The following is a 56,711-nucleotide window of genomic DNA, read 5'->3' as shown; positions in this document are numbered from 1 at the left end:
GTTCGAGTTGGCAATCTTTCGCAAGAGCACGGCCGCTGGGTTGAAGCACGCCAAGCAAGTTGGCGCCGCTCGTGCTGCTGCGCCCCGTGTGGTCGCGGCCGAATACGATGAGGCCCGTGATCGGCTCGCTCTCGAATTCGATCAAGGCTTCGCAGTTGCGGTGTCGCTACGAGGATTTCCCGGCTTCCAGCACGCAACTGCCCTGGATCTGCGTGCGATTGAGATTTTGGGCTCTGGGGATGCTGTGTATTTCGGTCGCCTCGACCGATCGCTCGACGTCGCCAACCTGCTCGCGGAACTGACTGGGCTGCCCACGGCGTCAACCAGGCCGCGAACAGGAACCCGCTAACGGGCCGCCATCAGGGTGCAAGGCGGCTATTTAGGTGGGACAAACGGAGAGCCGCCACCTCCTCCGCCGAAGGGCGGCAGCAGCTTTCGGCCGCCGAAAACCTGATCCTACTCAAGCCCGATACGCTCAATGGCGTCCTGGGTGATGTGATCTGGCACAGCCAGCAGTCCCAACCGGCCGATCGGGCTGCTATGCCGAGCTCCGCCATGTGCGCCCGAATCGGGTTGGACAGCTCGATCCGATCGATCGCATCACTTCTCCGAACGTCTAAGATGAGCGCAATGCGGTAATCGCGACCAACGCCCGCCGCTCCGTGTGCCGAGCGGACCTCAGGAATGACTGCTAAGAGCCACCCCTCAGCGGACACGCCGGCCTGGACAAAATCTTCGGCGGCGCGAGGACAAAATCCTTGAACCCGCGGGACAGAATCTTATCGGCCTCGACACTTGCCGCGATCAGTCCGGGACAAAATCCCAACGCAGCCGGGGCGTCAATTTTGACCCGTTAGACCTGTGCCAGTTAGAAATGGCACCCTCCCTCGGATGCGCGGGAGGCCCTCAGGGTGGCGTTACATTTCATGAGCGACAAGGAGCTGACGAGGCTTGAGGTCCTGCGTGACCTGACGAGCGGTCGTCTAGGCGATGGTGGCTAGAGCGGGAGCGTTCGGGGGCTCCAGCACCGCTTGGCGGAACTCGTTTAGCCGTCGGTCAGTGACGCGCAACTCGCCGCGCCCGAGGCGGATGTTGAAGGCTTCGATCTGATCCGCAGGCCCGCGCTCCTTGGCGGGATTGAACTCGAACCCTGCCCCTTCGGCGCACTTGAATATGCGGTCAGCGCCCTACGACACCGCCTGAATCCGACCGAGCAGCAAAACCTGCTCAACCTGCGCGGACGCCTGCCGACCTGGCTGGCACAGGAAGTCTCGAGCCTCGCGCATGGCTGACCTCTTCCTCAGCCTGACGCTGGAGGAGCGCCGCGAAGTCCTTGAATCCGCCTTCGACCGCGGCCTGCCGGCAGCGTTAGCCTTAAGGCGTGGCGATCAAGGTTACGTTGAGCGCCTGCAGAGCGTCGACGAAGCCGGCCAATCGGGTGACCTCGATGACCGGTGATGCGGCCAGCCCGCCCAGCAGGGCGCGGTCATAGACGCAGATGCAGGTGTTGCCTGTCAGGCGCGAGGTGTAGATCAGGCCGTGCGCGTCGGTCTGGTTGTAGACCGCCTTGCTGAGTTTTCGCCCTTGCCCCTGCGCCTTGCCGCGAGCGGCTTCGGTTGAGACACCCAGGCGCATCAAGCCCGTGCTGCGCAGATCGATCAATGTCAGCGGCGCGCTAGCGCTGACTTCGGTCGCGCCCCAGGTCTCGGCCTCAACGTCGAGGAGCTTGCGAGTCGCCTTGCCCTGGAAGCGGTCACGAACCAGGGTTTCCGCCACGCTCGTGGTCAGGTCCTGGCCCAGGTAAATTACCTTGAAGGCGTTGCTTGGGCTGGCGAAGCGGGTCACCCCAAACCCCGCGCCCAGCGGAGTGGCCGCGTGCGCCATCGGCGTCACGCGCACGTAGGCTTTGGGCGTGATCTCGACGGCGAGGTCGGCCAGGATGTCGGGATCGAGCGTCACGCGCCGGTGAAGTTCGACCGGGCGACCTCAACCACCTTGTCGGTCGCCCCAGCCTTTAGGCGCGCCAACGGGGCGGCGCCGCCGAGCCCCGGATTGGGTTCACGCAGCCATAGCCAAGCCGTGCGTGGTTCGCCGATTGCCTCGACGACCGGGCCAAGGCCCGACACGGGCCGGCCGTCGACGAATTGCTCGATTGGAAAGGCGTGTTTGCGTACGCCAACGAGCAAGCCGATCACCGCGCCCTGCTTTTGCCAATTGTGCAGGGTGGAGCGGGCGAGGCCAAAGTCGCGCTGTAGTTCGGTCGGCCCCGCTAATGGGCCGGCCCAATCTTCGACCTTGGCGGGCGTGGTATAGTCGGCGATCCGGACCTTGCCCTCTTCCGCCGACAGAACTTGGCCCAGACCGGCGCCCTGGCTAACCTCGACAGCCGATTTCGCGAGCAGCTTGAGCGGCTGAGATGTTCCTTCGGTTTCGGCCGCGATCTCCGCGATGAACTTCTTGAATTGCGCCTTGCGGGCGATCAAGCGTTTGCGGGCGGCGGGCGATAGCCTCGCCGCCGTAGCGCTGAATTCCGCGACCAGTTTTCCCACCTCGGCAAGTTCGCCTCGGCTAGACGTTGGGTTACGCTGGACGAACATGCCGATCAGGTCCGCAGCGGCGGGGCTGGCCATCTTTGCAGCGCCCTGGGCGGTCGGGCGGCGAGCGTGTGCGACGGTCATAGGACGATCCTCTTCGATCATGATGCCATCAGATAAGCCAAAACGTCCCATTTGTCCAGTACGACCCATATGTGCACTGGAGGGATCATCGAGCCGACCGGGCCCAACTCTGAGGAGCAGCCCTGCTCGCCTAGACGCTGCTCAAAGCGCGACATGGCACGGGCCGACCGATCTGGGCGGCTAAGGGCGCACCCGGATCCAACGCATTCATGGGGGTACGCGTCGGTATCTCCCCCTCCGGCGTGAACCTAGATACTCTAGCAGTTTGACCTTCTGAAGAAGGCGGATGTCTCGGCGAGCTGTTTTCAGACTTACCTCCCAGTCCAGCACAATCTCCTTCGCTCCACAGCGGCCGCCTGCTTCAACTTGGGCCAGGAACCAACAGTGTCGTTCGTTGAGCTCGGAAATATCAGGGACATTTGTAGGGTCACGTTTAAGGTCACCCTCTGGGCCAATCGTTGCCGAACTTCTGACGACGGTCTCTCCGGTGACGTAGGCTTCCCTCGCCGCAGCCAGAGCGAAGCGATCCACCGTGTGTGTCAGCGAGTTAGCCGCGGGGCCTTCGATCAGACCGAGAACAAACGCCCTGATAACGGGCGATGAAACCACGAGACGAAGGAAATAGACTGTATCGGGGCCATGTTGCCCGGCGAGCCAATGCTTAACGCTCCTCTCGCTCGCGTCTGTCTGGCGCATGATCTGCCTGATCGCGCGATGGCTGGCCTGTTCGGTTGACCGCTCAGCGCTGGGCCGGCGTCCAGCCCTGGGCCTGGGCCTCGGCCGGGCTGCAGAACCAGCGCTCGCCGCGCGCTGCGTCGATGACGGTCGCGGAGTAGTCGCGCTGTCCGGGCTAGTGAAAGATGCGCCGCCCCTTGGCGTTGATATTGCCCTTGATCACGCAGCTGACACTCGGCGGAGACGTCGCCGCAGCTCTCACCTCGGCGCGCTCGTCGGCACGATAGGCCGACGGAGACTCGAACGTACCAGCCCACAGGCCGCGCCTTGCGGCCTTGGCCTGCGCCTCAACCGCCACATAGGCGCCATAGCTGAACGTCCGGTATTCGACGGCCCAACCCAACCTGACCATAGCCTCGCCAAGGTCGACGCCTCCGGCGCGGCATTGGGCGACAGAGCGACCATACTGGTCGCGGTCCCGCTGTCGGCAGTCCACGGGTTGGTCGCCGATCAGGGCCTTCAGCTGATCGCGCGCCATGTCGCCGCAGCGATAGGCCTGCCCTCGCCCATCTTGGCAGACCTGACGGCCCTCCGGGGCGTCAACGCCCCACAGCCGGATGCGGTCTACGCCCAGGATGAAGGTGTCGCCATCCACGACGCTCGGCCGCGCGGGAGCGGCGCCCATCAGGACGAGCGCGAGGGACGACAAGACACAGGCCAACTGACGGCGGCGGCGACGCATGGCGTGCCTTCTAAGCTGATCCGCGTGCAACGTGAGACCTGATGGCCGCCATTCGCCCCGATATCGTTGGTTCGGTTAGGATGGCCGATTAGGGCGAATCGGAAGCGCGTCTGGAACGCGACGAAGCGCGCAGCGACGATGTGGAGGCGATGTTCTCGCGGCGCAGGGTCGCCACGGGGGATCGGTGACCTGCGCCACGGGGGATTGATGACCTCGGCTTCGGGGGATCGATGACGAGGCTACGGGGTATCGGTGACCGGGGCGGTTAGCAAACGATGGCGCGGTAAGGCTTTGTGGTCCCTAGCCGGCCGCTTAAGCCTTCTAACCTGGTCCTTATCGAATTTAGTAACGGGCGCTGTGGAGAGGCTGGCTTGGGCGGTTCGCGAGCTAAGGGGCTCGCGCTCGCCCGCGCCGATCTTAAAGTGTCGTTTACCATTCGGAGGGACAACTTGGCAAAATCACGCTACCTCAGCCTGAATTTGCAAAGGAGGCTACCGCGTGTCGCCTGTCGCCGAATTGAAACCCGCCACCGAGCCCGTTCTCCTGGACGCCCTGAGCGCGCTGAACCAGCGCGCCGAGGACGTGATCGCCCGGCTGCGGGCCACGGTCTTCGCGCCGGGCTCGGAGAAGATCGTCGACCTGCGGTTCACGATCACCAAGGCCGCGGAGATGGTGGGGCGTAGCTCCGAGGCCATCCGGCAGGCCGAGGCCGAGGGCCGGCTGCCGCCGCCCCGGCTGGGGGCCAACGGCCGGCGGGAGGGGTACAGCCTTTCCGAGGTCAATCACATGCGCGACGTCTTCGGCACCCGGCCGTACAGGCGCGAAGGGGACCCGCCGATCATCCTGGCGGTCCAGAACTTCAAGGGCGGCGTCGGCAAGAGCACGCTGGCCTGCCACATCGCTCAATACCTGGCGTTGAAGGGCTACCGCGTCGCCATAGTCGATTGCGACAGCCAAGCCAGCTCGACGACCATGTTCGGCTTCAATCCCGACATTGACATCCAGGACGAAGACACCTTGCTGCCGTTCTTCCAACATGGCGGGGCGCCTGATCTGCAGTACGCCCTGCGGCCGACCGCCTGGCCAGGCATCGACATCATTCCGGCCAATCTTGGTCTCTACACCGCCGAGTACGAGGCCGCGGCGCGGATGCGCGGTAACCCGGACTCGCTCGACCGCCTGCGGCGCGGCATCGAAGGTATGGCCGACCAGTATGACGTGGTCATACTCGATCCGCCTCCGGCGCTGGGAATGATTTCCCTGGCCGTACTGCGCTCGGCCAACGCCCTGCTGATCCCGACGCCGCCCTCGACCGTGGACTTCGCCTCCACCGCCCATTTCCTGCGGATGATCGTCGATACGCTCGAGGTGCTCGCCGAGCACGGGTTGGGCAAGCGGGGCTATCACTTCCTTCGGGTCGTCGCGACGAAGGTGGACGAGGGCAAGAGCGCCCATCTGCAGATCCGCGAGATGATGCAGGCGGTGTTCGGCATGGACATGCTCAGCGCCTCGCTGCTCGACTCGGCGGAGATCGACAACGCCAACGTCCAGCTGCGCACGGTCTATGAGATCGCCGGCTCAGGCAGCCGGACCCACGAGCGTTGCCGCAACAACCTCGATCGGCTGAACGGCGAAATCGAAATGCTCATCCGGAAGGCATGGCCCAGCCACCGCGCCGATCTGCGCCGTCAAGGCGTGGCTTAAGGAAGCCCAGCATGTCCACCACAACAGGCAAGAACCGCTCGATCCTCGCCGGCCTGGTCGCGCCGGTCACCGATACCCCGAAGACGGGGGAGGCGGCGCCCCCGCCGGCGCGCGTCAGCGACCGCATGTCGGCTCTGGCGCGGGTGACTTCGGGCGATATCAAGGAGAAGACCCTTCGATTGGTCGATCCGGCGCGCTGCCGCATGTGGACCCGGCACAATCGCCGCTATGACCTGCTCACGGCGGAGTATTGCGCCGATCTGCTCGAAAGCCTGCGGGCCCAGAACTCTCAGGAGTTTCCGGCGGTCGTCCGTCGGATCGATGACGATCCGGCCTTCGACTACGAGGTGATCTGCGGGGCGCGCCGGCATTGGTCGGTCAGCTATCTTCGCTCGGTCGAGCATCGGGACATCAAGTTCCTGATTGAAGAGCGTGAGCTCACCGACGAGGCCGCCTTCCGGCTGGCCGACGTCGAGAATCGTTCGCGCCAGGACATCAGCGACTATGAGCGCGCCCTCGACTATCGCGAGGCCGTCGAAAGCTATTATGGCGGGGTGGCCCGGCGGATGGCCGAGCGCCTGGAGATCCGCGAGACCTGGCTGTCGCGGTTCCTGGACCTCGCCAAGCTCCCGCAGGACGTGGTCGAGGCCTTCGGCGACGTGCTGCAGCTGCGCGAGAACCATGCCCGCGAGCTCAAGCCGTATCTGGCCAGCGACCCGGGCCGCACGCGGGTCATGACGGCGGCCAGCAAGCTGGCGCCGCAACAGGCTCAGCGTCGCCTCGACGGACAACCGGTCCTGGAGCCGGCCAAGGTCCTGGCGATCCTCAAGGCGGCCGCGGCCGGGGAGGCGGCTGCTGTCGCCAAGCCCGCGGTGGCGACCAAGGTGGTCAAGAGCGACAAGGCGGTAAGGTTGTTCAGCCTCAAGCCCAAGGGCGCCAACCGGGTGGTCCTGGAGTTGGCGCTCGACGCGTCCGCGTCCAACGCCGATTTCATCGCCGCGTTCGAGCGCGAACTGGCCCGGCTGCGCCCGGCGACCTGAACTTGCCAATTGGCAAGTTTTCGAAAGTCCGGGGTATCGGTGACCAAACGGGCGGCCCGCCTGTCGGGGGATCGGTGACGCGCGCCCCGTAATTCTGCGGAATTGCCGCCCAAGGCGAGACGCGAAACGCTCGCCGCCCCATGGGCCATCATCTCCACCTGCTCGGCGCTTGCTGCCTCCCGGCCTGTTTAGGCCTGGCGAGCCTGGCGACGCCTCAGCCGCTGTTTCTCGTCAACACCTCGCCGAGCGAGCCGCTCGGCCTCTATGTACGCTCCACGCTTCCGCCAGCGGCGGGACGATTGGCGGCGTTTCATCCCCCGGCCCCGGGGCGCGCCTATGCGGCGGCCCATCTCCCGGAGATCGGTCGGGGCGGCATTCTGAAGAGGCTGGCGGCGGGTCCGGGATCGCGGGTCTGCGCCCAGGGCCGAGTGTTTCTTGTCAATGGTCGCCCGCTGGGGACCATCCAGCTTCACGATCACGCCGGGCGCGCGCTTCCCCGCTGGGAAGGCTGCGTGACCCTCGGGCCAGGCCAGTTCGTCGCCTATTCCGACCGGATCCCCAACAGTTTCGACAGCCGCTATTACGGGCCCGTCGGACCGGCCGAAATCATTGGGGCCTATGAGCCGCTCTGGGTGAGGCCGTGAAGCGTGCGGCTCGCGTGGCTGCGGTGCTCGCCCTGCTGGCCGCGCCGGCCAGCGGCGAACCGTCTCTGGCCGGCTTGCGTGGCCAGGTCGATGCTCCGACGGCGCGCGAAGCGATCGCGCGCGTGGCCTATGCCGAGGCGGCGGGGCAGGGGGACGCCGGCCTGGCCGGCGTGGTGTTCACCATCCTCAACCGGCTGGCGTCCGGAGGCTGGGGCGCCACCGTCGAGGCCGTGGTCAACGCCCGCGCTCAGTTCGAGCCGGTGATGCGTGCGGGCGGCGATTGGCGAGCGCTCCGACCGGTCTCGCCGGTCGAGCGCGCCCGTATCGACACCATTCTCAATCTCGCTCTGGAAGGGCGGTTGCCCGACCCGACGGGCGGGGCGCGCTACTTCCAAAACCCGGCCATCGTCGCCGCGCGGGCGCGCGCCGGAACCGTCCGGCCTGGTCTCGTCCATTTCGGCGGAGCGACGCCCAGCGCCACCATTGGCGACCACGCTTTCTATGTCTCGACGGGCGGTGTCGAGGCTCCTCGGCCCGATCGGTATCTCGCAGCCGGCGGCGAGATTTTCGCCACGCAAAGCGACGCGGCGAGGCGCGCCACGCCGGTCACGCCCAGCGTCGGTCAAGCCGCGAGCGGAGACCGCGGCCTGTTCGTGCTCGCAAGCGGTGAGATCGTCGAGGACCGGGCGGCCGGCCAAGCGCCCTAGGTTCGCCGGGCGTCCTGCTGGCGGCCCCCATGGCGGGGTGACGGGTTCATGGCCTCGCGCGCCATGGCGTCGAAGTCTGGCAGGGCAGGGGGCTCGCGGCCCGGTAGGGCGGCGAGCGGCAGGCCGAGAGTCTCGGCTAGGGCGTGGCGGTCCTTGGGGCGTTCGACACGGCGGTCGAGGATCTCGATCAGGCGCGCGAGCAGGGGGTCGTCCGGCGCCGCGCGGGCCTCGGCGAGCAGGGTCGAACCCAGCACGATCTTGGCCCGGGTTTCCCGTTTGCGCTGGGTTCGATCCAGCAAGGCTTCCAGCCGCTCGACCCTCGCACGCCAGACCTCCAGGCGCCGGGCCTCGTCCTCGATATCGGCGAGCGGCAGGACATGGCCGCGCCGCCGGGGACGGGCGCCGCTTGCGCCGGCCAGGGCGGCGGCGGCGCGATGCTCTCGGTCAGCCAGTTGCACGGCCAGGGCCTCAAGGCGGCGGGCGCGCTGCGCGTCGGTCTCGGCGCGGCGCCGGCGGATCTCGCTCATGGCTAGCTGGCTCCTCGGGTTGAGCCCCCCGGCTTGACCGGGGGCGGGGATGACGATAGCGCTAGGCGAGTCAGGGTGACAAGGGCGCAGTTATACGTTGTATCCAACGCCTGCGGCCGGGAGGGCCCGCCGAGACCCTCGGTGGGTCTCGGGCCAAGGGCCAAGGCCCTTAGCGATCCCGGCGCCTTCGCGCCGAATAGGACGCCGCCGCGGCGGCGAAGAAAGGCTCTGGTGGATGGCCCAGTATCGGCTGGAGGTTCAGGCGATCAGGCGTAGCGAGGGACGCTCGGCCGTGGCCGCGGCGGCCTATCGCTCAGCCTCGCGACTGCATGACCAGCGGCTGGAGATGGTCTTCGACTATGCCGCCAAGGGCGGAGTGGTGTTTGCCGGGATCATGGCGCCGGAAGCCGCGCCGGCCTGGCTCCTGGACCGGGAGGTGCTCTGGAACACCGCCGAGGCCGCCGACCGGCGGGTGGATTCGCGAACGGCCCGCGAAGTGCTCGTATCGCTTCCCCACGAACTTACCGACGACCAGAGGCTTGAGTTGCTGCGTGCGTTCATCGCCGAGGGGCTGGTGGCGAAGGGGATGATCGCCGACTACGCCATCCACCGACCGGACGCCCATGGAGATCCCGCAATCATCACGCCCACATCATGGTCACGACCCGGCTAGTGGGCGTCGAAGGCTTTGGCCTCAAGGGCAGGGCCTGGGACAATCCCGACGCGGTTCGCGAACTGCGTGGAATCTGGGCGGATATCCAGAACCGGCATCTGCGCGAACACCTCGGACCGGACGCGCCGCAGGTGACCCATCAGAGCTTGGCTGGCCAGGGCAGGGGACTTGAACCGACCGTGCATCTTGGTCCGGCGGCGTCCGGCATGGAACGTCGGGGGGAGCCCTCCGACCGTGGCGAGACCAATCGCAGGATCGCCGACCGGAACGCCGAACGCGCCGCCACGCCTGGCCGGATTAGGGAGCTCGAAGATCAGCTGTCCGCCAACCAGCCCCGCCAGGACTATCCGATCGAAACGGTGATCCGGGAGTTCGAGGCCATCCATCAGACCATGGTGCGCGAGCGTGACGGCTGGGCGCGCGATCTGCAGGCGGCGAGCGTCCCGGAGGTGTTGACCGGGCGGGAGATAACCCGAGCGGTCATCGGCGAGACGGCCCGAGCTCGGCAGGCGGCCGCCCACAGGCTGAGGCGCACCCAGTCGAGGGTCGAGCGCGGACGCGCGGTCCGCGCCGGGCTGGCGCGCTGGATCGCCAATCCGGCCCGGATGATCTGGGCCAAGCATGCAGAACTCAACCGGCTGGAGCGAGACCATCAGGCTTGGCGGCTAGCGGACGCGGCCTATCGGGTGAGACGCGACTGGCTGGCCTCGGAGGCGGGCCGCGCCTATGTGGCTGCGCAGCTCGCCCCTGGCCAGCAGGCGCGGGAGACCGCGGCGCGGGACGGGCGCACGCTCGAACGAAAGATCAAGCGGGCTGACCGCCGCATTGAGAACGTCGCGCGGACCCGAACCAAGCTTCTCGTGGCCCGCGAACTCGGCGAGCAGCGACTGACGGCGCCTTCGGAACTTCAGGCAGGCCTGGGGCAGGGATTGAGAGAGGTCGATCGGCGGGTGGTCGGGGTCTTGCAGGCCTATGCGCCGGAGACGCAGCGGTCGGCCCTGGGCAGGGTCATGGGACGCGGCGTCGGCCGCGAGCGCGGCATCGATCGATAGGTGAGCGAGCTTGCGACGTTCGGTCTACGCCTACGTCAGAGTTCGAAGCGTGGATCGCCTACTGGGCTGGATCTCGTTTGAACGTTGCTCCTATTTCGCCCGCATCTGGGCCGTCGGGGCCGGCGGCTCGCCGAGCCGCCTCGCCGGTCCGCTTGACGCCTTGCTCCGACACCAAGCCGGGGCGGTCGCCGGGCGGTTGGGCGGCGTTCTTCTGTCGTCCCTTGGCGTTCTGCTCTTTCGATTGTTCCATGCGAAACTCCTTTGCTGCCTACCAGGACGCGGCGGGGCGAGCGTCGGTTCCATTGAGATTGCGCGTGCAGGCAGGGAACGGGCGCGGGCGAACGGCCTTGGAAAGCTATGCGCCTTGTCGCCCGACAACGGACAATGACGGAACCTTGGCCCACCATGGCCGGGCCGATACTCCCACAATTGCGACGCTCGAGCGCGTAAGGCCAGCGGTCGGAAACTGATAATGGTCACCGACCGCGAGCTGTCGGACGTGCAACGCGCCTTAGACGGGTTGGACCTGGCAGTTACCTTCGCCCTGCGTCTACCCATTGATCGCCAGGTCGCTCCAGGTGACCTGGCTGTTGGGCTTGAAGTCTAGACCGGCAATGCATCGAGCAACTTGTCCAGGGTGATCGGATAGTCCCGCACCCGAACGCCCGTTGCGTCATGTACTGCGTTCGCCACCGCCGCGGCCACGCCGCAGATGCCCAGCTCGCCAACTCCCTTCGCCTTCATCGGCGAGGAGATCGGATCGGTCTCATCAAGGAAGATCACCTCCTGATGCGGGATGTCGGCGTGGACGGGCACCTCGTAGCCGGCCAGATCGTGATTCACGAAGAAGCCGCGACGCTTGTCGACTTCCAGCGCCTCCATCAGCGCCGCGCCGACCCCCATGGTCATCGCGCCGATCACTTGGCTGCGGGCCGACTTCGGATTGAGGATGCGCCCGGCTGCGCAGACCGCGAGCATGCGTCGCACGCGGATTTCACCTGTCGCGGCGTCGACCGCGACCTCGACGAAATGCGCGCCGAATGTCGACTGCTGGTAGCGCTTGTCGAGATCGCCATATTCGATGTGATCTTCCGCGACCAGACCCTGCTCGCCAGCCGCTTCGCTCAAGGGCACGCGACGGGCGCCGACGCTCACCTGGCCGTCCGCGAACACCGCGCGGGCCGGGTCGAGCTGGGCTTTCTGCGACACCGCCTCGCGTAGCTTCATGCAGGCGGCGAAGACGCCAGCCGTCGAGTTGTTGCCGCCCCATTGGCCGCCCGAACCGCACGAGACCGGGAAGTTTGAATCTCCCAGTCGCACGATGACCTTGTCCAGCGGCACGCCCAGCATCTCGGCGGCCGTTTGGGCGATGATCGTGTAGCTGCCGGTGCCGATATCGGTCATGTCCGTCTCGACCGTCACGACGCCGCGGTTGTCGAGCCGCACGCGGGCGGCCGACTTTGTGAGCAGGTTGTTTCGGAAGGCGGCGGCGACGCCGGTCCCGATAAGCCACCCGCCTTCTCGGACCTGCCCCGGCCGACGATCGCGGCCGCGCCACCCAAATCGATCGGCGCCCACCTCCAGACACTTCACGAGCTGGCGTTGCGAAAAGGGCCGGCCGGGCTTTTCGGGATCCTCCTGCGTGTCGTTGAGGATGCGGAAGGCGACGGGGTCCATCCCCAGCTTTTGAGCCATTTCATCGATGGCGATCTCGAGGGCCATCAATCCTGGCGCCTCCCCTGGCGCGCGCATGGCGTTGCCTTCCGGCAGGTCCAGCGTCGCCAGGCGCATCGCGGTCATCCGGTTAGCGCCGGCATAGAGAAGCCGTGTCTGGTTGACCGCGGTTTCCAGCCCGCCGCCCGGCAAATCGCCTGACCAACTCTCATGACCGATGGCGGTGATTTTCCCATCGCGCTGGCAGCCGATCCGGATGCGCTGGATGGTGGCGGGGCGGTGGGTGGTGTTGTTGGCTATTTGCGGCCGGGCCAGGGCCACCCGCACCGGTCGCCGGGTCGCTCGCGCGCCCAAGGCCGCGAGCAGCGCGTCCGAACGGACGAAGAGCTTGCCGCCAAAGCCGCCGCCGATGAACGGGGACACCAAGCGGACCTTTTCCTTCGGGACGCCCAGCGTCTTGGCCAGATCGCCAACTCCCCAGTCGATCATCTGGTTCGAGGTCCACACCGTAAGCTGGTCGCCGTCCCAGGACGCGATCGAGGCGTGCGGCTCCATCATCGCGTGCGATTGATCGGGCGTGGTGTAGGTGGCGTCGAGGGTCACCGGCGCCTTGGCGAACGCAGCAGCGAAGTCGCCGATCGCAGTGTCGGTCGGACTGCCTTGCCCGTCGTCTTCGGGCTTGATCGCCGAGGCTTGTGCAGCGGCGAGGTCGAACGAACCGCTCGCGGGCGTATAGTCGATCCGGACCAGACTCGCCGCGGCACGGGCCTGTTCGAAGGTGGCGGCCACCACGAGCGCGACCGCCTGATGGTAGTGCTGCACCTCTGGGCCAGCTAGGAGGTTGGCGGTGTTGCGGTCGCCCTTTCCGAGCTTGCCGGCGTTTTGGTGGGTCACGACGGCTAGGACCCCTGGAGCTGCGCGGGCGCGGCTGGCGTCGATCGCAGTGATCCGGCCCTTGGCGACGCCGGAGCAGACCGCGTAGCCGAACGCCTGGTTCGCAGCCACGTCATGGCGGTCGTTGGCGTATGGCGCTGTCCCTGTGGTCTTCAGGGGGCCATCGATGCGCTCGGTTGAGCGGCCGACGACCTTCAGCTGGTCGATGGGGTTCTCGGCGGCGGGGGTGTCAAATTTCACGGTTTAGCTCCTCGCCTCGGCAAGCACGCGGGCGAGCGCGCGTTCAGCCAGCGTCACCTTGAAGGCGTTGTCATGCGTAGGTTTTGCGTCCGCGAGCAGCCGCGCGGTCACCGGCTTGGCGCCGCGTGGCAACTCAGCCTCGGCGGCTTCGACCCGCCAGGGTTTGTGGGCGACGCCGCCCAGCGCGACTCGCCCCGAACCGTCTGGCTGAACGATTGCGGCCACCGACACCAATGCAAAGGCGTAAGAGGCCCGGTCACGCACCTTGCGATAGATGTGCTTGCCCCCGACAGGGTTAGGCAGCGTTACTGCGGTGATCAATTCGCCCGGCTTCAGAACCGTATCCACATGCGGGGCCTCGCCGGGAAGGCGATGGAAGTCGGCGATGGGGATGGCGCGAGCCGCGCCCTTGGCGTCAACCGTCTCCACCACGGCGTCGAGGACTCGCATCGCGACCGCCATGTCGCTGGGGTGGGTGGCGATGCAAGCCGAGCTTGCGCCCACCACGGCCAGCTGGCGGCTGACCCCGCCGATGGCTGAGCACCCACTGCCGGGCTTGCGTTTGTTGCAGGGCTGTTGAGTGTCGTAGAAGTACGGGCAACGGGTCCGTTGCAGCAGATTGCCGGCCGTGGTCGCCTTGTTGCGCAATTGTCCCGACGCACCCGCCAGTAGGGCGCGGCTTAGAAGCCCATAGTCTCGGCGGACGCGTTCGTCGGCCGCAAGGTCGGCGTTGCGAACCAAAGCCCCGATCCGGAGCCCTCCGTTGTTTGTCACCTCGATCTTGTCGACGCCCAGGCCGTTGACGTCGATAAGATGGGACGGCGTCTCGATCTCCAGCTTCATGAGATCAAGAAGGTTGGTGCCGCCGGCGATGAATTTCGCGCCGGGGGTGACGGCCGCTTTGGACGCGGCGTCAGCGGGCGAGGTAGCCCGCTCGTAGCTGAAGGCCTTCATGCGCGCACGCCGGCGAACTCGCCGATCGCCTCCTGAATGTTGGAATAGGCTCCGCAACGGCAGAGGTTGCCGCTCATCCGCTCGCGCAGTTCGGCGTCGGAGGCCTGCGGCCGTTCGGTCAGGCTCTCGCTCACATGGCTGGGCTGCCCGGCTTTCAGCTCATCGAGCATGGCGACGGCCGAGCAGATCTGTCCCGGCGTGCAATATCCGCACTGGTAACCGTCGTGCGCGATGAAGGCGGCCTGCAGAGGGTGCAGCCTGTTTGGTTGCCCAAGCCCCTCGATCGTCGTGATCTTCGCACCCTCGTGCATGACCGCCAGCGTTAGGCACGAATTGATCCGCCGGCCGTCGAGAATGACGGTGCAGGCGCCGCATTGGCCGTGGTCGCACCCCTTCTTCGTCCCGGTGAGGTGAAGGTGCTCTCTCAGCGCGTCCAGGACGGTCGTACGCGTATCCACCCTCAGGTCGCGCGGCAGGCCGTTGACTTCGAAGCGCACCGGCACGATCGAAGGCGCAGCGGGCTGAGCGCTCGCCGGCGCGGCGCTCGCTGCTGCGGCCCCAGCGCTCGCCAACAGTACGCCGCGCCGCGACACTTCCCAGTCCTCCGAGCTTTGCATTTCGTCGGTCCTTTCATCGGCGCGCTCGCCGCGCTGCGCTCCCATCTCCAACTCGCAGAGAAGCGGGGGGTTCATCGGCGCGCCGGGCCAACGTGCGTCGAGGCGCTATCGGCGTCCGTGGCGCGTCACCCTGATCATCGCGCCTTCGCCGGCGCCGTCTGAGCGGAGCGATCCCTAGGGCTCTGGCCTTGGCGCTTGCCTGCCCAAGGCGTGATCTCCCTCAGCCTATGGGTGCAACCATTTGCCCTAGCGACTCTTAGAATGAGGGTGAGAGAATGGACTTCTTTCCTTAAGTTATTGGGTTTCTTGGTTAACGAGTATGGGTCAGTACGACGGGGCTGCACATCCACAGGATGTCGACTACGCGACCTACGGTGAGCTCGCGACGCCTCGATCCGACCGGCGTACGCTTTGGGACGCGATCGAATCCGACGCGGTCAGATCGCTGCAGTGTCTGATCGACGCCCTTCCCGATCCCGTCGTGATCAAGGATAGCGGCCATCGTTGGGTCGCCGTCAACGCGGCGGTTTGCGCGCTTGCAAGCAGATCGCGCGAGGAGATTATCGGCCGCACGTCCTTCGACTTCTTCCCCGAAGAACAGGCCAGAGCGCAGTGGGCCGCCGACGACGAGGTGTTGGCGCGCGGGGGTGTGGTTGATTGGAGTGCAACCCTGCGGTCGCCGACCGGCCGCGAGCACCAGGTCAGGTCTCGCAATCGGAGGCTGACCTTGGGGACGCCGCCGAACGACGCCACCTTCGTGCTCTCCGTTGTGGAGGATGTGACTCAAGCGCTGGAAGCGGAGCTGAAGCTACGCGAGAGCGAAGAGAACTATCGCTATACGCTGGAGCTCAGCCCTCAAATCCCGTGGACGGCCGGTCCCGACGGCCAGATCCTTGAGATTGGGCCCCGGTGGGAAACGCAGGTCGGCACGAGCCTCCAGGAGGCGAGCGCGGGGGGGTGGCTCGACGCCCTGCATCCCGACGACCTGGGAGCCACGCTCGATCTCTGGGCCAAGGCTTTGGCGACAGGCGAGCCGTTTGACGCCGAGTATCGCCTGAGGACGACGCACGGGGATTATCGCTGGGTCCGGGCCTGGGCCGCGGCGCGATTCAATCCGCAAGGCCAGGTCCTGCGTTGGTACGGGACGCTGGAAGACATTCAGGATCGCAAACTGGCCGAGGCCGCTCTGGAGGTCAGCGTTCAGGAGTTCCGCGATCTCGCCGACTATTCCCCGGTCATGATCTGGGTGAGCGATGAGACCGGTTCGACCACTTTTCTCAACGAGCTCTGGTACCAAAAGACCGGGCAGCCCGTGGCCGACGCCCTCGGCGCCGGATGGCTCGAGGCGGTGCATCCCGATGATCGGGGCGGTGTCGCCGAAGCCTATGACCGGGCCGCCGCCGCCGCCCGGCCCTTCCGGTCCGAATACCGGCTTCGACATGTCTCAGGGAGCTGGCTTTGGGTGATTGATGCGGGTGAGCCGCGGTTTCGACCAGACGGCGCGTTCATCGGCTATGTCGGCACCGTGCTCGACATCACAGAGCGACGCTTGGCCGAGGCCGAGGCGCAAAGGGCCGCCGCTCGCCTCTCCACCGTGCTGGAGAGCACCACGGACTGCGTCATCGGCGTCGATCGCGTTGGTCACATCACCTATCTGAACCGCAATGCGGAAACCAAGCTTGAAGCTTTCGAGCCTCGACTGGGCAAGAAGCTTGGCGAGCTGTTTCCTGAAGAACGCGGCGGCGTTTTCAGCCAGCGCTTCGCCCAGGCTCTCGCCAGCCAGAGCACAGTGTCGTTTGAGTCCTATCTCCCAGCCTTGGACGAGTGGCTCGAGATCCACGCCTATCCGACCAGCGAAGGGCTATCGCTCTTCTTCCGGAATATCACCGAACGGCGGCAAGCCGATCAAGAACGGCTGATCGCCCAGGAGAAGATCGCCCATATGGCGCGCCACGACGCGCTGACGGGATTGCCCAACCGGCTGCTGTTCAATGAAGAATTGGGCAGGATACTTGCCGAAGGCCCGACGAAGATGGCCGCGGTTCTGTTTCTTGATCTCGATCGATTCAAGGAGGTGAACGATACGCTGGGCCACGCCGAGGGCGACGCGCTATTGCGACTGGTCGCGCGGCGCCTGAAGAGCAACATTCGCGGATCTGACACGATCGCGCGTTTCGGGGGCGATGAGTTCGCTATCGTCCAGGCCGATATCCGCCGTCCCGCTGACGCCGTCGATCTGGCCGAGCGTATCATCAAGGACCTCGCCGAGCCCTTCGACCTCGACGGCAACATGATCTTTATCGGGGTCAGCATCGGGATCGCCCTGGCGCCCGCGGATTCCGAGCTGCCCGAGCAACTCCTGCGCGCCGCCGATACCGCGCTTTATCGCGCCAAGGGCGAGGGCGGCGGGACCTATCGTCTGTTCGAACCGGAGATGCACGAGCGGTTGCAGGAGCGCCAGGCGATGAAGATCGCCATGCACGGGGCGCTGGGACGCGGCGAATTCGAGGTTCACTATCAGCCGCTGATCAACCTGCAGTCCGGTAAGATCAGTTGCTTCGAGGCGCTCGTCCGGTGGCGGCACCCGGAGCGAGGACTGATCGCCCCCGATCAGTTTATTCCGGTCGCCGAGGAAAACGACTTCATCACATCCATCGGCGCGTGGGTCCTCAACCAGGCATGCGAAGCCGCCGTTGACTGGCCAAGCGACATCGATGTCGCGGTGAACCTATCGCCCTTGCAGTTCCGGGGGCAGGGGCTGGTGGGGACGGTCACCGAAGCCTGCGCGAAGGCCGGCCTCGACCCCCGGCGGCTTCAGCTCGAGATCACCGAGTCGGTCATCCTGCATGACAGCAGCGCCAACCTGGCGATTCTGACCGAACTCCGTAGCCTCGGCGTCAGGATCGCCTTGGATGATTTCGGCACCGGCTATTCCTCGCTCAGCTATCTGCGACATTTTCCGGTCGACAAACTGAAGCTCGACCGTTCGTTCGTCGGCGACCTGCCGGCCGGGATGGGCGCGCGTGCGATCGTGCGCGCCGTCGCGGGCCTGGCGGCTGGGCTGGGCCTCACCATGACGGCGGAAGGCATCGAGACCGCCGACCAGGTCGAGGCGCTGCTGGAAGAAGGCTACACCGAAGGCCAGGGATACTACTTCAGCCTTCCCGTGCCGGCCGAAAACGTCCTGGAGGTCATAGCGGCGAACGCGGTCGCAGCGAACACGTCCAGCATCATCCACTAGCTCGCCGAGGCCGCGACGAGGCTCGCGCGCTGGCGGCCGCGGGAGCGAAAGCGCCTAGGGCGTTTGCTGAGCTGCGGGGGCCGGAGCGTCGAACTCCGCCGCGTCCGACGGTTGTCGGGCGTTGTCGGGCGCGGTGGACGCAAGATCATCGGCGCGCCAGCCCCAGGCGGCGAACAGGGCGATAATCGCCAGCAGCGTCGATATGACGAGGATCACGACGATGGGCCGGCCCATGCGTCCTTGTCTCGCGCGCGTCGCATTGATCGGGGTTTCGGATGCGTCGCGATTGATGGGCATGTTGAATCCTCTAGTGGCCGGGGCGCCCCCGCTTTGGAGGCGCCGGGCCGTTCGTCCCGACGTGAACGCCCGAGGGTCAGTGCGGTTCAAGACGGGGACGGCGGTGTCGACGCGCCGATCTCGATCATGCCGGAGAATGGAGGATGTTCGCCCCGTATAACTGCGGAATTGGCAGGGCGCGTCGAAGCTTGTGAGGTGGGCCGGTTCTCAGATGAAGGCGCTCCATGGCCCTGGCCGCCAAACTGCGATGGTTTGTCCCGGCGGCGATATGTTTGATCCTGCTCGCCCTGGCCGCAGCCACTCAACTGGCCGCCCACCAGCTCCGATATGCCGAGGCCCTGGGACCTGTCTGGGGTCAGATCGGATCGGCGCGGGTCTACGCCCCCTGGTCGATCCTGCCCTGGCTGGGTCCTTACGCAGCCGCCTATCCTGCAGTGTTCGATCAGGCCGCGGCGATCGGCATGGCGGTGTTTCTGGGACCGCTGATGTTCAGCCTGGCCCTGACACGCCGGTTCGTGGCCAGACCCAAAGTCTTCGGGGCCGAGGCCTGGGGCGGGCTGGCGGAGGCCCGCATGGCCAGGCTGCTGAACGGCGAAGCCGCCGCCGGGCGCGTGCTCGGGCGGCTCAAGGGCAGGCTGCTGAGCTTTACAGGCGCGGAGCACTGCATCGTGGTCGGGGCGTCGCGCTCAGGCAAGGGGGCGGGACATGTCGTGCCCACCCTGCTGGCGTGGGACCAAAGTCTCTTCGTCTATGATCGCAAGGGCGAGCTGTGGCACATCACGGCCGATCATCGCCACACCTTCTCCCATACCTTCTATTTTGCGCCGACAGATCCCAACACCGCCCGTTGGAACCCGCTGTTCGAGGTGCGCAAAGGTGAGCTGGAGGTCGCCGACATACAGAACATCGTCGGCATCCTGGTCGATCCCCTGGGCAGCCGGAACGGACATCTCGATTTCTTCGATCAGAGCGCCGCCAGCTTCTTCACGGGCGTGATCCTGCACGTGCTCTACACAGCCGCCAACGAGGACAAGAACCTCAGCTTTGTGCGGCGGTTGTTGATCGATATCGAGCCGACCCTGGACGCCATGCTGGGGACCTTGCACCGGCATCGTCCGGATCGCGACGCGCCGGACGGCCTGGCGCGCGACCAATTCGGCGAGCCCATCGCCGAGGTTCATCCGGAAGTCTGGCTCGGCGCGACCGCTTTTCGGGCGATGGAACACCGCGTGCGCTCGAGCGTGCTCGCCACCGCCCAACGATCGCTCGCCCTTTGGGCCGATCCCCTGGTCGCCGAAGCGACCAGCTGGTCGGACTTCTGCATGGGCGATCTGGCCTGCGCGGACGCGCCGGTCAGTTTCTACCTGATCACGCCTCAGGCTCACGCCGATCGCCTGGCCTTCCTGGCCCGGGTGATGTTGCGCCAGAGCCTGGCCAGCCTGATGGAGACCATTGACGCCGACGGCCGCGGGCGGCGTAAGCAACATCGCATCCTCATGATGCTTGATGAGTTCCCGAAACTCGGCAGCCTCCCGTTTCTCGAAAACGCCCTTGGCGAAATGGCCGGCTATGGTCTGTCGGCGCATCTGATCTGTCAGAGCTTCAACGACGTCGTCAGGCACTACGGCCCGCACACCTCGATCTTCGACAACTGTCATGTCACGGCGGCGTTCGCGAGCTCCGAGCCCGGCGGCATCGAACGCATTGTCAAGCGGGCGGGCAAGTCGCTGGAGATGCGGGAGAGCTTCAGCGATCCGCGCCTGGCGTTCGGGAAGGGGACGCGCAGTCGAACCCAGGCCGAGAGCGAGCGCTATGTCTTGGCCGAGCAGGACGTCCGCGGCCTGAACGCCGATCAGCAGTTCCTGTTCGTGAACAACGCCAAGCCGTTCCTTGCCGAGAAGGTTCGGTTCTACGAAGAGCCTGAGTTCGCGGCGCGCACGCGCGACTTCTTCGGCGGCGCCCGCGCAGTGCTCGCGCAATCTCGCGAGACGCTGGATACGCCAGGTCCGCCGCGGATCGACTGGCTCGGGGTGCGGGCGGCCCGGTCCTATGTACCGCCGCTTCGTCCGACCCAGGCCAAGACCGACCAGACGGCGCGGATGGACGTCGCCGACCTTGGCCATAACGACGAGGATGACGGCCTATGACTGGCCGGTCGCTTGAAGCGGCTGACCGAAGACTCCAGGCGCTTCGCCTGGCGATGGGGCCGGTTCTGCGCGCCGCTCTGGCCGATCCGAGAGTGGTCGAGGTGATGGTCAATCCCGATGGCGGCATCTGGATCGAGCGAGCCGGGGAGGGGCGGGGGTTCAGCGGCGAGCATATGGCGCCCGCGGACGCCGAGCGTATTATGAGATTGCTCGCCGACCATGTTGGCGAGGTCGTGAACCGCGACCATCCGCTGGTGAGCGCCACCCTGCCGGAGACCGGTGAGCGCTTTCAGGGCGTCTACATGCCTGTCGCCATGCGCCCGAGTTTTTCAATCCGGAAGCGGCCGGCCTCCGTCTTCACCCTCGCCGACTATGTTCGAGAAGGCGTCATGAGCGAACTCCAGGCCGATATCCTGGCGCGCGCGGCCGGCGAGCGGTGGAACATACTGATCGCCGGAGGCGCCGGCACCGGCAAGACCACCTTGGCGAACGCCATTCTCGCCTTGCCGGCCTATGTGCAGGATCGGGTCATCCTGATCGAAGACACCCCGGAGTTGTGTTGCTCGGCGCTCGATCAGCTTCCCCTGCTCACCAAGCGGTCCGACCCCCCGGTGGCCATGGCCGATCTGGTTCGGGCAAGCCTGCGCTTGCGGCCCGACCGGATCGTTATCGGAGAGGTTCGCGACGGCAGCGCCCTCGATATGCTGAAGGCCTGGAACACCGGCCACCCAGGCGGCCTGGCCACCCTGCACGCCAACAGCGCCCTGGAAGCCCTCTCGCGCCTCGAAGACCTGATCGGGGAGGTGATCGCTCAGATTCCGCGCCGCGCCATTGGCCAGGCGGTCGACCTGATCGCATTCCTGAAACGCACGCCTGGCGGGCGCGTCCTGGAGGCCTTGGTACGTGTCGAAGGTTGGTCAGAGGGCGCCTACCAAGTCCACGACGCGGATTAGGGCGCGGTATTTCTACGGAATTCCATTCGATCATCAGCGACTGTACGCTCACGCCTGGGTGGCGCCTCCGCCCCCGGATCGGCGGTCGAATGGATGCCTTTCCAGTCTCGAGCAACCTGCTCGGAAAATCAGCCTCGGCCTATGGCCATCTTCGACGCGCCATCGCGTTCGGCCAGTTGAGGCCCAGCCGGCGCCTGTCCGCCACGGGCCTGGCGGCGCACTACCGCATCAGCGAAACGCCGGTGCGCGAGGCCTTGGTTCGTCTTTCCGCCGAGGGGTTCCTCACCTGGGAAGCGAGCAAGGGCTACTTCACCAAACCGGTGACGTTGCACGAGCAGGACGATCTTCATGAGGTCATCGCCATCAGCCTCCAAGCCTGTCTGCGGAGCCTGGCGCGCTCGGCCCCCGATATTCTCGACGTCGTCGAACAGCGGGCCGCGCCGGCCTTGTTGGAACCGGCTGACTCGCCTGACATTTCGCGACAGCTGTCGGAATTGATCGCCGAGGTCGGCAGGGCGATCGTCAAGCGGAATGGCAACGCGGTCCTCGACGCGCTGATGTCGATCCTGATGGATCGGACGCAACTGGTCCGCCGCCTGGCCTTGGATACGCCCGAGCAAATCGAAACGGCGCGATTGCGCGTTTCGGGGCTCGCCTCGGCGGTCTTGGCCTTGGACGGGACCACGGCCGCGGCGATCGTGGGTCAGCATCTGGCCGAGCGCCGCCGCGGCTTGCCGGCGCTTATTGAGGCGGCCAGCGCCGTGACCGGCCAGGCGACCTATCCATGAGCCCAGGGCGCCGAGGCCGCTGCTCGGTGCTGTTCGTCCCAGAGCCGCGCGTACAGGCCCCCTGCCTCCAGAAGCGCCCGGTGGTCTCCGCGCTCGACGATCGCGCCCTGGTCGAGGACAAGGATTTCGTCGGCCTGGCGCGCCGCCGCTAGGCGGTGGGTGACGATCAATCTTGTCGCGCCTTCGCCGAGCGCTGCGAGATCTCGCCAGACCGCTTGCTCGGTTACTGGGTCCAGCGAAGCTGTCGCCTCGTCCAGGAGCAGCAAGCGGGCCCGCTTGAAGGCCGCGCGCGCGATCGCCACGCGCTGTCTTTCGCCGCCCGACAGTTTGAGGCCGCGGCTCCCGACGCGGGTCCGCAAGCCTTCGGGAAGCAGAGCCACGAGATCGGAGAGTTGTGCGGCCGCGGCGGCGCCGGCAATCTCCTGCGCTTCGGCGGCGGCCGAGCCCAGGGCGATATTGGCCGCGAGGCTATCGTCGAGCAAAATCGTGTCCTGGGCGACAACAGCGATCTGGTTTCGGAGGTCCTCCAGGGCGAGGGTCGAGATCGGCCGGCCATCGAGCCGGATGACGCCGCCGCTCGGCGTGTAAAGGCCGAGTATCAAGCGGACGAGGGAGGACTTGCCGGCTCCGGACGGGCCGACCACGGCGAGGGTCGCTCCGGCCGACGCACGGAAGCTGACCTCCCGCAGGGCGACCCGCTCGGCGTTGAAGCTGAAGCTGACATTGTCGAATTCCAGGTCGGCCGGCCCCTTCGAAGCCGTCCCAGCCTCGCGCGGTCGCTGCGCCTCGGTGGGTTGGGCCAAAAGATGCGAGAGGCTGGAGAGATAGGCCAGTCCCTGGCCGAGGTCCCTCGCCGCAAAGCCCAGCATTTCGAGAGGCCGCATGAGCTGCAGCAGATAGGCGTTAAGCATTACGACCGCGCCAAGCGAAACCCCGCCCTGAACGGCGTCCCGCGAGACTAGGGCCAGGCCGAGCGCGACGGTGGCCGAGAACACCAGGGCCACGGCCGCCCCATGCTCCAGCCGGCGACGGTGGAACACTCGCCATTGGCCCTCGGCGCGTCCCAGCGCCTCATCGTAGCGCTGGGCGTATGGACCCTAGGCGACGAAGCTCTTCAGGGCTTCGACGTTGATAAGACTGTCGCTGAGGGCCCCCGCCGCCGCGATACTGGCGGCCGAAACGCCCCGGGCCGGCTTGTCCAGCCGCCGGACCCCCACCGCGAACACACCGGTGTAGGCAATCAGAGCCGCGACCAGGATGAGGAGCGTATCCGCACCAAGCTCGGCGCTCACGACGAGACCGGCGACAGCCAGTTGCACGAGGACGGGAAGAAGCGTGACGACCAGATGGGTGAGGATGAGACGTAGACCCAGGACCCCCTCGGCCAGGGTCTGGGCTAGGGCGCCGGGCCTGGCGTCGAGGTGGACGATCAAGGGCAATCTCAGCAGGTGCTCGAAAGCGCTGACATTGAAACGGCGGATGAGCGCCAGCTCGCCGCGACCGTAGCAATAGGCCTGGAGCTGTTCTCCGAGCCGTTGAAGTAGGAGAGCAAGGCCATAGGCGGCCGGTGGCCAAACCATCGTCGCGGCCGGCGTGGAGCCGGAACTGATCGCGTCGACCAGCCGCTTCAGGGCCAAGGGAGCGAGGCCCGCGGCCACGCTCCCTATGCTCACCACGCAGATCGTCGCCGCAAACCAGAAGAGCACGCGGCGATTGCAGGCCCTGCTCACAGCCGCCCACATCGACGCGAACGCCGCGTGGGTCACAGCGCGGGCCAAAGCCGGGCGACGACCATGGCGGCGATCTCTTCGGCGCTGCAGCTCCCGTCGTCATCGATGACCACCTCTGGGGACTCCGGTTCCTCAATGGGCAGGTCGACGCCGGGCACGTTTCGAAGTCGGCCGGCGCGCGCGGCGGCGATCAGACCTTTGGGAAGCCGCCGCGCGAGGACGTCGGGCTCGGCGCGCAGATAGATCTCCCGATAGTCGCCGATGTGGCCGCGGGCCCAGCGCTGGGCTTCGTGAACCAGGGAGACAGTGGCGCAGACCACGTCGGGGCCCTGGCTCGAGAATTCATGGCAGAGCCTGGCGTAAGTCATCGCCATCGCCCGCCGATCGGCGAGGCCAAAGCTGTAGCGCGCGCCCAATATGGGCCGGAGCCGATCGCCGTCGAGGCGCACGACGGGCCTGGCGAGTCCGAGCCGGGCGCTGAGCGTGCGGGCCAGGGTGGATTTGCCGACGCCGGGCAGGCCGGTGATCCAATAGACGGCGCCGCTATGGACTTGTTCGGGCGAGGCGCGCGCCTCGACAAAGCGCCCCATGGGATCATCCTCGGTCGCGAAGCTATACGGAGGCCCAGCAGACCCCGGAGCCGCCCCGACGCGCGAGGTCTATATTCTATTGAGGATCGCCGGCCGCCTCGGCGTCTGGCCCGGTGATCGCGGTCTCGGTGTTGACCGCGGCGCGGGCCATGGCGACCAAAGGTCGCTGGAGGTGGGGCGGCAGGGCGATGAAGGCCGCCATGAGGTCAGGTCCTCCCGGGGCGGCCAGGAATTGCTCCACGCAGTCGCGCCGTCTTGGATCGAGGCGTGCGATGTCGCTGGGATGTGGCAGGCCCTCATAGAGATCGCTGACCCGCACGCGAAGCGCGCCGGCGATGTCGTAGAGCATTGGGACCGTGATCCGGCTGCCGCCAGTCTCGTACTTCTGGAGCTGTTGATGGCTTATGCCAAGGCCGGCGGCCAAGCCCTCCAGGCTTAGCCTCAGGCTTTTCCGGCGACTACGAATCCGCGCACCTACGTGGAGGTCCACGTAATGAGGGCCTTCGCCCCGGGGCCGTCTGGCCATCTGATGTGTTTCCCATGCATGGCCGCGCCCGCCGACGACGAAGCCGGGCGGTTCGATACGTGCGAAGCACCGGGGTGAGCACGCCCCACGTATTCCCGCTCCGAGGCGTGGGTTCGCTTCGGGGCCGGTCTTGTATTTCGCGGGCCGCCCGACAGGTCGGGGAAGAGTCCAGCGCTTCAAAACACGCATTTGCGCGGAAGGTCGACGGTATCGAGCCGCCGTCCTCGACCAAACTATGGCGCCAGGCCGAGGGCTTGTACAGGTGTAAGTGACCGGGGAATCAATCCTCGCTTCTTCAAGCGCCGAGAGATAAGCGAAAAATCCTCCATTAAGGAGAAAAGAGAGGTTGTGATAATCTCATGATCGGAGAAACTTGCCGGATGAGCCCCTTGATATAACTTCAATATTCAAGAGCATTGAACATATATACTAATAGAATGAGCAGAATTGTTGATTGCTCCGCATTGACTGTTCATCGACCCGAGCTGGACCCTGGCGGCTTCGTTTCCTCCGGGCTTCATCATGTCGGCGCTTCAACCCGTCGAGACGGCCGGACTGGTTCCAGCCGATCTCGATCTTCGCTTTCGGCGGCCCCTGATGGGGTACTTCCTCAATCGCGTCGGCGACCGGGCCGAAGCTGAGGATCTGACCCAGCAGACCTTCCTGCGATTACTGGGCGCGGACCGTTCGGACCTCGCCAATCCAGGAGCCTTTGTCTTTCGCGTGGCGGCGAACCTGCTGAAGGATCGTGCGCGTGGCCGGGCGCTGGGGGAGGACCGCCTCCTCAGCCTTGACGACGAGGCCGCGGCGCCCGCGGCGCCCGCCGATCATCTAACGCCTGAAAGAGTGCTTCTAGGCCGTGAGGATCTGGCCCTGGTCATCGAAGGGCTCGATGAGCTCGGCGGCGCGACGCGCGACGCGTTCGTACTCTTCCGCTTCGAGCGGCTCAGTCAAAGAGAGATCGGCGCTCGCATCGGTCTCAGCCAGGGCGCGGTGGAAAAGCGCCTGATGCGCGCGACCTTGCATTTGGCGCGAAAGCTGGGCGCGACCCGATGACCGACCCCGACGAACACGTTCCGCCGGCGGCTCTGGAGGCGGCGGCGGCCTGGCGCCTCGCCCTGACAGAGGCCGGGCTGGAGACTCGTCCCGACTTCGAGGCCTGGCTGAGCACCTCGACTGCGCACGGCGAGGCGTGGAGGCGGGTCCAGTCCGCCTGGGCGGTGATGGAGGGCGTAGCGACCGCCCCGGAACTGTCGGAGGCGCGTCGGCGCGCCCTCACGCGCCGGCCCAGGCGTCCAGCAGCCTCACATCTGCTCGCGGCTGCCGCGGTTCTGGCGCTTGCGGTGTCCGCGAGCTTCTCCGGGTCGGGCCTTGGGTGGCCAGGCGAAGTGGTTTCGACGTCTCGAAGCGAACGGCGGATTTCCCGGCTGGATGACGGCACCCGGGTCACGCTCGACGCCGGCACGGTGATCAGGGTGCGCCTGCACGCGAACCGACGAGATGTGGAGCTTGTCCGCGGACAAGCCCGATTTGACGTCGCCCCAGATCCCCAGCGACCCTTTCGCGTGCGCGCGGGCGACCAGACTGTAACGGCCCTCGGGACGATCTTCACCGTGGATCGTGGTTCTCACTCGGTGGAGGTGACGCTGCTGGAAGGCCGGGTGGCGGTGGCGAGGTCACGCCCTGACGTCGGCGGCGGGCAGGGGACCATGACCGTTCTCGCTCCCGGTCAGAGGCTTCAAGCCGCGCTTGACCGTCCTGCGGCGCCCTCTCGAGTGCGGCGCGTGACGCTGGCGCAGGCGACGGCCTGGGAGAACGGGCGGCTGGTCTTCGACAATGAACCGCTGGTCCATGTGGCCGAACGCGTTAGTCGCTATAGCCCCTATCAGATCGTGGCTCTCGATCCGGCCGTGGCCGGCCTGCGGGTGAGCGGCGTTTTCACGGCCGGCGACGCGGACACCTTCATCGAGGCGGTGAGCGCTTATTTCCCGGTCCAGGCCGACCGCGCGCTGGACGGTTCGGTCATCTTGAAGGGCGCCGAGGAGAAATCGCGCCCGCCTCGCGTCGGAAATCGCCAAGCCCATCGTCTTACCCCCTGACGGCCGGCTTCCGGCCTAGGGAAAAAGGGGGATTGCGATGGTTGGCTCTCGGCGGACGGCTTTCATTTGTACGACGGCTTTGATCGCGGTGGCCGCGGCCGGCTGGTCGGCGCCAGCCTGCGCCGAGGCGCAGACCTTCGCTTTTGACATTCCAGCCAAGCCTCTCTCACAGGCCTTGAACGACTTTGCACGAACGACGGGCGCGCAGTTGGTGTACGCCGATGACAAGGTCGCCGGCCGCACCGCCAATCCCGTCGTCGGGCGTGCTGAGCCGGATGCGGCGCTTGCGCAGCTTCTGCGGGGATCTGGCCTGACTTGGTTGGCGACGCCCAGCGGCGCGATCATGATCCTCTCGAAGGATGAACCGCGCCCCCAGTCGGACGCGGCCGTCGCCGCGGTCCAAGATGAGACCCTGGACGAGGTGGTGGTCACCGGGACGCGTATCGCCGGCGCAGGGCCGGTCGGGTCACAGGCGGTGGTTCTGGACCGCGCCGCGATCGACAGAGCGGGCCGATCGAGCGCCGCCGACCTGATCCAGACCTTGCCCCAGAACGTCTCCCTGGGAAAATCCCAGGAGACCCGTGGCTCGGTGCAGGCCTCGCCGGACAATCTCGGCTTCGCCACCGCTCCGAACCTCAGGGGCCTGGGCGTCGATGCGACCCTCTCCCTCGTCAATGGCCACCGCCTGGCGCAGGCCAACTACGGCGGATTTGTCGACATCTCGCAGATTCCCCTGCTCGCGATCGAGCGTGTGGAGGTCATTGTCGATGGAGCCTCGGCCATCTACGGCTCCGACGCGGTCGGCGGGGTTGTGAACTTCATCCTGCGACAGAATTTCGATGGGGTCGAAGCCAAGGCGCAAGCTGGATTTGGGGATGGCTTCGAGCGCTACAGCCTCAGCACCGCGGCCGGGGCGACCTGGGCGGGCGGCCATGGGTTCCTGGCTGTCGAGTACTTTGAACAAGCTCGCCTCTCGGCCGATGAGCGCAGCTACTACACCGCCGACCTGCGCCGTTTCGGCGGGCCAAATCTGCAAAACCCAAACGCCAGTCCGGGCAACATCTCTGCTGGCGGGGTCACCTACGCTATTCCGCAGGGTCAGAACGGGGTTGGTTTGGCGCCAGGGCGGCTCGTGGTCGGCGCGCCGAACGTCACCGAACGCTGGGCCGGCGCCGACATCTTGCCGCAGACCCGTAAGCTCAGCGCCGCCGGCCTAATATCCCAGGAGCTGACGCCCGGCCTGACCCTCACCCTCGACGGGCTTGCCACTCGGAGAAAATCGATCCGACGGGCCGAGGCGGCGGTGTCGACGCTCACTGTTCCCAGGATCAATCCGTTCTTCGTGAACCCGGATCCGGCGGCCCAAACGACCAGCGTGCTCTACAGTTTCCTGGGAGATTTTGGTCCCCAGGCGACTGGAGGGATGTCCGAAGACGTCACTCTGCACGGGGCCGTCGAGGTCAAACTCCCCGCCCGGTGGAGCGCCGAGCTGGACGGGTTGATCAGCCGCAACAGCGTCTCTTTTCGCAATGACGATCTTCCCAACGCCGCCTTGCTGAACCAGGCCTTGGCCGATCCCAACCCTTCTGCCGCCTTCAACCCGTTCGGCGATGCTGGATCAAATAGCGCCGGGGTCCTTAATCGCATTCGGGGCCGAAGCGATTTCTTCTCGCGCGGCAGCCTCGAGGCTGTGGGCCTGCAGGCGGACGGACCGGTGCTGGCGCTCCCCGCCGGCGACCTGCGGCTCGCCGTCGGCGCGGAGGTGCGGCGCGAAGGCCTGCGCAGTTTCAATGAGCAGTTCACCTCTAGTCTGACGCCTGTCTCTATCAAGGCGAAGCTTTCCAGAACCGTCGAGGCCGCCTTCGCCGAAACCTATGTTCCGATCGTCGGTGAGGCCAACGCCTTGCCGGGGGTGAGCGACTTGCGGCTCTCGGCCGCGCTTCGCGCCGAGCGCTATTCCGGCAGCGGTTCGACGGTGAATCCCAAACTTGGCTTTCAGTGGTCGCCGGCCTCTGACTTGCGGGTCAGCGGAACCTGGGGAACGTCGTTCAAGGCGCCGACGCTGGCCCAGCAGAACACTTCCGGAAACATCATCCTGGTGCGTCAGTACGTCGGCCAGGGCCTTCCCGGAGGCCGGGTGAACGTGATCCAGCTTTCGGGTACGTCGCCGGACCTGGTCCCGGAGAAGGCGGAAACCTGGACCGTTGGTCTTCGATACGCCCCGCGCTGGATCGAAGGGCTCCAGGTCGAGCTCAACTATTTCAACGTCGAGTACCGGGACCGCATCCTACGGGCCACGGCGCAGGAACTTCTCTCGGCCCTGGCCTCCACCGGCCCAAACCCATTGGTGGTGAGCCGCTCGCCGAGTCCAGAGGCGGTCGCCGCCTACTATGCCGATCCAACCTTCAACACCTTCGGCTCGGTTCCAGCCTCGCAGATCTTTGCGGTGATCGACTATCGGCAGAAGAACCTCGGCATCGTCCAACAGTCAGGCTTCGACGTCTCGGCCGCCTATCGGTGGCCAACAAGGCTAGGCGATCTCGGAGCTGAGGTGAATTTCGTCTATCTTGATCGCTACGCCGTGGCGCGCATCGCCACCGACGCTCCTGTTGATCGTCGGAGCTCTAGCAACAATCCGGTCGACTTGACGGGACTGGCGCGGATCACATGGAGCCGGGGAGGGTGGGACGCCGCGCTCACCGCAAACTATGTCGGCGACTATGAAAATACGACGCTTTCGCCGTCCCAGCATGTCGCCTCCTGGACCACTGTCGACGCCCATCTGTCCTACGCCATGGCGGACGCCTCGGGTCCTCTGAAGGGAATTCGCCTGTCGCTAGACGCGCAGAACCTCTTCGGGCGCAATCCGCCGAGCGTCGCCAACGTCGCCGGCCCCCTGGGATATGATTCCGAACTGGCCAGCGCGCTTGGGCGGATCGTCTCCATCTCGATCGACAAGCGTTGGTAGGCGGGCGCGTCATGAAAGCCTCCCTCGCCATGGCGCTCGCGGCCAGTTTCGTCCTGAATTCAGGTGCGAGCGCGGCTATGCCGCACCTCGACGCGTCCAAGCTGAAGATCGAACAGCCCAAGAAATCGGAGCTGCATGACGTCACGGTCGCCGATCTGATGAGTCTGCGTGAGCTGAGCGGTCTCTACGTGTCGCCTGATGGTCGCTCGGCCGCGACCTTGCTCAGGGCTTCTGATGTCGCCGCCGACAGCTACCGGATCGCCTGGTTCATTGTTTCGACCTCGCAGCCAGGCGACGCGATCAATGTCGGCGATGCGGGCGATCCGCAGCTCTTCGACAATAGCGTCAGCCTCGATGGCGCCCCGGCTCGCCATTTCAACCTGCCGGCCCAATGGTCGCCGGACAGCCGCTTTATCGCCTATCTCCGCGCCATGAACGGGGAGGTGCAGGTCTGGCGTAGCGCCCGCGAGGGCGGCGCGCCGATGCAACTGACCCATAGCGGCGCAGATGTCAGCGACTTCGCATGGACGGCTGACGGTCAAGGATTGTTGTTTGCGACAGACGCCTCGCGTGAGGCTCTCGGGGCCGCTGAGCGACAGGAGGCGCGTGACGGTTTTCTTGTTGGGCCGGCCACCCGCTGGTCCTATGAGCACAATCGTCCCTTCCGGCGCCCGTACGCGCTGACAGATGGTGAGCCGAAGATCTGGCGTCTTGATCTGGGGACGGGCGTCGAACGGCCCGCGGACGACGCCGAGCGTCAGGCATATTTGCGCCTGACCGACGCCTCACCCTCTCAATCGGAGGACATCCCTGCGCCTAAGGGCGGCTGGGTCGCCCAGTTGCGTCCCATTGACCCTGATCAGCAGTACAATCGGCCGCCGCGCCGCCTCAGCCTGCTGCGGCCTGGCGCATCGCCACTTCGTTGCGGCGCGCTTTGCCAAGGGGACTTTCCACCAGGGCTCGATGGGCGCGCCTCAGTCTGGTGGCGCGCGGACGGCGGCGCGCTCTACTTCCGTCGGCAAAACGGTCCCAACGAGGCAGGCTTTACGATCTTGGAGTGGCGCCCGGGCCGAACCAAGCCGCGAACGGTTATGTCGTCGCGGGACACGGTTTCGTCCTGCACGCTGCTGGAAGGACGCTTGCTCTGTCTTCGGCAGACGCCTTCCACCCCGCGAATGGTCGTCTCCTATGACCTGCGAACGGGCGCGGCATCGACCCTGTTCGACCCCAATCCGCAATGGTCGTCGGTCAGGCTCGGCGAGACCTCGTGGCTGGATTGGACCGACGAGGAGGGACATCCGACCTACGGCCTGCTCGTGAAGCCCTTGAACTACGTCAAAGGGCGTCGCTACCCGTTGGTGCTGATCGGCTACAATCCTGCCGACGCGCTCCGGGGCGACATCGCTGGCCGTTATCCGGCGCATGTCCTGGCCGCTCAGGGCATGGCGGCGATCGTCTACAATCTCTGGGGGCCCGAGGCCGGCTTTCACGGGCCGGACTATGTCGCCCAGACTTATCGCAACGCGAGCCAGGGCGTGGCCTTTCGACAGTTGGAAGCTGTCATCGACCGTTTGGCGAATGACGGCCTGGTGGATCCCCAACGTGTCGGCGTCGGCGGTTTCAGCAACGGCCTCAACCCCGCGGCCTACGGCCTTATCCACTCAGATCGGTTCCGAGCCGCCTCATTTGGCTGGCTGCGCTGGAACCCCACCAGCTACTACGCAAACCGCGACCCGTTCAGCGTGCTCCTGGAGGATGACGACCTTGTCACGCCAATGGACAAGCCGCCGTCACCGCTCATCCGAAACCTATCTCTTGCTTTCAATGCGGCGCGCGTGCGCGCGCCGATCCTGGTGAACGCGTCGGACTCCGAGTTCCTGCGTTTATCGCAAATGGAGCCGCTCAGGCGTTTCGCCGACGCCGGGAAGCCGCTGGAAATGCATGTTTTCCCTGACGAGACGCACGCTTTCTTTCATCCGGCGCATCGGGACGCCGAAAATCGGCGGAATCTGCAATGGTTTCAGTTCTGGCTTCAGGACGTGGAGGCCCCCGATCCCGTGGACCCAGAGCAGTACGCCCGTTGGCGCAGCTACAGGCCCGTTCCTGTCATCTCGACCCCTGAGGCGGGATCCCAGGAGATGGCCGCTGCGCCGGACTTATCGGGCCGGTGACACGTTCAACAAAGGTCTGCGCCTCGTCGAGCCAGAGCTGCACAATCACGCACCGAACCAGCTCCATGAGCGAGGTGGAGCTGCGCAGCGCCGGAAGGGTCAATCGCGCTTCAAGCTTCGCGCGGTCGAGGACGCCACGGCGAGACATTTCACCGTCGAGGAGGACGCCGCGCAGATACGGCAGGTTGGCCTCCATGGTTCTGACAAAGTGACTCGTCGTGCCGCTCTTGGTCTGGCGGGTGACCACTGTCGCTGGCAGCAGATCGGCGAAGACGTCCCGCTGAAGCTGCCGGCGGACTGTCGTTGGGGCGAAGAGATAGGCCGGCGTGCGCAGCGAAGCTTCGAACATCGGCTGGGAGATAAACGGGTGAATCTCGTCGATGTCCGCGGCCCGGCCGATACGATCATAGTGCCGCTGCAGTTCGATAATCTGGCTGATCTGCAGGAGCTTTGCGGGATGGGCTTGATCTGCAGCTTGGACGAGCCAGGGATGCACGAAGGCCATGGCGTCGCTGGCCTCAGAGGCTTGGAGACTGACAAGGCTGTTCGACCCGTTCATCTGGCGAGAGAGCCGCTGCGCCGCGGATGGACGATCGAAGGCGCGGCTGAGCACCTTGGGCAGTGGTTCACCCGTGAGGCGACTGGCGAAATAGGCGCAGCGGAGCCAACCGAGGAGGTTCCCGGTTTCGCGGAGATAGTCGGTCGCGGAGGCGGCTGGAACCTGGTCGAAGAACAGCTGATCGCCGCCCCGACCGGTTACATAGGCCTGAGCATCGGCGGCGCGCGCCAGCTTGAGCGCCGAACGACCTAGGCCGATCCGCAGAAGCCTTGTCGAAGGTCGGGGCAACAGGTGCTCGGAACGGGTGCGTTCATAGTCGGCGATCTCATGCTCAAGGGAAATTTCGATCAAGCGAGCACCGTGCAAGTGCGCTGAAGCACGCGCAAATTCCCTCTCGTCGCTTTCCGGGTGACCGACAACGGCGTTGAGGCAAACAAGCTCAGGGCGCCGCCGAGCCTGACTCAGCAGACCGACCATGGCTGAAGAGTCGAGCCCGCCCGACAGGTCGAGCGCCAGGCTTGAGTAGCGCGACGTCCAAAGGTCCACCGACATCTCGGCGGCGCGGCGGAGGGCGTGGGCGGCCTCGGGGTAGCTCGGCGAGCGCCCGGTCAGGACATCGGTCGGGCGCCAGACCATGCGCCGCGAGACTTCGCCCTGCGAGAAGGTGATCTCCTGGCCCGGCAAGATCTCTTGCACGCCCGCGAACCCGGTCCGTTCCGCCGGCATGCTCTCGTCCAGCAACATGTGGGTGAGATACGCCCAGTCGATGTCCCAGCCTTCAGTCCGGTATGCGGCCAAGTCCTCAATGTGAGAGCAGACGATGTCGAGGGCCTGGGCGCGCGCCCAATAGGCGGGAATTCTTCCAGAGCAGTCACGCAGCACGGTGACCGATCCCGCCTCGGGCTCGGCCCGAACAGATACAAAGGCGCCCCACGTGGCGGCCACGTCGGCGTAGGTTCGCGCGGGCCTGGCGGTGACACCTAGGAGGCGCCCATCGCAAAGCGCGTGGCCGGCAAGCCGATCATCGGCGCCGCTGCGGGCCCAGATCGTCACCGCTCCGGGCGACGGGAGGACCCGCCAGCCTAACGCTGGGGGTCCAGGCGCCGGAATGCTCTGTGAGCTCCCGGGCAGATGCGGAACGAGGATGACGAAGCGCATCTGGTTCAGATCGCCAGGATGGGTGTGTATTGCCGCACCGCGTCAGCGGGCTCGTTGACGACCGCCTCGTCCAGCTGCGCCCAACGGTGAGCAGCAAATGGCCGAAGTCGCGCGGCAAAGACCAGTCGCGCGCCAAAGCCATAACGGCGCAAGAGCAGGCAGAGCGCAGGGGCGTCCAACCGGCATATGCGGCCGTAATTGAACAGCGGTCGCACCGCGGCGAAACTCGCCACCAGATCTTCGACGCGTGGGCGTCGGCGACGTGAGGATGGGCTGGTCTGCTCTATATGTGTGACCAACTCCGCGAAGGTTCGACGCCGCAGGAGGCGCGAGACTGTCAGCAGGCAGAAAAGCGCGTTGGCCGTCGCATCCAGCGTGCGACGTCCATCGGCGGCGCCCACGCTCGCCGTCGGCATGGTCCAGCATGCCAGAACTTGCGCGGATGAAGCTTGGTCCCGCCTCGCCTGGCGTTCAGACCTAGTCGAGGTCCGAGCCGGATTCGGGACCAGGTAGTAGCGGTCCGCATCGACATCCAGGACCACCAGATCGCCGTCGATCTCGGCGGCATGGCGGCGCAAGTCAGGAGAGTGGGGTTGCGGCATGGCTGGACTCCGCGGGCAGTGGTGCGCGGGCTTGGCCCGCGCACCGTCGGCTCAGTTCACGATTTGATATTCGTTTTCGAACTCGAGAGTTTGGCCGGGCGCGCCGTAGGTTTCTTCCGAGGCTGCGCCTAGATCGATGAACTCAACCATGTCGAGCTCGAGGATGTTGTCTTGGGTCATGATTTCCTCCGATGTCGTTCGGATCTTGGGGCACCTTGCTGAGGTGATGACTGAAGACTAGGACGTCTGCGGAAGGGCGATACGACTATATTCTGTCGCGCTCCTGGCTCGGGCCGCGTGACCTAGTTGCGTGCACCGCTTCGACTGCGCTGGCGCAAGGACAATATTCTGTGGCCGGACGGCCGTCGCGTGTGAAGGCTCTTGCCCGAGGGCGTCGAGGCGATGGTCGAGAGCCGAACCCCGGCCATTTTCGCCGCGCTCGCGCCAGAGGCCCAGCTCAGCCGGGATCGTCTTGCCGAGCCCCTTCTAGACTTCTTCCATCGGCGGCGGCTTCACTTCTCAAAGCTGTGCTGCGAAGGGCGCTCTCTGTCGAGATCCAGACATTTAAACTTGACCATAAGGCGTTATAAAAATTAGCGATTTTGTCCGGAACGCGTTGGGCCGAGCGGGGTTGAAGGAGCCTTACTTCGGAGATCGTGATGCCTCTAGCCACACCGGGCGGGACCAAAGCCAATGTCAGCCCCGCAAATCTGATCGATCAACCGTCTGACGACACCCTCGTATCGCGTGCGGTCACCATCTCGCGCTCGCCTGAAGAGCTCTACCGATTTTGGCGGGATTTCTCGAACCTCGCCCAGATCATGGACGACATCGAGCGTATCGAGGTGATCGATCCGGTCCGCTCTCACTGGGTGGTCAAGGGGCCGGGCGGCAAGGACGTCGAGTGGGACAGCCTCGTGACCGAGGACGTGGCCAATCGGCGCATCGCCTGGAAGGCCGCCGAAGGCGCCGAGATCCAAAACAGTGGTTGGGTGGAGTTCCGCGAAGGCCCGGAGGGGCGCGGAACCGAAGTCCACGCGCTGATCGCCTATGACGCGCCTGGAGGCTTGTTCGGACGACTGATCGCCAAGGCTTTGCAGCATGAGCCCAACACCCAGGCGCGCCGAGAACTGCGCCGCTTCAAGCAGCTGATGGAGACCGGCGAGGTGACCACATCGGAAGGTCCGCGCGGCGGTAAACACGCAAAGAAGGAGTCCTAGCCATGCGCGCGCTGACCTGGCACGGCAAACACGACGTCCGCGTCGAAACGGTGGACGACCCGAAGATTCTCAGGCCGCGGGACATCATCATCAAGGTGACCTCGACGGCGATCTGCGGATCGGACCTGCACATCTATGACAGCTTCATACCTTCCATGCTGCCGGGCGACATCCTGGGGCATGAGTTCATGGGGGAAGTGGTCGAGATCGGATCTGGCGGTTCAAAGGACCTGAAGATCGGTGATCGCGTAGTGGTGCCGTTCAATATCGCCTGCGGCAATTGTCGACCCTGCACGACCGGCCAGTTCTCCGGCTGCGACAATTCCAATCCGGCCGATAAGGCCGACCTGAGCGAGGTCGCCTACGGCCACGCGGTGTCTGGGATATTCGGCTATTCGCACATGACCGGCGGCTATGCCGGCGGCCAGGCTGAATACGTGCGGGTGCCCTATAGCGATGTTGGTCCCATGAAGGTCCCCGAGGGCCTTAGCGACGAGCAGGTGCTGTTCTTGTCCGACATTTTTCCGACCGGCTGGATGGCTGCGGAGAACTGCATGATCGAGGCGGGCGACACCGTGGCGGTATGGGGCTGCGGCCCCGTCGGCCAGTTCGCGATCCGCTCAGCCTTCCTGCAGGGCGCCGCGAAGGTCATCGCTATCGACCATCATGCCAATCGGCTGGCCCTGGCCGCGCAGGCCGGAGCCGAGGTGCTGAACTACCATGATGTGAAGGTCCGCGAGGCGCTGATGGAAATGACCGGCGGACGTGGGCCAGACAGCTGCATCGACGCCGTCGGCATGGAGAGCCACGGCTTCTCGCCGGACAATGTCATCGACGCCGCCAAGGCCGCGGTACGCCTGGCCACCGATCGCACCCATGTGCTGCGCGAGGTCATCATGGCCTGCCGCAAAGGCGGCCATGTCTCGGTGCCCGGCGTCTATGGCGGGATCACCGATAAATTCCCGGTGGGCGCCTTCATGGAGAAAGGCATCACCATGAAGACCGGCCAGACCCACACCCAGAAATACATGACAAAGCTCCTGGGCATGGTCGTGGAGGGAAAGATCGATCCGACCTTCGTCATCAGTCATCGCCTGCCCCTCGAGCAGGCGGCCGAGGGCTACAAAATGTTCAAGGACCAGCAGGACGAGGTCACCAAGGTCGTCCTGAAGACCGATTGGAAAGAGGCCGCATGACGACCAATATCCGTCCGCTCGCCATCGTCACCGGCGCTTCATCGGGAATAGGCTACGAACTGGCGAAACTGGCCACCGAGGACGGCAGCGATTTGTTCATTGCGGACCGGCCGGAAATCGTCGAGGCCGCTCAAGCCCGTGGAACTTCGCCGGCTCCATGGACTTCCTTGAACAGACCGCAGCCCAGCGCCTTCGGCGCGCGGCCGCGAAGATCACAAGGTGAGCAGCCCTGGCCAAGGCGTCCCGCAAACTAAAGGTCTTCCAGGCTCAGTTCGGCTTTTACGACACGGTTGTGGCCGCGCCGAGCAAAGCGGCGGCCCTCCGCGCTTGGGGCGTTCGTCAGAATCTCTTTGCGGACGGTACGGCTCGGCTCACCGACGACAGCCAGGCGGTTGAGGCCGCCTTGGCCCACCCGGAGACCCCGCTGCGCAGAGCCGTGGGGTCTAGCGAACCCTTCGCGCTTGAACCGACCAGTCTGCCGAAGGTGCCGGACCTTCCGAAGCGGCCCGCGGCCAAGCCTGCCGCCAAGTCAAAGCCCGCCGCGCCGGCTAAGCCGCCCGCGGACCGCGCAAAGCTGAATGCGGCGGAGGCCAAGCTTCGCAAGCTGGACGAGGGGCGCAAGGCCGAGGAAGCCGAGTTCCGGCGGCGTGAAGCCGAACTTGAGGCCGCCCGTGAAGCGGCCCAGGCCCGCTATGTTCGTGACCGTAAGGCGGCGACCGCCGCTGTCGTCGCCGCGCGGGGGGCCTATCGCGAGGCCGGAGGCGCTGACTAAGTCTTAGCCGGCTTTGCGAGCCTTGGGCTTGGCCGCTGCGGCCTTTGCAGGCTTGGCTTTCGTCGACTTCGCCGGCGGCTTGTCCTTGCCCGCCAAGCTAGCGCGTAAAGCCTCCATCAGGTCGACGACGTTGGTGTCTTCCGGCTCGGCGACCTTGGCGGGCTTATGACCCTTCTTCTTGTCCTCGATCAGCGCCTTGAGCGCTTCCTCATAGCGATCGACAAACTGGCTGGGATCAAACGGTCCTTCCTGCTGCTCGATAATCTTTTCGGCGATGGCGATCATGGCCGGATCGGCCGCCTTGTCGCTTATGCCGCCAAAGATCTCGTCGGGCTGACGCACCTCGGCGTCGGCGCGGATGGTGTAGGCCAAGATGCCTTTCCCGCGCGGCTCAAGCGCCAAAATCCGCTCGCGCGTCGAGATAACCACTCGGCCTAGGGCGATCTGTCCGGACTTTTCCAGGGCCGTGCGGATCACCCCGAAAGCTTCCTGAGCCAGCTTGCCGTCAGGGGCGAGATAGTAGGGATTATCCCAATAGATCCGGTCGATTTCGTCGGCGGGCACGAAGCGCTCGATCTCGATGGTCTTGGTGCTCTCCAACTTGACCGATTTGATCTCCTCGTCGGTCAGCAGGATGTATTCACCCTTTGCGACCTCATAGCCCTTCACAAGCGACGACCGTTCGATCGGTCCGGTGTCGGGATCCGTGGTGATCATCTTGATCCGATTATTGGTCTTCGGATTGATCAGGTTGAAGTGCACGTCGCCGCCCGCGTTCGTCGCGGTGTAGAGCGCGACCGGGCAAGTGACGAGCGAGAGCTTCAGGTGGCCTTGCCAGGTTGGACGGTACGCCATGTCGAGACCCTCGGGCGGCGCCGCAGCGGCGCGCTCAGACTCGACTCAACGGCGATCAAGCCGATTCGTTCGATCTAGCCGCAGGGGGCGGCGTCACCAGAGTCGAGATCGATCCGGAAGCAATGCTCGCGCCCGTCATCCAGGTCTCGAACGATCACGCTGACTTCATTGTCGGCATCGACCGGGGGATGGAAGTCTTCGACATAGGCCACCGCCGCAGCTTCAAACGAGGCCTCTTCAATAATTCGCGCCTGATGACCGTCAACGTGGCGGGCGTGAACGCGAAACGGGCGGGTCTCTCCGGCGACTTCGGTCATTTGCGGATCTCCTGCAGGGCCAACGCGCCGGCTCCAGAAAGGATTCAGGCGCGGCGTCCGGTCCGATCGGATCGAGTGATCGAAATGTTCGTTGATCAGTCTGACCTGAGTCGGAGCGATCATGGCCCTCACAAAGCTCGCGAAATATCAGCAGATGCGGGACTTCTCGCAGACGGCCGAGCCGTCCGGCGACGAGGCGAAGGTCGTGCCCTCGCGCGCCCTGCGGTTCGTCATCCAAAAGCACGCCGCAAGTCACCTGCACTTCGATCTGCGGCTGGAATACGAAGGTACGTTCCGGTCCTGGGCCGTGCCCAAGGGGCCCTCGCTCGATCCCAAGGATCGCCGGATGGCCATGGAGGTCGAGGATCACCCCCTCGACTACGGCGACTTTGAGGGGACCATCCCGAAAGGACAGTACGGCGGCGGCACAGTGATGCTGTGGGACCGCGGCTACTGGGCGCCGGAAAAAGGCTTTGAGAACATCGGCGACGCCCTGGCGAAGGGCGAGCTCAAGTTCGTGATGGAAGGCGGGCGTATGCACGGGTCCTGGGTCATCGTGCGGATGAAGCCCGACAAACCCGGCAAGGCCAAGAATGCCTGGCTGCTGATCAAGCATCGCGATGAGGGCGCCGCCGAGGACGCCGGTCCGACCGACCAGGATCGCTCCATTGCGTCGGGCCGGACGATGGTCGAGATCGCGAACGGAAAGGGTAAGGCCGCCAAGCCGTTCATGACCGACAAGGGGGCGATGGCTGGGGCCGTCTGGCAGAGCGATCGCGACGACAGCGCCCCGGCCGGCCTGGTCGAACCCGCCAAGACTAAAGCGGGGCGGGCGAAGCCGAAAGCCGTGGCCGCGCTGCCAGCCTTTATCGAACCGCAGCTGACCAAATCCTTGGAGAAGCCGCCATCCGGTCCGGGCTGGGCCCACGAGATCAAATTCGACGGCTATCGGATGCAGCTGCGCACCGTGGGCGGCGCGGCCACGCTGCTCACCCGCAAGGGGCTCGACTGGTCCACCAAATTCACGGAAATCGTCACCGCGGGCGCAGGCCTGCCCGATGGGATCGTCGATGGCGAGGTGGTGGCGCTCGATCACACCGGCGCGCCGAACTTCGCGGCCCTCCAGGCCGCGATCTCCGAAGGCAAGACCAGGGATCTGGTGTTCTTCGTCTTCGACCGGATGTTCCTGGGTCTGAAGGACTTGCGCCCATTGCCGATGGTGGAGCGCAAGGAGCAGCTGCAGGCCAGTTTGGACGGCGCGCCGGCGAACATCCGTTTCGTCGATCACTTCATCACCGCCGGCGATGCGGTCTTGCAATCAGCCTGCCGGATGGACTTGGAGGGGATCATCTCCAAGCGCCTCGACGCGCCCTATCAGTCGGGGCGAAGCGAGAGCTGGACCAAGTCGAAGTGCCGTCAGGGGCACGAGGTGGTCATCGGCGGCTGGACCACGACGGGAGACGCCTTCCGATCGCTGATCGCCGGCGTCTATCGCGACGGGCAGTTGGTCCATGTCGGGCGGATCGGGACCGGCTTTGGCCGCAATGTCGTCACCCAGATCATGCCGCGGCTCAAGGCGCTGGAAACCGACGTCAGCCCCTTCAAAGGCAAGGGCGCGCCAAGGAGGGCCGCGGGCGTTCACTGGGTGCGACCCGAATTGGTCGCCGAGATCCAATATGCCGGCTTCACCGGCGACGGGTCGATCCGGCAGGCCTCGTTCAAGGGATTGAGGGAGGATAAACCTGCCGGCGACGTCGAGGCCGAAACCCCGGCGCCGGTGGGCCAAACCGATCTGAGCGATCCGGGTCTGCTGACCGTGCGCGCCACGCGCGTCACCCCGCGCGGTTCGACGCCCGTCATGGGGATCACCATTTCGAACTCGGACAAGGCGCTTTGGCCCGACGCCGACGACGGCAAGCTCGTCACCAAGCTGGAGCTTGCGCGATACTATGAAACGGTCGGCGCCTGGATGCTGCCCCATGTGAAGGGGCGTCCCTGTTCAATGATCCGCATGCCCGATGGGATCAACGGCGCCCAGAAGTTCTTCCAGCGACACTCGGCCAAGGGGCAATCGGCCCTAATCACCGAGGTGGAGGTTTGGGGCGACCGCAAACCCTATATTCAGTTCGATCGCGTGGAGGCGCTCGTCGCCGCGGCCCAGACCGGGGCGCTCGAACTCCACCCCTGGAATTGCGAACCTTTCGAGCCGGAGCAACCAGGACGGCTGGTCTTTGACCTCGATCCCGCGCCCGATGTCCCATTCGAGATGGTGATCGAAGGCGCGCGTGAAATCCGCGACCGCTTGGAGGATCTCGGTCTCGTCAGCTTCTGCAAGACGACCGGCGGCAAGGGTCTGCATGTGGTCACGCCTCTCAAGGCGAAAGGCGTCGATTGGGACACGGCCAAGGGGTTTGCGCGCGACGTCTGCAAGGTCATGGCCGCCGAGTCCCCTGATCGGTACCTCATCAGCATGGCTAAGAAGGATAGGACGGGCCGGATCTTCCTGGACTATTTGCGCAATGACCGCATGGCGACCGCGGTGGCTCCGCTGTCGCCCCGCGGCCGGCCTGGAGCGCCGGTTTCGATGCCGGTGAACTGGAGCCAGGTGAAGAAGGGCCTCGATCCGGCCAGGTTCACGCTGCGCACCGTTCCCGCGCTGGTCGCGAAAATGACCGCCTGGGAGGATTATTGCGAAGGCGAGCGTTCCCTTGCGCCGGCGATCAAGCGTCTGGGCAAGGTCTAGGGCCGCCGTGCCCTCCACCGTCATCGGCGCCTTCGCCTGTGATCCAGCGAGCCGCACATTGACGGTCACCTTCAGGAGCGGGCGCAGGTACCGCTATCATCAGGTCCCAGCTGAAACCTACCAGGCCATGCGCGCATCGTTCTCCAAGGGCGCGTTCTTCAATCGTCATGTCCGCGATCAGTTTCATTTCACCGAGGACCCGCCGATTCCAGGCCTCGAAACATGAACCTCATGCGCCAGGAAACGTTCGACTTCCAGCAGCAAGGGAGAGCGCAATGCCTGCTAAATCCGCAGCACAGCAGAAGGCCGCTGGCGCGGCCCTCTCAGCGAAACGCGGCGAGACGCCAAAGAGCAAGCTCAAGGGTGCGTCCAAGCAGATGGCGCAGTCGATGAGCGAAAAGCAGCTGGAAGAGTTCGCCCACACCAAGCGCAAGGGCAAGCCTGAGCACGTCGCGCGATAGACCATCGCCAAGGTGCGGATCGCCAGCTTCAACATCAACAACGTCAATAAGCGGCTGGCCAATCTGCTGTCCTGGCTTGAGGCGGAGCGTCCTGACGTCGTGTGTCTGCAAGAGCTGAAGTGCGCGCAGGACGCTTTTCCGATCGAGGCGATCAAGGGCGCCGGCTACGGAGCGGTCTGGCGCGGCCAGAGCAGCTGGAACGGCGTGGCGATCCTGGCTCTGGGTGCAGAGCCGGTCCTGACCCGCCGGCGACTGCCCGGCGATCTGGCGGACGACCAGGCGCGGTATATCGAGGCGGCGGTGAACGGCGTACTGGTCGCCTCTCTCTATCTGCCGAACGGCAATCCGCAGCCGGGCCCAAAATTCGCCTACAAGCTCGCCTGGTTCGATCGGCTGATCGCCCATGCCGGCGAGCTTGCCCAAGCTGGCGTTCCGACGGTGCTGGCGGGCGATTACAATGTCGTCCCGACCGAAGCTGACATCTATCCCGGACACCGTGAGCAGACGAACGCGCTTCTGCAGCCCGAGGTCCGGGCTGCCTACCAGCGGCTGCTGGAAGACGGCTGGACGGACGCCCTGAGAACGCTGCAACCCGAAGGACCTCTATGGACCTTCTGGTCCTATCTGCGTCATCGCTGGCCGAACGACAAAGGCATGCGGCTGGATCATTTTCTTCTCAGTCCCGCATTGACGCCCCGGCTCGTGGGCGGCGGAGTTGGTCGAGAGGTGCGTGGGGAGGCCGGGGCGAGCGATCACGCCCCGGTGTGGATCGAATTGGAATCGGTCGCCCGGCGTCGTCCTTCGACGCGGGAAGCTTCGCCACTGTATGGGAATAGCGAGGCCCGTGCGCGCCGGAGGTCACGTGGGGCCAAGCCCGCGCGACGGTAATCGCCGGTTCCGGGCTATGCCCGGCTATTCTGTGCGAGACAGGCTCATCTCGAAACGGCCGAGAAATCCATTCTGTGACCAGAGTGCGTGGCCGAACGGACTTGAGGTGGTGAAGGCCACCATCGCGGCTTCAATGTCGTCGCGGCATGCCAGTTCAGCCGTGCCGGCCGCGACGTCATCTGGCCCGAAAATCACCAGCCAATAGGCGCAGGTGTTCATCTTCAACTCGCTCGATGATCGCCGCGAATCCACCCTCGTCCAAGCCATGCCAAGGGTCAGCCCTGGCTCGAACCGCTACAGTCACGGACCAGAAGTGAACGGCGCGGCAGGTGAGGCGTTCCCAATTGGTCTCCCATCAGTCATCGCAGTGAGCGAACGCCAAGGCGCCGGGACACCAGGCCCGAAGCCAGGCGCGTCGATGGACTGCGGTGCGACAATTGGCTGGCCAACGCTCCGCCAGCGGGCGGCTCATCGTCACGCTTTGGCATTTCATCTCCCGCCGTCGTCTGCGTTATCCACGCCGCAGGTCGTTGAGAGTAACTTCGGACACGCCAAGCACGCTGAGGCGAGAGGCGAGAGGCGGGCGCCGGGCCAGGCGTGTGGAAGACGCCGGGGCCCGTTGCCCTCTTGAGTGCGAGTCCCGACATTGAAACCTCATGTGCGATGACGCGTTTGGATGGCCGCACCGTCAATGCAGTCCGACCGATGCTGTCGAACCGCAAATTCGGGATTCACCTCCCGAGCGGCGGCCCGTTGGCCCCGCGTTCGGAGTAGATGGGAAGGAACGTGCGGTTCCAGGTCGCTTCGCGGCCCGCATGATCCCGGGCGCATGCCATTTCATGTATCCGCGTATAAAGTTCCCGCCAATACAATATATTTGTATTGTTCGTAAATATTACTCAGCGCGGAACCATGGGATCGGATGAGGTTTATTCTCCAAACTCTGGGAGAATTCGACGATGATCAAGCCGATATTGAGCGTTGCATTGGCCGCCGCCTTGGTTGCCGCCTGTGGTCAGAAGTCGGCGGAAGCCGATAACACCAAGGGGCCGGTCGTGGCCGCTTCCGAGACGCCGCGCAACGAGGCGGTGGACACCACCCCGACTTCTGGTGACGCCGGGCCGACGGCCGGGGCGAACTCCTTCACCGAAGCCCAGGCCAAGAGCGCCATCGAAGGCGCTGGCTACACCGCCGTCGGCCCGCTGACCCAGGACGCCAACGGCGTCTGGATGGGCAAGGCCACGAAGGGCGGCAAGGAGGCGGCGGTGTCGGTGGACTACAAGGGCGCGGTCACCGCGTCCTGAGCCGCCGCGCCCACAGCACAACAGGATTGGAAAAAACGATGAGCAAGACCATCACGCGGCTGTTCGACAGCCATACACAGGCGCTGAGCGCCGTTGAAGACCTGGAGCGTTCCGGCGTCGACCACGACAAGATCAGTATCGTCTCCAATAATGCGGACAACTGGCACGCTGGGCATGGCCACTCCGGCCGCGCTCCGGGAGAAGCTGGCGTGCTGGGCGACCGCAACGGCGACGGCGAGAACGACGTGGCCGAGGGCGCCGGCAAGGGGGCGACGACCGGGGGCCTGATCGGCGGCGGCGCCGGCTTGCTGGCCGGCCTGGGCATGCTGGCGATTCCAGGGCTTGGTCCCGTCGTGGCGGCCGGCTGGCTGGTCTCAACGGCTGTCGGAGCGGCGATCGGCGCCGCAGCCGGCGGAGCCACTGGCGGCATTCTCGGCGCCTTGAAGGAGGCTGGCCATTCCGATGAGGAGGCTAATGTCTACGCAGAAGGCGTGCGGCGAGGCGGCACCCTGGTGAGCGTCAAGGCCCACGATGACGAAGTCGCCGCCGTGGAGGCCATCTTGAATAGCGCCCGTGGTGTGGACGCCGTGTCGCGCGGAACCGCCTATCGCGAAACGGGGTGGTCGGGTTTCGATGAGGCCGCGCCCCCCTATTCGTCCGCCGACATCGACCGTGAACGCGCCTTGTACCGGGTCGAGGAGCGCTCCTTCTCCGGCCAAGAGGAGATCGACCGCAGTGATCCGGCGACCGCCGCTGACGCCCGCTTCGGCGGCGCCTTGGGCGCTCGTCCGGACCGCTAACTGACCTTGAGGCCTGCCTGGGAGACCAAGCAGGCCTCAACCAAACTGATCGCGCGGCGCCGTTCGCCACAACGCGCGCGCCCGATCGACACATGTTTCAGCCGTCTTCAGGAGGCCAGCTTGGATCAGGCGGCGGACCCCCCTCACGCATTGGTCGGGGATAAACCGGCCGCCGCCTCCTCGCGGGGATTGGCGGACCTGGTGGAGCTAGCCTGCATCGCGGTGGAGCGGACGCGAATGCCGATGGTGGTGGCCGACGCTCGGGCCGGCGCAAACCAGATCGTGCTCGCCAATCAGGCGTTTCTCGACCTGACGGGATACAGTGCTCAAGAGGTGATCGGGCGCGACTGCAGGTTCCTGCAGGGCGAAGGGACCAGTCCGAGCGCCATCGCCGAAGTTCGCCGCGCCATCGCCAATGAGCAGGAAGCGACCGTTGAGTTGGTGAATTACCGCAAGGATGGAACATCCTTCTGGAACCAGCTTTACCTGAGCCCGATCCATGGAGACGACGGCCGGCTGCTCTACTTTTTCGGATCGCAGCTCGACGTCACGGAACGTCGCCGAGCCGAAGACCTGGAGACGGTGCAACGGCGACTGCTTCGAGAGGTTGATCATCGGGCGATGAACGTCTTGGCGATCGTCCAAGGCATTGTCCGGATGACCCGCGCCGACGACGCCGAGACCTACAGCCGCTCTGTGCAGGCTCGGGTCCAGGCCTTATCGCAGGTGCATGGCCTGCTCGCGGCGGGCGGTTGGGCGCAGGTCCCTTTCTCCGATCTCCTGAGAGTTCAGTTCGAACCCTACCGATCTGACCGGGTGGCCGCGGCCGGACCAGAGGTGCTGGTGCCAGCCCAGATCGCCCAGTCGGTAGCTCTGGTTCTGCATGAACTGATCGACAATGCAGTCCGGCACGGCGCTTTGTCTTCGTCAGCCGGAAACCTGCACATCCAGTGGGGTGAAAGTGATCGGCACTGGCTGCGACTGCGCTGGACCGAGTCGGGCGTGCCCAAACCTATCTCGCAAATCGACGCCGGATTTGGCTTCAAGATGATTGACGCCATCGTCGAGCGGCAACTGCGGGGCGAACTCACCCGGAATTGGCAGGCGGGCGCGGTCGACACCTTGGTCAGTATCCCCTTGCGGGGCGACGCCCCGGCGTTTCAGGCGGCCTGAGGTGAGCCCGGCGGTCGCGCATGTCATCGGCGAATCGACGCCCCATCGAAAACCGTCGTCCCGACGCCTCCGGCCAAATCGCGAGCTGGGCGCGCCGTCGGCTGACCGAAACCGGCCCGTCCACCAGCGCCAGCGGCGCGGCCTCGACCAGATGATGGCTGGATAAAGCCCCGGACAGCATAGAATATAGGGTCCCCACGTCGGCCTTCGGCGTACATCGTTTTCGGACAGGAAGATGTCTGGCCGGCCTTGACCGACCCGAACCAGCTCGAGAATGCGGTGCTGAATCTGGCGATCAATGGGCGCGACGCCATGCCGGACGGGGGCACCCTGACCCTGACCACACGGCGCGTCCAGGTCGAGGAGATGCGCCGCTTTGGGCAGGATGAGCTTCCGCCCGGCGACTATATCCAGGTACGCGTCGGCGACACCGGCGGGGGGATCGCCCCTGAGGCGCTCGGAAAGGTTTTCGAACTCTTCTTCACGACCAAGCCTATCGGCAAGGGGACGGGTCTGGGCCTGTCCATGATCTACGGCTTCGCCAAGCAGAGCCGCGGCGCGGTCGAGATCGAGAGCGCGCTTGGCGAGGGGACGCAGGTCAGCCTGTTCCTGCCGCGCTATCGGGGCGGCTTGCACATCGAAGCCGGCGTGCGCGATCGCGCCGCGCCTGAGGGCGCTGGCGAGACGGTTCTCCTGGTGGAGGACGACTCATCGGTGCGGCTGCTCATCGGCGAGGTCTTGAGGGATCTTGGCTATTCTTGCATCGAGGCGAGCGACGGGCAGACGGCGCTTCCGGTGCTGACATCCAACACTCGCTTGGACCTGATGATCACCGACGTCGGCCTGCCGGGGATGAATGGTCGCCAGCTGGCCGACTTCGCCCGCCAGCACCGACCTGATCTACGGATTCTGTTCGTCACCGGCTATGCCGAGCAGGTTTCGGATGGTGACGACTTCCTGGACCCGGGCATGTTCCTGGTCACCAAGCCGTTCAACCTCGACGCCTTGGCGTTCAAAATCCGAGAAATCTTCTCCTCGGCTCGATAGGCCCCGAGGCTGACGCATGTCCAAGGTCTTGCTTGGCCGGTCGCGCCTATCTGCTAGAACGATTGGGGAACATCGGAGGTCTCATGGCTCGACGCGCAGGCAGCGCTGATCTTCCGTTGCACGGCGGTCGCGTGCCCCCTTGGCTCGGCGAGCGGATGACCCGGCTAGGCGCGGTGATATGCCAGGCCATCGTGCATCACTATGGTCGAGATGAACTGCTTCGCCGCTTGGCCCATCCGTTTTGGTTCCAGTCGTTCGGGTCCGTCATGGGCATGGACTGGCATTCCTCGGGCATCACGACCAGCGTTCTGGGCGCCCTCAAGCGTGGCCTGACCCCCTTGTCGGGCGAGCTTGGCATCCATGTCTGCGGGGGCCGGGGGAGGCACTCGCGCCAAACGCCCGCCGAACTCTTGCGGGTAGGCGAGGCGGTAGGACTGGACGGCGCCGATCTGGGCCGGGCGAGCCGCCTGGTGGCGAAAGTCGATAGCGCCGCGGTGCAGGACGGCTTTGACCTCTATCTTCACAGCTTCATCGTCGCTGACGACGGCACGTGGGTCGTCGTCCAGCAGGGCATGAACGGCGAGAACAAGCAGGCTCGACGCTACCATTGGCTATCGGAGAATTTGACCAGCTTTGTCGACGCGCCTCACAGCGCGATCGAAGGTCAGGGGCAGGGCAAGATCGTCAATCTGACCGACCGGCGCGCCGAAAGATCGCGGGCGGCTCAGTTGGAGCTGTTGTCGGATTTGGGCCCAGACGGTCTGGTTCGTGAGATGGGCAGGCTGGACCACGCGCCGACGCCCGAGCCCCTCCAGGCGACGCTGCCCCACCTCACCATGCCCAGCCATCATGATGTCCGCGCCGAAAACGTGGTGACGCGACGACTGCACGGCGCCTTGGCCGCGGCGGCCGAACAGGGTCCCAAGGATTTTAGCGACCTTCTTTTAGTCCCAGGGGTGGGCGCGCGCACGGTGCGCTCCCTCGCCATGGTCGCCGAGGTCGTGCATGGCGCGCCGTGCCGGTTCAGCGATCCGGCGCGTTTCTCGCTGGCGCTCGGCGGCAAGGATCGCCATCCGTTCCCCGTTCCGACCAAGGTGTATGACGAGACCATTCGCGTGATGAAGGTCGCCATCGCCAACGCAAAGCTCGGTCGCGAGGAAGCGCTCGGCGCTATCGAGAGATTGGACATCCAGGCTCGGCGCCTGGAGCGGCACGCCACCGGACCATCACTTGAGGCCCACATCAGCGAGGAACGCGCCAACTCGGCGGCCTACGGGGGGCGCAGCATAACCGGGTGGGAAGAGCCGCCGGCGCGGAAGACGGCGAAGCGGTAGATCGGTCAGAGATCGCCTCTCCGGCGCCCCGCCCTCATCTTGGGTTCACCGGACCAAGCGGCATGGCGTCATCGGGATTGTCCGGCACGGTCGGCGGAGTAGCCGAAGGCGGGATGCCGCGCGCATCGCTGGGCGGCATGGGATTGACCGCGCCGGACGCCGCGTCACGCGGACCGGTGTCGGGCGTCGTGCAAGCGCTGAGGGCGACGACGGACACCATGACGGCGAGTTGTATCTGCATGGGATCTCCTCCGCGAAGCCAACGTCGCCAGGGGCAAAGAGTTCAGAGCCTTGGCTTCGCCTCTCTCGCCAGGAACCTAGTCGGCTTTCGATCCTTCCCCAGGGCATGAAGAGCTGGCTACGCGACAACGGGCTGACGATCGCACTTCTGTTGCTGTTCGCGGCCAGCCTCGGCGGGCAGGCGATGACGGGTTGGGCCAGCGAAAATCAGACCCTGGTTGACCACGGCAGGCCTCCGCTGCTGTTCGGATCCTACATCGTCAGCGCGGCGTTTCTGTCGGCCCTGTTCGAGAACTGGGAAAGCGAGTTCCTACAGATGTGGGTCTTCGTGATGCTGACGGCCTACCTGTTCCAGCGGGGATCGCCGGAATCCAAGGACCCGGACGACGATTCCCCGCAAGATCGCGATCCGGCCCGTGACGCCGACAAGCCATCCGCCCCCTTGCCGGTCCGAATTGGCGGCTGGATGCGGGCGGTCTATTCACACTCGCTTGGACTCGCCCTGCTGTCGCTATTCCTTGCGAGCTTCGTGCTGCACTGGATCAACAGCGGCCGAAGGGCCGCTGGCGAGGCGCTTGCGCATGGGCACGCGCCGGCTGGCCTGTGGAGTTATCTGCTGCAGCCTGAGTTCTGGTTTGAGAGCTTCCAAAACTGGCAGAGTGAGTTCTTGTCCACGGCGGTCCTGATCGTACTCGCCATCTTCCTCCGCGAGCGGGGATCGCCGGAAAGCAAGCCGGTGGGCGCCCCCCATAGTCAGACCGGCTCCGACTAAACCTGGCGAAATTATCGGGCTCGACGGAGTCGGATTGGCCGGGGGGCGGCCTTACGGAGAGATCAGGGCTGTCCGCCGCTCGTCGGCTCCGCGGCCAATTCGCGCTCGCCTAGCTTGCGGAGGTTCTCTTCATGCGACTGCTGAGTGATGTTGTAGAGAACCAGACAGAGGATCGCGGCCACGTAGAATGCGCCGTTGATCGGCAGATACATCATGCCGAGCGCGTGCAGGATTTCAGGATCGACGTCCCCGCGTTTAGCGCCCTTCGGAAAGACGATCAGGGTGAGGATCCAGCCGGAAACGAACACGCCGACGCCGCTGACGATTTTCTTGAACAGGTTATCGGCCGAGTTGAGCAAGCCCTCCGAACGGCGGCCGGTACGGACCTCGGAATCTTCCACGACGTCGGCGATCATCGAGCTCAGCATCACGCCGTTGATCATCGAGAGCGCGCCGTTGACGATGTAGTCGAAGAACATGATCCAGAAGAGCGCGCTCGAGCCGTTCGGCGGCATGACCCCGGCCAATCTGAGGCCGATGGGCGCCATGCCGGCGATTACGGCCAGGGTGAAGGTGATCAGGGAGGTGCGCTTCTTCCCTAGGCGAGCGGCCAAGGAAGGCGCGATCATCACGCCGATCACGCTGGCGAAGATCGCCGAGATCGTGAACAGCGAGAGCTGAGCCTGGGTGAAGCCCCAGAAGTAGAGGCTGAAATAGAGCTCGAGCGCGCCCTTGGCCCCAAGCGCCACATAGAGAAACATGCCCGACAAGGTCAGGACGATGAAGGAGCGATTGTTCAAGGTCGCGCCGACCTCGCGGAGCATCGCCCCCAGCGTGATTTTCCGGCTTGGCGGACTGGCGAGATAGGGGATCTGGCGGTGGGTCGCGAGCCCCGAGATCATGATGAAGGTGAAGATCAGGATCGCGGTCGCGATGCTGTAGCCGAAATAGCCCTCGCGGGAGAGGACGCCGCCCGAGCCATCAGGGTTCTCGCGTAGGAAGACCTGATAGGCCAGCAGCGTGGAGGCCACGCCTCCGATCACGCCAAACAGGGAGCGCCAAGCAATGATGCGGGTGCGCTCATTGTAGTCTCGGGTCAGCTCCGGGAGCAGGGCGGCCGAGGGCAATTCGAAGAAGGTGTCGAACAGACGCACTGACAGAAGACAGATCAGCAGGAAGGTAAAGAGCTCGGCGCCTTCCCACCCCTGGGGCGGGTTCCAGATCATGAAGAAGGCGACCGAGACCGGGACCGCCGCTGCGTAGATGAACGGATGGCGCCGTCCCCAACGAGATCGGAAGTTGTCCGAGATCTGCCCGACCAGCGGATCGACGAACGCATCGAAGATCAGCGCGATCATGATCGCGGTCGACACCGTAGCCGCTGGGAGCCCCACCACCTGATTGTAGAACAGCAGCAGGAAGGTCGAGATCCCGCGCTGCTTGATGACGTTGGCCACCGCCCCGCTGGCGTAGAGAAGTTTCGTCCCAAGACTGAGGGGCGGGGCGACCTTTGGGCTACTCACTGCGAACTCCAGCGCGGGATAAAGAGCGAGCGCCGCTTGGGAAAGCGGCGCTCAGTTTAGTCCGCCGGGGAGGGGCGGAGGTGGCGGTCAGAAGCGCTTGGTGACGCTCAGCTTGTAGGTGCGGCCGAGCGGGTTGGCGGTGGCCGGGTCGTAGCTGAGGTCGCGCCTTGCGAACGGCGGATCGGCGTCGAACAGGTTGGCCACGGTCGCCGTCGCGGTGGTGTCCCACGGCAGGTGGACGCGGTAGGTGACGTCGGTGGTGATGAAGGCGTCGAGCTTAGCGCCTTGCGGCAGCAGGTAGCCGAACACCGCCCCGTTGGGTCCGAAGATATTGGTCCCGCCGAACCGCCCGTCACGCACGTCCTGCATGCTGTCGATGTAGCGCAGCGTCACCCGCAGATTGTGGATGTCGCGGGCGTACTCGGCGAACAGGTTGGCGCGCAGTTCTGGGAAGGAGGTCCCACCCGCCGTGCCGCCGTGGGTCCCGGCCAGTTTCTGGCCGGCCTCGACCTGGATGCCTTCGATGAAGGCAGGGCCGCTGTCGTACTTGAGCAGGAACGAGCCATCGAGACCGAAGTTCATCGACCCGCCCCAGACATCGCCGGCATGGTAATTAGCCGCGAAATCGACGCCGGAGGTCTTGGTGCCCGTACCGTTGATGGTGGTCAGCTTCACGCGCTGGATGGCGGCCGGCGAGCAGATCCCGCCTTGGAAGACGAACCGGGCGACCAGCGGCGCGAGCGCTGGATTTGCGCAGCCGTTGGGCAAGGTCGTAGAGGAACCGTTCGGGAAGATCGTCGAGAGCAGGCCAGATCCGGACTCCGCCTCGATGGTGTCCTGGAAGTCGAACGACCAGTAGTCGATCGTGGCGCTGAAATCGCCAAACCGCACAATGGCCCCGATGTTCAACGTGTCGGCGGTCTCCGGCTTCAGGGCCGGATTTCCGGTGGTGTCGAACGCCCGATAACCGCTGGTCTGGGTGATGAAGGCCTGGGTGGTGTTGGCGTCGGGCAGCAGGTTCGAGGGTGTCGGCGCGCGGAAGGTGGTCCCCGCAGACGCGCGGAAGGCCAACCAGTCGGCGGCCTGCCAACGCAGAGCGATCTTCGGGTTGGTGGTCGAGCCGACGTCGCCGCCGTGCTCTTCGTGCCGCACGGCCAGTTGCAGGGAAAGGCTCTCGGTGATGGGAACCTGTAACTCCCCGAACGCCGCATAGACCGAAGCGTCCAGGTCCTGCTCGGAGAGCGGACCCAGGAAGCCGAAGACGCCGTTGCCCTTGCCGGTGGCGCAGTTGACGACGTTCTCCTCAGGGCAAGGATTGAGCGCGATGTTGTTGATGTCGTTGACGTCGCGCTTGAAACCATTGTCGCGATATTGCGCGCCGGCCGCCCATCCGATTGGTCCGCCTCCAAGATCGATGGAGAGCTGGCCGTTCATCACCGCATCGACGACCGTCAGGGTCGTCTCCGATTGATAGCCGTAGGGCTGGAACAGCCATTGGCCGATGGCTCGGCTGTTGGCGTTGGCCGCCGCCGAGCCGGCGACGAAGTTCGGATTGACCTCGCCGCTAGCAGCGTTGGCGGCGATTCCGCTCGAGAAGGGATTGTAGTAGAGGCAGGAACCGACGCCGGCGACCCCGCCCTGCACGCCGGGCGTCACCGGATCGGTGTCGCAACCAGGACCGCCAAGACCGTTTAAGGCGTAGTAGAGGCGAGCCACGGGAATGTCGTAGGTGACGATGTCGCTGCGGTTGACCATGTGGGTGACCGCGACATCCCAGCCGATACCGTTGTCGAATTCGCCGCTGAGACCGCCCGAGAAGCGCCAGCCCTCGAAGAACCGCTGGTCGGGTTTCGAGCCCCCGGTCAGCGGGTTGCCGCCCACGCCGTAGGGGCGCCAGAGCAGGATGTTCGCCGCAGTGAAACCGGCGGTGTTGACCGCTGTCTGTTGGGCTGGCGTCAGCTGCGAGAAGAGGCTGCCGGGAAGGCAGGCCGCCCGGCCTGCGGTTCCGCAAAGGCCAGGGTTGCTACGCGGGATGATGAACGAGCCTGAGGCCGCGCCGGGGCCGAACGCCTGGGTGGGGCCATACGAAGGCGAGGTGCCCTCATGGGGCACGTCATGGCTTGCGTAGAGCGCCTCGGCATGCAGCTTGATCTTGTCGGTCAGGTCCCAGTTGATCTGGCCGTAGATCTGATAATGGTCCTCGGTCTCGACCAGATTGTTGAACCGGCCGAACTGGAAGTAGCAGCTTTGGGTTCCGGCCGCGGCGGTCACCAAGGTGTTGCCCAGAGCGGTGCAGTTGGGATCGATGATCCGGGTGGTTCCTGAGACATAGGAGCCCGGATTGCCGAACCCCGACCAGCTGCCGTTTGGGTTTTCCAGATAGTCGTTCACCGCCCAGTCGCGCTCGAGCGTGTCCAGCTCCGAGCGATGGCGGTATCCGACGGACAGCAGCGCGTCGCCGCGATCTCCGATCCACCCATAGTTTGCGCTCAAGGAGTAGTCGCCGTTGGAACCGTCGATCGCGGTGTAGCTGCCGTTGAGTTCCAGGCCGTTGAGATCGGTGCGAGTGATGAAGTTGACGACGCCGCCGATCGCGTCAGAACCGTAGGTGGCCGCCGCGCCGTCCTTCAGGACCTCAATCCGGCCGATAGCGGCCGTTGGCAGCAGATTGGTGTCCACGCCAGAGCCGCCGGGCGAGCTGGCCAGGCGCCTGCCGTTCATCAAAACCAGGGTGCGCACCGCGCCTAGCCCGCGAAGATTGATGTTCCCAGAGCCTGTGGTGGCTTGGCTGGCGAATTGGTTGGTTTCGCCAAGCACGCTCTGGACGCCGGGGATCGACTTGACGATGTCGACCATGCTCGGCGCGCCCTGTTTTTGCAGGTCCTGGGCCGACAGAACGTCCACCGGTAGAGCCGCGTCCTCGGGGGTGCCGCGAATATAGGAGCCGGTGACGATGACTTCGGCGATCTCGCCGGTTTGGGCCAAGGCGCTGGTCGCCGTCAGGCCAGCGCCCAGGAGAATAGCCACGGCCGACGCGCCGCGCAGACAATCGGACTTCAGCATGAGTCCCCCCTGATGTTGATCGACCGCCATTGATTGACCGCCGTTACGCAATCATAGGCATCGATTAAACCGGGCGTCTATATGTTAGATTGACGTTCTAATATTTGGAATTCACAGGCTGTTTCACTATTTGGAACGTACTGGTATCTTCGCCTCAGGGGGCTCCATGGACACCACTGTCGCCAAGGGTTTTGCTGTTCTCGAGGTGTTGTCCCGCGCCAAGCGGCCTATGCGGCTGAGCGCCTTGACCGAGACCCTGGGCTTCCAAAAAAGCAACGTTCACCGCCTGCTTGGGACTTTGATCGAGCTTGGCTACGTGCAGAAGGATGAGGAGACGGCGCGATATTTCGCTTCGCTCAAGGCCTGGGAATTAGGCGTGGCGATCATCTCGACCAACGCACTGCGCCGGATGATTTCGCCGCACTTGCAAAAGCTCCATCAACTGACGCTCGACACGGTGTTGCTGACCGTCCCGGTGGGCGATGAAGTGCTTTTCCTGGACCGGGTCGCGCCGGCGCGAGTGCTTCGCTACACCCCGCTCAATGGCACTCGTGCGCCAATGGCTGTCACGGCCTCCGGGCGGATATTCCTCAGCGCCATGAGCGAGCCCCAGGCCGCCATGTCGCGCGGCTTGGCTGAACGACCGGATCTCAACATGACGCCAGGCGAGATCATGCAGGAGCTGCCGAAGGTCCGCCGTGACGGTTTTGCAGTTGTAACCGGCGGGCTGACGGCGCGCGTCAGGGCCGTCGCAGCGGCCATTTCGGGCGCGGACGGACGACCGGTCGCGGCGATCACCGTGTCGAACGGAGAGTCCAGGATGACGGGCGAGCATTTGCAGGAGGCGATCGAGGCGCTGTTGACGACCTGCGCGGAGATCGGCGAGATCAGCCCTCCCTGAATGTTGAGAACGCTCAGGGGCTGCTGGGCGGCAGCTGCGAAATCGCCGGGGCTAGCGCGTCCCAGGCCGCCTCTGCCGAGAGCTGAGCTGCGCCGAACCCCATCGTGGCGATGACCATCTCCTGATCAGGCAGGACAAAGCAGAACTGCCCCCGTGCGCCGGCGGCGAAGAACATCGAGGCGGGAGCATTTGGAACCCGCGCGGCGGCGTTCAGCCACCAGAGAAAGCCATAGCTGGGATTGGCGGGGGAGGGGCTGGTGGCCTGGCCGATGTAGTCAGCATCGATAAGTTGTCGGCCATCCCAGCGTCCGCCGTTCAGATAGAGCTGCCCAAGCCGGGCCATGTCGCGGCAAGACAGTACGATCGACCCGCCGAAACGGACGTTGTCGTTCCGATCGACGCCCTCGGGCTGATAGTTGAAATTCTCGCAGCCAAGCGGCGAGACGATCTGTTCCATCATGAAGCGATGGCTGCTCACCCCGGCCGCGGCCGCAACGATGTCGGCCAGATGATCGGCCGCCGCGCCGTCATAGTAGAAGGCTTGGCCGGCCGGGAGCCAGACGCCGTAGCCTGGCGGCGAGCCCTTCTCGCCGACCTTCTCCCAAGCGTATTCAACCCCGGGGCCAGGCGGCCTTGGGTCGTCCAGACGGCGCGGCGGCCGAGAGCTCGGCTTGACGTTGAGGGTGCCGCCGCTGGTCATGGTGAGCAGGTGCCGAATTGTCGTTTCCGGCCTCAGGCCGGACATATCCGGCCGGCGATAGCGGGCGGCCAGATCGTCGAGCCCCAGGAGACCCTTTGTGTATGCGAGGCCGACCATCGTCGAGCCCCAGGACTTGCCCGAAGAGAACGACACGTTTCGCCACTCCGGCGAGGCCAGATGATAGTCGTTCCGCCAATAGCGCTCATACACCAGCACGCCGTTGCGAATGACGACCAACCCCTGTCGCTCGTCGGCGACGGCGAGCGTTTCGGCGGCGCGGTTCAAAGTCTCTGACGAGAGACCGTGCGCCTCTGGCTGGCCTTTGCGCCAGGGGCCGGCGCCGGGTCCTTGCTCGCTCACGCCGCGCTCTCCGCCTTCGTGGGAAGACGGTCTGCATCGCTCGCGAGCGATCTCTCCCCCATCTCAGCGCCCCAAGGCTGCGACGACGTCGGAGGAGAATTTGGCGATTTTGAAGCCGTCGCCCTGGTCGAGGCCACGGCGGACCACCACGACGTTCTCCGACGGAATGATCATCGCGTACTGACCAAGCGCGCCGCCCGGGCTGTAGGCGTCAGGCGCAAGTCCCTCCAGACCCCCATAGATCCAGAACTGGGCGCCATAGGCAGGCCCAGGCGTGGCGCGCGCGGGCGGTTGGGCCGGCGCGGGCGTTGAGACATATTTCGCCCAGCCGGCCGGCAAGATCTGTTCGCCGTTCCATTTGCCGTCCGCCAGATGCAGCAGGCCAAACCGCC

General features: G+C 65.3%; 53 protein-coding genes (1 of these 53 only partly in view). 29 read left to right on the top strand and 24 right to left on the bottom strand.

All coding sequences use genetic code 11. The features are described 5' to 3' along the window. The first annotated feature begins 7 nt into the window (after positions 1-7). A complete protein-coding gene (locus Q8M13_RS18395; RefSeq protein WP_305301610.1) occupies positions 8-349 on the top strand; it encodes a DUF2442 domain-containing protein in 342 nt (113 codons plus the stop codon). Positions 350-1,374: 1,025 nt separating this feature from the next. Here the strand turns inward: Q8M13_RS18395 and Q8M13_RS18390 are convergent. From Q8M13_RS18390 to Q8M13_RS18380, 3 genes are all read right to left on the bottom strand, one after another. Beyond that, a complete protein-coding gene (locus tag Q8M13_RS18390; protein WP_305301609.1) occupies positions 1,375-1,959 on the bottom strand; it encodes an RES family NAD+ phosphorylase in 585 nt (194 codons plus the stop codon). Next, complete coding sequence (locus Q8M13_RS18385; protein WP_305301608.1) at positions 1,956-2,678, bottom strand: antitoxin Xre/MbcA/ParS toxin-binding domain-containing protein; 723 nt, start codon at positions 2,676-2,678, stop codon at positions 1,956-1,958. The genes Q8M13_RS18390 and Q8M13_RS18385 overlap by 4 nt, the downstream gene beginning before the upstream one ends. Before the next feature lie 850 nt (positions 2,679-3,528). Then, a complete protein-coding gene (locus Q8M13_RS18380) occupies positions 3,529-4,095 on the bottom strand; it encodes a thermonuclease family protein (RefSeq protein WP_305301607.1) in 567 nt (188 codons plus the stop codon). Positions 4,096-4,593: 498 nt separating this feature from the next. Here Q8M13_RS18380 and Q8M13_RS18375 point away from each other — a divergent pair, with 498 nt between their 5' ends. The 4 genes from Q8M13_RS18375 to Q8M13_RS18360 all read left to right on the top strand — a co-directional run bounded on the left by Q8M13_RS18375 (position 4,594) and on the right by Q8M13_RS18360 (position 8,190). Beyond that, positions 4,594-5,799 (top strand): AAA family ATPase, encoded by a 1,206-nt coding sequence (locus tag Q8M13_RS18375; protein WP_305301606.1) that lies wholly within the window; start codon positions 4,594-4,596, stop codon positions 5,797-5,799. A gap of 11 nt (positions 5,800-5,810) precedes the next feature. Beyond that, on the top strand, positions 5,811-6,839 hold the full coding sequence (locus tag Q8M13_RS18370; protein WP_305301605.1) for a ParB/RepB/Spo0J family partition protein: 1,029 nt from the start codon (positions 5,811-5,813) through the stop codon (positions 6,837-6,839). 140 nt (positions 6,840-6,979) lie between these two features. Continuing rightward, entirely contained in the window at positions 6,980-7,483 is a 504-nt protein-coding gene (locus tag Q8M13_RS18365) for a S26 family signal peptidase (protein WP_305301604.1), read from the top strand. After that, complete coding sequence (locus Q8M13_RS18360) at positions 7,480-8,190, top strand: cell wall hydrolase (RefSeq protein WP_305301603.1); 711 nt, start codon at positions 7,480-7,482, stop codon at positions 8,188-8,190. Before Q8M13_RS18365 ends, Q8M13_RS18360 begins: the two co-directional genes overlap by 4 nt. On the opposite strand, the gene Q8M13_RS18355 is transcribed toward Q8M13_RS18360, so the two are convergent. Continuing rightward, positions 8,187-8,717, bottom strand: coding sequence for a hypothetical protein (locus tag Q8M13_RS18355; RefSeq protein ID WP_305301602.1), 531 nt, complete (start codon positions 8,715-8,717; stop codon positions 8,187-8,189). The genes Q8M13_RS18360 and Q8M13_RS18355 overlap by 4 nt on opposite strands. A 235-nt stretch (positions 8,718-8,952) precedes the next feature. Here Q8M13_RS18355 and Q8M13_RS18350 point away from each other — a divergent pair, with 235 nt between their 5' ends. Together Q8M13_RS18350 and Q8M13_RS18345 are read left to right on the top strand one after the other, a co-directional pair. Then, a complete protein-coding gene (locus tag Q8M13_RS18350) occupies positions 8,953-9,390 on the top strand; it encodes a MobA/MobL family protein (RefSeq protein WP_305301601.1) in 438 nt (145 codons plus the stop codon). Further along, positions 9,372-10,442, top strand: coding sequence for a MobA/MobL family protein (locus Q8M13_RS18345; RefSeq protein ID WP_305301600.1), 1,071 nt, complete (start codon positions 9,372-9,374; stop codon positions 10,440-10,442). Before Q8M13_RS18350 ends, Q8M13_RS18345 begins: the two co-directional genes overlap by 19 nt. 58 nt (positions 10,443-10,500) lie before the next feature. Here the strand turns inward: Q8M13_RS18345 and Q8M13_RS18340 are convergent, their stop codons facing one another. The 4 genes from Q8M13_RS18340 to paoA all read right to left on the bottom strand — a co-directional run bounded on the left by Q8M13_RS18340 (position 10,501) and on the right by paoA (position 14,821). Beyond that, entirely contained in the window at positions 10,501-10,692 is a 192-nt protein-coding gene (locus tag Q8M13_RS18340; RefSeq protein ID WP_305301598.1) for a hypothetical protein, read from the bottom strand. A gap of 353 nt (positions 10,693-11,045) precedes the next feature. After that, complete coding sequence (gene paoC, locus Q8M13_RS18335) at positions 11,046-13,250, bottom strand: aldehyde oxidoreductase molybdenum-binding subunit PaoC (RefSeq protein WP_305301596.1); 2,205 nt, start codon at positions 13,248-13,250, stop codon at positions 11,046-11,048. Between the two features lie 3 nt (positions 13,251-13,253). Then, positions 13,254-14,204 carry a xanthine dehydrogenase family protein subunit M gene (locus Q8M13_RS18330; protein WP_305301595.1) on the bottom strand — a complete coding sequence of 317 codons (951 nt, stop codon included), beginning with the start codon at positions 14,202-14,204 and terminating at the stop codon, positions 13,254-13,256. Beyond that, entirely contained in the window at positions 14,201-14,821 is a 621-nt protein-coding gene (paoA, locus tag Q8M13_RS18325) for an aldehyde dehydrogenase iron-sulfur subunit PaoA (protein WP_305301594.1), read from the bottom strand. The genes Q8M13_RS18330 and paoA overlap by 4 nt, the downstream gene beginning before the upstream one ends. A 319-nt stretch (positions 14,822-15,140) precedes the next feature. On the opposite strand from paoA, the gene Q8M13_RS18320 reads away from it, so the two are divergent. Then, complete coding sequence (locus Q8M13_RS18320; RefSeq protein ID WP_305301593.1) at positions 15,141-18,062, top strand: EAL domain-containing protein; 2,922 nt, start codon at positions 15,141-15,143, stop codon at positions 18,060-18,062. Between the two features lie 54 nt (positions 18,063-18,116). Here the strand turns inward: Q8M13_RS18320 and Q8M13_RS18315 are convergent, their stop codons facing one another. Next, a complete protein-coding gene (locus Q8M13_RS18315; RefSeq protein WP_305301592.1) occupies positions 18,117-18,359 on the bottom strand; it encodes a hypothetical protein in 243 nt (80 codons plus the stop codon). Between the two features lie 224 nt (positions 18,360-18,583). Between Q8M13_RS18315 and Q8M13_RS18310 the strand changes: the two genes are divergently transcribed. From Q8M13_RS18310 to Q8M13_RS18300, 3 genes are all read left to right on the top strand, one after another. Further along, positions 18,584-20,506, top strand: a complete 1,923-nt coding sequence (locus Q8M13_RS18310) for a type IV secretory system conjugative DNA transfer family protein (RefSeq protein ID WP_305301591.1) — start codon at positions 18,584-18,586, stop codon at positions 20,504-20,506. Beyond that, on the top strand, positions 20,503-21,459 hold the full coding sequence (trbB, locus tag Q8M13_RS18305) for a P-type conjugative transfer ATPase TrbB (protein ID WP_305301589.1): 957 nt from the start codon (positions 20,503-20,505) through the stop codon (positions 21,457-21,459). The genes Q8M13_RS18310 and trbB overlap by 4 nt, the downstream gene beginning before the upstream one ends. Positions 21,460-21,548: 89 nt before the next feature. Continuing rightward, positions 21,549-22,247 (top strand): GntR family transcriptional regulator, encoded by a 699-nt coding sequence (locus tag Q8M13_RS18300; RefSeq protein ID WP_305301588.1) that lies wholly within the window; start codon positions 21,549-21,551, stop codon positions 22,245-22,247. On the opposite strand, the gene Q8M13_RS18295 is transcribed toward Q8M13_RS18300, so the two are convergent. The 4 genes from Q8M13_RS18295 to Q8M13_RS18280 all read right to left on the bottom strand — a co-directional run bounded on the left by Q8M13_RS18295 (position 22,238) and on the right by Q8M13_RS18280 (position 25,093). After that, positions 22,238-23,287 (bottom strand): ABC transporter ATP-binding protein, encoded by a 1,050-nt coding sequence (locus Q8M13_RS18295; RefSeq protein WP_305301586.1) that lies wholly within the window; start codon positions 23,285-23,287, stop codon positions 22,238-22,240. The genes Q8M13_RS18300 and Q8M13_RS18295 overlap by 10 nt on opposite strands. A gap of 57 nt (positions 23,288-23,344) precedes the next feature. Then, on the bottom strand, positions 23,345-23,989 hold the full coding sequence (locus Q8M13_RS18290) for an ABC transporter transmembrane domain-containing protein (RefSeq protein ID WP_305301585.1): 645 nt from the start codon (positions 23,987-23,989) through the stop codon (positions 23,345-23,347). A 20-nt stretch (positions 23,990-24,009) separates the two neighbouring features. Beyond that, on the bottom strand, positions 24,010-24,567 hold the full coding sequence (locus tag Q8M13_RS18285) for an adenylyl-sulfate kinase (protein WP_305301584.1): 558 nt from the start codon (positions 24,565-24,567) through the stop codon (positions 24,010-24,012). Between the two features lie 76 nt (positions 24,568-24,643). Further along, positions 24,644-25,093 (bottom strand): helix-turn-helix domain-containing protein, encoded by a 450-nt coding sequence (locus Q8M13_RS18280; protein WP_305301582.1) that lies wholly within the window; start codon positions 25,091-25,093, stop codon positions 24,644-24,646. Positions 25,094-25,615: 522 nt separating this feature from the next. Between Q8M13_RS18280 and Q8M13_RS18275 the strand changes: the two genes are divergently transcribed. The 4 genes from Q8M13_RS18275 to Q8M13_RS18260 are packed head-to-tail and all read left to right on the top strand — an operon-like array spanning position 25,616 to position 32,331. Beyond that, entirely contained in the window at positions 25,616-26,149 is a 534-nt protein-coding gene (locus Q8M13_RS18275; RefSeq protein WP_305301581.1) for an RNA polymerase sigma factor, read from the top strand. Beyond that, entirely contained in the window at positions 26,146-27,192 is a 1,047-nt protein-coding gene (locus Q8M13_RS18270) for a FecR family protein (RefSeq protein ID WP_305301580.1), read from the top strand. The genes Q8M13_RS18275 and Q8M13_RS18270 overlap by 4 nt, the downstream gene beginning before the upstream one ends. Before the next feature lie 37 nt (positions 27,193-27,229). Continuing rightward, a complete protein-coding gene (locus Q8M13_RS18265) occupies positions 27,230-30,160 on the top strand; it encodes a TonB-dependent receptor (protein WP_305301579.1) in 2,931 nt (976 codons plus the stop codon). An 11-nt stretch (positions 30,161-30,171) separates the two neighbouring features. Next, positions 30,172-32,331 carry an Atxe2 family lasso peptide isopeptidase gene (locus tag Q8M13_RS18260; RefSeq protein WP_305301577.1) on the top strand — a complete coding sequence of 720 codons (2,160 nt, stop codon included), beginning with the start codon at positions 30,172-30,174 and terminating at the stop codon, positions 32,329-32,331. Here the strand turns inward: Q8M13_RS18260 and Q8M13_RS18255 are convergent. The 3 genes from Q8M13_RS18255 to Q8M13_RS18245 form a co-directional block, all read right to left on the bottom strand. Next, on the bottom strand, positions 32,267-33,943 hold the full coding sequence (locus Q8M13_RS18255) for an asparagine synthase-related protein (protein ID WP_305301575.1): 1,677 nt from the start codon (positions 33,941-33,943) through the stop codon (positions 32,267-32,269). The genes Q8M13_RS18260 and Q8M13_RS18255 overlap by 65 nt on opposite strands. Before the next feature lie 110 nt (positions 33,944-34,053). Then, positions 34,054-34,650: a lasso peptide biosynthesis B2 protein gene (locus tag Q8M13_RS18250; protein WP_305301573.1), complete on the bottom strand. Its 597-nt coding sequence runs from the start codon at positions 34,648-34,650 to the stop codon at positions 34,054-34,056. A 51-nt stretch (positions 34,651-34,701) separates the two neighbouring features. After that, entirely contained in the window at positions 34,702-34,830 is a 129-nt protein-coding gene (locus Q8M13_RS18245; protein WP_305301572.1) for a hypothetical protein, read from the bottom strand. Positions 34,831-35,309: 479 nt separating this feature from the next. On the opposite strand from Q8M13_RS18245, the gene Q8M13_RS18240 reads away from it, so the two are divergent. The 3 genes from Q8M13_RS18240 (at position 35,310) to Q8M13_RS18230 (ending at position 37,838) form a co-directional block, all read left to right on the top strand. After that, complete coding sequence (locus Q8M13_RS18240) at positions 35,310-35,870, top strand: SRPBCC family protein (protein WP_305301570.1); 561 nt, start codon at positions 35,310-35,312, stop codon at positions 35,868-35,870. A 2-nt stretch (positions 35,871-35,872) separates the two neighbouring features. After that, positions 35,873-37,066, top strand: coding sequence for a zinc-dependent alcohol dehydrogenase (locus tag Q8M13_RS18235; RefSeq protein WP_305301569.1), 1,194 nt, complete (start codon positions 35,873-35,875; stop codon positions 37,064-37,066). 292 nt (positions 37,067-37,358) lie between these two features. After that, positions 37,359-37,838, top strand: a complete 480-nt coding sequence (locus tag Q8M13_RS18230) for a hypothetical protein (RefSeq protein WP_305301568.1) — start codon at positions 37,359-37,361, stop codon at positions 37,836-37,838. A gap of 3 nt (positions 37,839-37,841) precedes the next feature. Here the strand turns inward: Q8M13_RS18230 and Q8M13_RS18225 are convergent, their stop codons facing one another. After that, entirely contained in the window at positions 37,842-38,693 is an 852-nt protein-coding gene (locus Q8M13_RS18225) for a Ku protein (protein WP_305301566.1), read from the bottom strand. A gap of 74 nt (positions 38,694-38,767) precedes the next feature. Next, complete coding sequence (locus Q8M13_RS18220) at positions 38,768-39,010, bottom strand: DUF5961 family protein (RefSeq protein WP_305301564.1); 243 nt, start codon at positions 39,008-39,010, stop codon at positions 38,768-38,770. A gap of 121 nt (positions 39,011-39,131) precedes the next feature. Here Q8M13_RS18220 and ligD point away from each other — a divergent pair, with 121 nt between their 5' ends. The 4 genes from ligD to Q8M13_RS18200 are packed head-to-tail and all read left to right on the top strand — an operon-like array spanning position 39,132 to position 43,102. Continuing rightward, positions 39,132-41,753: a DNA ligase D gene (gene ligD / locus Q8M13_RS18215; RefSeq protein WP_305301563.1), complete on the top strand. Its 2,622-nt coding sequence runs from the start codon at positions 39,132-39,134 to the stop codon at positions 41,751-41,753. Between the two features lie 7 nt (positions 41,754-41,760). Continuing rightward, entirely contained in the window at positions 41,761-41,979 is a 219-nt protein-coding gene (locus tag Q8M13_RS18210) for a KTSC domain-containing protein (protein ID WP_305301562.1), read from the top strand. A gap of 49 nt (positions 41,980-42,028) precedes the next feature. Next, positions 42,029-42,214: a DUF3008 family protein gene (locus tag Q8M13_RS18205; protein WP_305301561.1), complete on the top strand. Its 186-nt coding sequence runs from the start codon at positions 42,029-42,031 to the stop codon at positions 42,212-42,214. A 12-nt stretch (positions 42,215-42,226) separates the two neighbouring features. Continuing rightward, entirely contained in the window at positions 42,227-43,102 is an 876-nt protein-coding gene (locus Q8M13_RS18200) for an exodeoxyribonuclease III (RefSeq protein ID WP_305301560.1), read from the top strand. Positions 43,103-43,126: 24 nt separating this feature from the next. Here Q8M13_RS18200 and Q8M13_RS18195 read toward each other — a convergent pair whose 3' ends face one another. Continuing rightward, positions 43,127-43,327: a hypothetical protein gene (locus Q8M13_RS18195; protein WP_305301559.1), complete on the bottom strand. Its 201-nt coding sequence runs from the start codon at positions 43,325-43,327 to the stop codon at positions 43,127-43,129. A gap of 734 nt (positions 43,328-44,061) precedes the next feature. On the opposite strand from Q8M13_RS18195, the gene Q8M13_RS18190 reads away from it, so the two are divergent. The 5 genes from Q8M13_RS18190 to Q8M13_RS18170 all read left to right on the top strand — a co-directional run bounded on the left by Q8M13_RS18190 (position 44,062) and on the right by Q8M13_RS18170 (position 48,760). Beyond that, positions 44,062-44,406: a hypothetical protein gene (locus Q8M13_RS18190; protein ID WP_305301558.1), complete on the top strand. Its 345-nt coding sequence runs from the start codon at positions 44,062-44,064 to the stop codon at positions 44,404-44,406. A 38-nt stretch (positions 44,407-44,444) separates the two neighbouring features. Further along, positions 44,445-45,206 (top strand): hypothetical protein, encoded by a 762-nt coding sequence (locus tag Q8M13_RS18185; RefSeq protein WP_305301557.1) that lies wholly within the window; start codon positions 44,445-44,447, stop codon positions 45,204-45,206. Positions 45,207-45,326: 120 nt separating this feature from the next. After that, a complete protein-coding gene (locus Q8M13_RS18180) occupies positions 45,327-46,379 on the top strand; it encodes a PAS domain-containing protein (protein WP_305301556.1) in 1,053 nt (350 codons plus the stop codon). Positions 46,380-46,628: 249 nt separating this feature from the next. Then, on the top strand, positions 46,629-47,426 hold the full coding sequence (locus Q8M13_RS18175; RefSeq protein ID WP_305301555.1) for a response regulator: 798 nt from the start codon (positions 46,629-46,631) through the stop codon (positions 47,424-47,426). A gap of 83 nt (positions 47,427-47,509) precedes the next feature. Beyond that, positions 47,510-48,760, top strand: coding sequence for a DUF763 domain-containing protein (locus Q8M13_RS18170; protein ID WP_305301554.1), 1,251 nt, complete (start codon positions 47,510-47,512; stop codon positions 48,758-48,760). A gap of 34 nt (positions 48,761-48,794) precedes the next feature. Here Q8M13_RS18170 and Q8M13_RS18165 read toward each other — a convergent pair whose 3' ends face one another. After that, positions 48,795-49,001 (bottom strand): hypothetical protein, encoded by a 207-nt coding sequence (locus Q8M13_RS18165; protein ID WP_305301552.1) that lies wholly within the window; start codon positions 48,999-49,001, stop codon positions 48,795-48,797. 105 nt (positions 49,002-49,106) lie between these two features. On the opposite strand from Q8M13_RS18165, the gene Q8M13_RS18160 reads away from it, so the two are divergent. Further along, a complete protein-coding gene (locus Q8M13_RS18160; protein WP_305301551.1) occupies positions 49,107-49,772 on the top strand; it encodes a DUF6766 family protein in 666 nt (221 codons plus the stop codon). 62 nt (positions 49,773-49,834) lie between these two features. Here the strand turns inward: Q8M13_RS18160 and Q8M13_RS18155 are convergent, their stop codons facing one another. Both Q8M13_RS18155 and Q8M13_RS18150 read right to left on the bottom strand, forming a co-directional pair. Continuing rightward, on the bottom strand, positions 49,835-51,295 hold the full coding sequence (locus tag Q8M13_RS18155; protein ID WP_305301550.1) for an MFS transporter: 1,461 nt from the start codon (positions 51,293-51,295) through the stop codon (positions 49,835-49,837). Positions 51,296-51,382: 87 nt separating this feature from the next. Beyond that, positions 51,383-54,358 carry a TonB-dependent siderophore receptor gene (locus tag Q8M13_RS18150; protein WP_305301548.1) on the bottom strand — a complete coding sequence of 992 codons (2,976 nt, stop codon included), beginning with the start codon at positions 54,356-54,358 and terminating at the stop codon, positions 51,383-51,385. A 166-nt stretch (positions 54,359-54,524) separates the two neighbouring features. Here Q8M13_RS18150 and Q8M13_RS18145 point away from each other — a divergent pair, with 166 nt between their 5' ends. Continuing rightward, positions 54,525-55,259 (top strand): IclR family transcriptional regulator, encoded by a 735-nt coding sequence (locus Q8M13_RS18145; protein WP_305301546.1) that lies wholly within the window; start codon positions 54,525-54,527, stop codon positions 55,257-55,259. Between the two features lie 13 nt (positions 55,260-55,272). On the opposite strand, the gene Q8M13_RS18140 is transcribed toward Q8M13_RS18145, so the two are convergent. Together Q8M13_RS18140 and Q8M13_RS18135 are read right to left on the bottom strand one after the other, a co-directional pair. Further along, complete coding sequence (locus tag Q8M13_RS18140) at positions 55,273-56,319, bottom strand: serine hydrolase (protein ID WP_305301545.1); 1,047 nt, start codon at positions 56,317-56,319, stop codon at positions 55,273-55,275. A 63-nt stretch (positions 56,320-56,382) separates the two neighbouring features. Beyond that, a protein-coding gene (locus tag Q8M13_RS18135) for a serine hydrolase (RefSeq protein WP_305301544.1) crosses the window boundary here: on the bottom strand, positions 56,383-56,711 show its 3' portion. Its footprint extends 1,114 nt past the window's final position; only the last 329 of its 1,443 coding nucleotides appear in the window; the start codon falls outside the window, past its right edge; it ends in the stop codon at positions 56,383-56,385.

This window comes from Phenylobacterium sp. (assembly GCF_030681155.1).
Lineage (GTDB): Bacteria > Pseudomonadota > Alphaproteobacteria > Caulobacterales > Caulobacteraceae > Phenylobacterium.
Note: the sequence above shows the minus strand (reverse complement) of the source record. Positions and strands in the feature narration are given on the sequence as shown.

Coding starts and splice junctions, on each gene's coding strand:
- Q8M13_RS18385 (WP_305301608.1), bottom strand. CDS start 2,678: ATGACCGTCGCACACGCTCGCCGCCCGACCGCCCAGGGCGCTGCAAAG.
- Q8M13_RS18380 (WP_305301607.1), bottom strand. CDS start 4,095: ATGCGTCGCCGCCGCCGTCAGTTGGCCTGTGTCTTGTCGTCCCTCGCG.
- Q8M13_RS18370 (WP_305301605.1), top strand. CDS start 5,811: ATGTCCACCACAACAGGCAAGAACCGCTCGATCCTCGCCGGCCTGGTC.
- Q8M13_RS18365 (WP_305301604.1), top strand. CDS start 6,980: ATGGGCCATCATCTCCACCTGCTCGGCGCTTGCTGCCTCCCGGCCTGT.
- Q8M13_RS18355 (WP_305301602.1), bottom strand. CDS start 8,717: ATGAGCGAGATCCGCCGGCGCCGCGCCGAGACCGACGCGCAGCGCGCC.
- Q8M13_RS18350 (WP_305301601.1), top strand. CDS start 8,953: ATGGCCCAGTATCGGCTGGAGGTTCAGGCGATCAGGCGTAGCGAGGGA.
- Q8M13_RS18345 (WP_305301600.1), top strand. CDS start 9,372: ATGGTCACGACCCGGCTAGTGGGCGTCGAAGGCTTTGGCCTCAAGGGC.
- Q8M13_RS18340 (WP_305301598.1), bottom strand. CDS start 10,692: ATGGAACAATCGAAAGAGCAGAACGCCAAGGGACGACAGAAGAACGCC.
- Q8M13_RS18330 (WP_305301595.1), bottom strand. CDS start 14,204: ATGAAGGCCTTCAGCTACGAGCGGGCTACCTCGCCCGCTGACGCCGCG.
- paoA (WP_305301594.1), bottom strand. CDS start 14,821: ATGCAAAGCTCGGAGGACTGGGAAGTGTCGCGGCGCGGCGTACTGTTG.
- Q8M13_RS18320 (WP_305301593.1), top strand. CDS start 15,141: ATGGGTCAGTACGACGGGGCTGCACATCCACAGGATGTCGACTACGCG.
- Q8M13_RS18315 (WP_305301592.1), bottom strand. CDS start 18,359: ATGCCCATCAATCGCGACGCATCCGAAACCCCGATCAATGCGACGCGC.
- Q8M13_RS18310 (WP_305301591.1), top strand. CDS start 18,584: ATGGCCCTGGCCGCCAAACTGCGATGGTTTGTCCCGGCGGCGATATGT.
- trbB (WP_305301589.1), top strand. CDS start 20,503: ATGACTGGCCGGTCGCTTGAAGCGGCTGACCGAAGACTCCAGGCGCTT.
- Q8M13_RS18300 (WP_305301588.1), top strand. CDS start 21,549: ATGGATGCCTTTCCAGTCTCGAGCAACCTGCTCGGAAAATCAGCCTCG.
- Q8M13_RS18290 (WP_305301585.1), bottom strand. CDS start 23,989: ATGTGGGCGGCTGTGAGCAGGGCCTGCAATCGCCGCGTGCTCTTCTGG.
- Q8M13_RS18285 (WP_305301584.1), bottom strand. CDS start 24,567: ATGGGGCGCTTTGTCGAGGCGCGCGCCTCGCCCGAACAAGTCCATAGC.
- Q8M13_RS18280 (WP_305301582.1), bottom strand. CDS start 25,093: ATGGCCAGACGGCCCCGGGGCGAAGGCCCTCATTACGTGGACCTCCAC.
- Q8M13_RS18275 (WP_305301581.1), top strand. CDS start 25,616: ATGTCGGCGCTTCAACCCGTCGAGACGGCCGGACTGGTTCCAGCCGAT.
- Q8M13_RS18270 (WP_305301580.1), top strand. CDS start 26,146: ATGACCGACCCCGACGAACACGTTCCGCCGGCGGCTCTGGAGGCGGCG.
- Q8M13_RS18265 (WP_305301579.1), top strand. CDS start 27,230: ATGGTTGGCTCTCGGCGGACGGCTTTCATTTGTACGACGGCTTTGATC.
- Q8M13_RS18260 (WP_305301577.1), top strand. CDS start 30,172: ATGAAAGCCTCCCTCGCCATGGCGCTCGCGGCCAGTTTCGTCCTGAAT.
- Q8M13_RS18250 (WP_305301573.1), bottom strand. CDS start 34,650: ATGCCGCAACCCCACTCTCCTGACTTGCGCCGCCATGCCGCCGAGATC.
- Q8M13_RS18245 (WP_305301572.1), bottom strand. CDS start 34,830: ATGACCCAAGACAACATCCTCGAGCTCGACATGGTTGAGTTCATCGAT.
- Q8M13_RS18240 (WP_305301570.1), top strand. CDS start 35,310: ATGCCTCTAGCCACACCGGGCGGGACCAAAGCCAATGTCAGCCCCGCA.
- Q8M13_RS18235 (WP_305301569.1), top strand. CDS start 35,873: ATGCGCGCGCTGACCTGGCACGGCAAACACGACGTCCGCGTCGAAACG.
- Q8M13_RS18225 (WP_305301566.1), bottom strand. CDS start 38,693: ATGGCGTACCGTCCAACCTGGCAAGGCCACCTGAAGCTCTCGCTCGTC.
- Q8M13_RS18220 (WP_305301564.1), bottom strand. CDS start 39,010: ATGACCGAAGTCGCCGGAGAGACCCGCCCGTTTCGCGTTCACGCCCGC.
- ligD (WP_305301563.1), top strand. CDS start 39,132: ATGGCCCTCACAAAGCTCGCGAAATATCAGCAGATGCGGGACTTCTCG.
- Q8M13_RS18205 (WP_305301561.1), top strand. CDS start 42,029: ATGCCTGCTAAATCCGCAGCACAGCAGAAGGCCGCTGGCGCGGCCCTC.
- Q8M13_RS18190 (WP_305301558.1), top strand. CDS start 44,062: ATGATCAAGCCGATATTGAGCGTTGCATTGGCCGCCGCCTTGGTTGCC.
- Q8M13_RS18185 (WP_305301557.1), top strand. CDS start 44,445: ATGAGCAAGACCATCACGCGGCTGTTCGACAGCCATACACAGGCGCTG.
- Q8M13_RS18170 (WP_305301554.1), top strand. CDS start 47,510: ATGGCTCGACGCGCAGGCAGCGCTGATCTTCCGTTGCACGGCGGTCGC.
- Q8M13_RS18165 (WP_305301552.1), bottom strand. CDS start 49,001: ATGCAGATACAACTCGCCGTCATGGTGTCCGTCGTCGCCCTCAGCGCT.
- Q8M13_RS18160 (WP_305301551.1), top strand. CDS start 49,107: ATGAAGAGCTGGCTACGCGACAACGGGCTGACGATCGCACTTCTGTTG.
- Q8M13_RS18150 (WP_305301548.1), bottom strand. CDS start 54,358: ATGCTGAAGTCCGATTGTCTGCGCGGCGCGTCGGCCGTGGCTATTCTC.
- Q8M13_RS18145 (WP_305301546.1), top strand. CDS start 54,525: ATGGACACCACTGTCGCCAAGGGTTTTGCTGTTCTCGAGGTGTTGTCC.